The sequence below is a fragment of the Bacillus sp. EB106-04-02-XG92 genome, assembly GCF_058791995.1.
Map to the genome: position 1 here is coordinate 1 of NZ_JBYTEA010000020.1, position 56,722 is coordinate 56,722.

General features: G+C 39.2%; 72 protein-coding genes and 2 other annotated features (1 of these 74 cut by a window edge). Of the genes, 2 read left to right on the top strand and 70 right to left on the bottom strand.

The window, feature by feature from the left end:
• Positions 1-277 precede the first annotated feature (277 nt).
• Entirely contained in the window at positions 278-496 is a 219-nt protein-coding gene (locus tag AC3WVA_RS27320) for a hypothetical protein (RefSeq protein ID WP_029439134.1), read from the bottom strand.
• Between the two features lie 159 nt (positions 497-655).
• Between AC3WVA_RS27320 and pdaB the strand changes: the two genes are divergently transcribed.
• Complete coding sequence (gene pdaB / locus AC3WVA_RS27325) at positions 656-1,420, top strand: polysaccharide deacetylase family sporulation protein PdaB (RefSeq protein ID WP_098346203.1); 765 nt, start codon at positions 656-658, stop codon at positions 1,418-1,420.
• Between the two features lie 90 nt (positions 1,421-1,510).
• Here the strand turns inward: pdaB and kbaA are convergent, their stop codons facing one another.
• Positions 1,511-2,122, bottom strand: a complete 612-nt coding sequence (gene kbaA / locus AC3WVA_RS27330; protein ID WP_048526375.1) for a KinB signaling pathway activation protein KbaA — start codon at positions 2,120-2,122, stop codon at positions 1,511-1,513.
• A 139-nt stretch (positions 2,123-2,261) separates the two neighbouring features.
• Here kbaA and gerD point away from each other — a divergent pair, with 139 nt between their 5' ends.
• On the top strand, positions 2,262-2,879 hold the full coding sequence (gene gerD / locus AC3WVA_RS27335; RefSeq protein WP_048526374.1) for a spore germination protein GerD: 618 nt from the start codon (positions 2,262-2,264) through the stop codon (positions 2,877-2,879).
• 53 nt (positions 2,880-2,932) lie between these two features.
• Here gerD and AC3WVA_RS27340 read toward each other — a convergent pair whose 3' ends face one another.
• The 68 genes from AC3WVA_RS27340 to mcsB form a co-directional block, all read right to left on the bottom strand.
• Complete coding sequence (locus tag AC3WVA_RS27340; RefSeq protein WP_048526373.1) at positions 2,933-4,000, bottom strand: Mrp/NBP35 family ATP-binding protein; 1,068 nt, start codon at positions 3,998-4,000, stop codon at positions 2,933-2,935.
• A 142-nt stretch (positions 4,001-4,142) separates the two neighbouring features.
• On the bottom strand, positions 4,143-4,856 hold the full coding sequence (gene cwlD / locus AC3WVA_RS27345; protein WP_060629217.1) for an N-acetylmuramoyl-L-alanine amidase CwlD: 714 nt from the start codon (positions 4,854-4,856) through the stop codon (positions 4,143-4,145).
• 66 nt (positions 4,857-4,922) lie between these two features.
• Positions 4,923-5,351, bottom strand: a complete 429-nt coding sequence (locus tag AC3WVA_RS27350) for a DUF2521 family protein (protein WP_048526371.1) — start codon at positions 5,349-5,351, stop codon at positions 4,923-4,925.
• Between the two features lie 161 nt (positions 5,352-5,512).
• The gene (rpsI, locus tag AC3WVA_RS27355) at positions 5,513-5,905 is read right to left on the bottom strand and encodes a 30S ribosomal protein S9 (protein WP_000079986.1); all 393 of its coding nucleotides are present in this window, start codon (positions 5,903-5,905) and stop codon (positions 5,513-5,515) included.
• A gap of 21 nt (positions 5,906-5,926) precedes the next feature.
• A complete protein-coding gene (gene rplM, locus AC3WVA_RS27360) occupies positions 5,927-6,364 on the bottom strand; it encodes a 50S ribosomal protein L13 (protein WP_001260793.1) in 438 nt (145 codons plus the stop codon).
• Between the two features lie 152 nt (positions 6,365-6,516).
• Positions 6,517-7,260 (bottom strand): tRNA pseudouridine(38-40) synthase TruA, encoded by a 744-nt coding sequence (truA, locus tag AC3WVA_RS27365; protein WP_048526378.1) that lies wholly within the window; start codon positions 7,258-7,260, stop codon positions 6,517-6,519.
• Positions 7,261-7,274: 14 nt separating this feature from the next.
• On the bottom strand, positions 7,275-8,069 hold the full coding sequence (locus AC3WVA_RS27370) for an energy-coupling factor transporter transmembrane component T family protein (RefSeq protein ID WP_098346204.1): 795 nt from the start codon (positions 8,067-8,069) through the stop codon (positions 7,275-7,277).
• Positions 8,057-8,938, bottom strand: a complete 882-nt coding sequence (locus AC3WVA_RS27375) for an energy-coupling factor ABC transporter ATP-binding protein (protein ID WP_098346205.1) — start codon at positions 8,936-8,938, stop codon at positions 8,057-8,059. Before AC3WVA_RS27375 ends, AC3WVA_RS27370 begins: the two co-directional genes overlap by 13 nt.
• Positions 8,914-9,756 carry an energy-coupling factor ABC transporter ATP-binding protein gene (locus AC3WVA_RS27380; protein ID WP_492322341.1) on the bottom strand — a complete coding sequence of 281 codons (843 nt, stop codon included), beginning with the start codon at positions 9,754-9,756 and terminating at the stop codon, positions 8,914-8,916. The genes AC3WVA_RS27375 and AC3WVA_RS27380 overlap by 25 nt, the downstream gene beginning before the upstream one ends.
• Positions 9,757-9,859: 103 nt before the next feature.
• Positions 9,860-10,222 (bottom strand): 50S ribosomal protein L17, encoded by a 363-nt coding sequence (gene rplQ / locus AC3WVA_RS27385; RefSeq protein ID WP_000331490.1) that lies wholly within the window; start codon positions 10,220-10,222, stop codon positions 9,860-9,862.
• Between the two features lie 35 nt (positions 10,223-10,257).
• On the bottom strand, positions 10,258-11,202 hold the full coding sequence (locus AC3WVA_RS27390; RefSeq protein WP_000569643.1) for a DNA-directed RNA polymerase subunit alpha: 945 nt from the start codon (positions 11,200-11,202) through the stop codon (positions 10,258-10,260).
• Between the two features lie 180 nt (positions 11,203-11,382).
• The gene (rpsK, locus tag AC3WVA_RS27395) at positions 11,383-11,772 is read right to left on the bottom strand and encodes a 30S ribosomal protein S11 (RefSeq protein ID WP_000101798.1); all 390 of its coding nucleotides are present in this window, start codon (positions 11,770-11,772) and stop codon (positions 11,383-11,385) included.
• A 24-nt stretch (positions 11,773-11,796) separates the two neighbouring features.
• The gene (rpsM, locus tag AC3WVA_RS27400; RefSeq protein WP_000090788.1) at positions 11,797-12,162 is read right to left on the bottom strand and encodes a 30S ribosomal protein S13; all 366 of its coding nucleotides are present in this window, start codon (positions 12,160-12,162) and stop codon (positions 11,797-11,799) included.
• 21 nt (positions 12,163-12,183) lie between these two features.
• Entirely contained in the window at positions 12,184-12,297 is a 114-nt protein-coding gene (gene rpmJ / locus AC3WVA_RS27405) for a 50S ribosomal protein L36 (protein WP_000868344.1), read from the bottom strand.
• A gap of 35 nt (positions 12,298-12,332) precedes the next feature.
• Complete coding sequence (gene infA, locus AC3WVA_RS27410; RefSeq protein WP_001029884.1) at positions 12,333-12,551, bottom strand: translation initiation factor IF-1; 219 nt, start codon at positions 12,549-12,551, stop codon at positions 12,333-12,335.
• A 68-nt stretch (positions 12,552-12,619) separates the two neighbouring features.
• Positions 12,620-13,366, bottom strand: a complete 747-nt coding sequence (gene map, locus AC3WVA_RS27415) for a type I methionyl aminopeptidase (protein WP_000582539.1) — start codon at positions 13,364-13,366, stop codon at positions 12,620-12,622.
• On the bottom strand, positions 13,366-14,016 hold the full coding sequence (locus AC3WVA_RS27420) for an adenylate kinase (RefSeq protein ID WP_048526368.1): 651 nt from the start codon (positions 14,014-14,016) through the stop codon (positions 13,366-13,368). Before AC3WVA_RS27420 ends, map begins: the two co-directional genes overlap by 1 nt.
• A 56-nt stretch (positions 14,017-14,072) precedes the next feature.
• Positions 14,073-15,374 carry a preprotein translocase subunit SecY gene (gene secY / locus AC3WVA_RS27425; protein WP_000490117.1) on the bottom strand — a complete coding sequence of 434 codons (1,302 nt, stop codon included), beginning with the start codon at positions 15,372-15,374 and terminating at the stop codon, positions 14,073-14,075.
• Entirely contained in the window at positions 15,374-15,814 is a 441-nt protein-coding gene (gene rplO, locus AC3WVA_RS27430; RefSeq protein WP_000766080.1) for a 50S ribosomal protein L15, read from the bottom strand. The genes secY and rplO overlap by 1 nt, the downstream gene beginning before the upstream one ends.
• Positions 15,815-15,847: 33 nt before the next feature.
• Positions 15,848-16,030, bottom strand: coding sequence for a 50S ribosomal protein L30 (gene rpmD, locus AC3WVA_RS27435; protein ID WP_001085234.1), 183 nt, complete (start codon positions 16,028-16,030; stop codon positions 15,848-15,850).
• Positions 16,031-16,043: 13 nt separating this feature from the next.
• Positions 16,044-16,544 (bottom strand): 30S ribosomal protein S5, encoded by a 501-nt coding sequence (gene rpsE / locus AC3WVA_RS27440; RefSeq protein ID WP_000554646.1) that lies wholly within the window; start codon positions 16,542-16,544, stop codon positions 16,044-16,046.
• 21 nt (positions 16,545-16,565) lie between these two features.
• A complete protein-coding gene (gene rplR / locus AC3WVA_RS27445; protein WP_000628816.1) occupies positions 16,566-16,928 on the bottom strand; it encodes a 50S ribosomal protein L18 in 363 nt (120 codons plus the stop codon).
• Positions 16,929-16,959: 31 nt separating this feature from the next.
• A complete protein-coding gene (gene rplF / locus AC3WVA_RS27450; RefSeq protein ID WP_000086558.1) occupies positions 16,960-17,499 on the bottom strand; it encodes a 50S ribosomal protein L6 in 540 nt (179 codons plus the stop codon).
• Positions 17,500-17,531: 32 nt separating this feature from the next.
• On the bottom strand, positions 17,532-17,930 hold the full coding sequence (gene rpsH / locus AC3WVA_RS27455; RefSeq protein ID WP_000245511.1) for a 30S ribosomal protein S8: 399 nt from the start codon (positions 17,928-17,930) through the stop codon (positions 17,532-17,534).
• A 29-nt stretch (positions 17,931-17,959) separates the two neighbouring features.
• Positions 17,960-18,145, bottom strand: coding sequence for a 30S ribosomal protein S14 (gene rpsN / locus AC3WVA_RS27460; RefSeq protein ID WP_001085700.1), 186 nt, complete (start codon positions 18,143-18,145; stop codon positions 17,960-17,962).
• A 33-nt stretch (positions 18,146-18,178) separates the two neighbouring features.
• Complete coding sequence (rplE, locus tag AC3WVA_RS27465; RefSeq protein ID WP_001080829.1) at positions 18,179-18,718, bottom strand: 50S ribosomal protein L5; 540 nt, start codon at positions 18,716-18,718, stop codon at positions 18,179-18,181.
• Positions 18,719-18,744: 26 nt separating this feature from the next.
• Positions 18,745-19,056: a 50S ribosomal protein L24 gene (rplX, locus tag AC3WVA_RS27470; RefSeq protein WP_000558200.1), complete on the bottom strand. Its 312-nt coding sequence runs from the start codon at positions 19,054-19,056 to the stop codon at positions 18,745-18,747.
• A 38-nt stretch (positions 19,057-19,094) separates the two neighbouring features.
• Positions 19,095-19,463 carry a 50S ribosomal protein L14 gene (gene rplN / locus AC3WVA_RS27475; protein WP_000615912.1) on the bottom strand — a complete coding sequence of 123 codons (369 nt, stop codon included), beginning with the start codon at positions 19,461-19,463 and terminating at the stop codon, positions 19,095-19,097.
• A gap of 43 nt (positions 19,464-19,506) precedes the next feature.
• Positions 19,507-19,770: a 30S ribosomal protein S17 gene (gene rpsQ, locus AC3WVA_RS27480; RefSeq protein WP_000004106.1), complete on the bottom strand. Its 264-nt coding sequence runs from the start codon at positions 19,768-19,770 to the stop codon at positions 19,507-19,509.
• Positions 19,771-19,790: 20 nt separating this feature from the next.
• Positions 19,791-19,991, bottom strand: a complete 201-nt coding sequence (gene rpmC / locus AC3WVA_RS27485) for a 50S ribosomal protein L29 (protein WP_000855718.1) — start codon at positions 19,989-19,991, stop codon at positions 19,791-19,793.
• A complete protein-coding gene (rplP, locus tag AC3WVA_RS27490) occupies positions 19,981-20,415 on the bottom strand; it encodes a 50S ribosomal protein L16 (RefSeq protein WP_000928969.1) in 435 nt (144 codons plus the stop codon). Before rplP ends, rpmC begins: the two co-directional genes overlap by 11 nt.
• A gap of 1 nt (position 20,416) precedes the next feature.
• Entirely contained in the window at positions 20,417-21,076 is a 660-nt protein-coding gene (rpsC, locus tag AC3WVA_RS27495) for a 30S ribosomal protein S3 (RefSeq protein ID WP_000529956.1), read from the bottom strand.
• A 3-nt stretch (positions 21,077-21,079) separates the two neighbouring features.
• On the bottom strand, positions 21,080-21,421 hold the full coding sequence (gene rplV, locus AC3WVA_RS27500; RefSeq protein ID WP_001148024.1) for a 50S ribosomal protein L22: 342 nt from the start codon (positions 21,419-21,421) through the stop codon (positions 21,080-21,082).
• Positions 21,422-21,438: 17 nt separating this feature from the next.
• On the bottom strand, positions 21,439-21,717 hold the full coding sequence (rpsS, locus tag AC3WVA_RS27505; protein WP_000124454.1) for a 30S ribosomal protein S19: 279 nt from the start codon (positions 21,715-21,717) through the stop codon (positions 21,439-21,441).
• 60 nt (positions 21,718-21,777) lie between these two features.
• A complete protein-coding gene (gene rplB / locus AC3WVA_RS27510) occupies positions 21,778-22,608 on the bottom strand; it encodes a 50S ribosomal protein L2 (RefSeq protein ID WP_000511582.1) in 831 nt (276 codons plus the stop codon).
• A 28-nt stretch (positions 22,609-22,636) separates the two neighbouring features.
• Positions 22,637-22,927: a 50S ribosomal protein L23 gene (gene rplW, locus AC3WVA_RS27515; RefSeq protein ID WP_001205558.1), complete on the bottom strand. Its 291-nt coding sequence runs from the start codon at positions 22,925-22,927 to the stop codon at positions 22,637-22,639.
• The gene (rplD, locus tag AC3WVA_RS27520; RefSeq protein ID WP_001127258.1) at positions 22,927-23,550 is read right to left on the bottom strand and encodes a 50S ribosomal protein L4; all 624 of its coding nucleotides are present in this window, start codon (positions 23,548-23,550) and stop codon (positions 22,927-22,929) included. The genes rplW and rplD overlap by 1 nt, the downstream gene beginning before the upstream one ends.
• 25 nt (positions 23,551-23,575) lie before the next feature.
• On the bottom strand, positions 23,576-24,208 hold the full coding sequence (rplC, locus tag AC3WVA_RS27525; protein WP_048526367.1) for a 50S ribosomal protein L3: 633 nt from the start codon (positions 24,206-24,208) through the stop codon (positions 23,576-23,578).
• 34 nt (positions 24,209-24,242) lie between these two features.
• Positions 24,243-24,551: a 30S ribosomal protein S10 gene (gene rpsJ, locus AC3WVA_RS27530; protein WP_001040596.1), complete on the bottom strand. Its 309-nt coding sequence runs from the start codon at positions 24,549-24,551 to the stop codon at positions 24,243-24,245.
• 399 nt (positions 24,552-24,950) lie between these two features.
• Positions 24,951-26,138, bottom strand: a complete 1,188-nt coding sequence (tuf, locus tag AC3WVA_RS27535; RefSeq protein WP_001029614.1) for an elongation factor Tu — start codon at positions 26,136-26,138, stop codon at positions 24,951-24,953.
• Between the two features lie 117 nt (positions 26,139-26,255).
• On the bottom strand, positions 26,256-28,334 hold the full coding sequence (fusA, locus tag AC3WVA_RS27540) for an elongation factor G (RefSeq protein ID WP_000090370.1): 2,079 nt from the start codon (positions 28,332-28,334) through the stop codon (positions 26,256-26,258).
• Between the two features lie 207 nt (positions 28,335-28,541).
• Positions 28,542-29,012: a 30S ribosomal protein S7 gene (gene rpsG, locus AC3WVA_RS27545; protein ID WP_001137493.1), complete on the bottom strand. Its 471-nt coding sequence runs from the start codon at positions 29,010-29,012 to the stop codon at positions 28,542-28,544.
• A gap of 29 nt (positions 29,013-29,041) precedes the next feature.
• The gene (gene rpsL, locus AC3WVA_RS27550; RefSeq protein WP_001142341.1) at positions 29,042-29,464 is read right to left on the bottom strand and encodes a 30S ribosomal protein S12; all 423 of its coding nucleotides are present in this window, start codon (positions 29,462-29,464) and stop codon (positions 29,042-29,044) included.
• A gap of 114 nt (positions 29,465-29,578) precedes the next feature.
• Positions 29,579-29,827, bottom strand: coding sequence for a 50S ribosomal protein L7ae-like protein (locus AC3WVA_RS27555; protein WP_016089671.1), 249 nt, complete (start codon positions 29,825-29,827; stop codon positions 29,579-29,581).
• Between the two features lie 113 nt (positions 29,828-29,940).
• The gene (gene rpoC / locus AC3WVA_RS27560; protein ID WP_048526366.1) at positions 29,941-33,552 is read right to left on the bottom strand and encodes a DNA-directed RNA polymerase subunit beta'; all 3,612 of its coding nucleotides are present in this window, start codon (positions 33,550-33,552) and stop codon (positions 29,941-29,943) included.
• A gap of 37 nt (positions 33,553-33,589) precedes the next feature.
• Entirely contained in the window at positions 33,590-37,123 is a 3,534-nt protein-coding gene (gene rpoB, locus AC3WVA_RS27565; protein WP_029439122.1) for a DNA-directed RNA polymerase subunit beta, read from the bottom strand.
• 292 nt (positions 37,124-37,415) lie between these two features.
• Positions 37,416-38,015: a class I SAM-dependent methyltransferase gene (locus tag AC3WVA_RS27570; protein WP_048526364.1), complete on the bottom strand. Its 600-nt coding sequence runs from the start codon at positions 38,013-38,015 to the stop codon at positions 37,416-37,418.
• Positions 38,016-38,091: 76 nt separating this feature from the next.
• Positions 38,092-38,451 carry a 50S ribosomal protein L7/L12 gene (rplL, locus tag AC3WVA_RS27575; RefSeq protein ID WP_000159736.1) on the bottom strand — a complete coding sequence of 120 codons (360 nt, stop codon included), beginning with the start codon at positions 38,449-38,451 and terminating at the stop codon, positions 38,092-38,094.
• A gap of 67 nt (positions 38,452-38,518) precedes the next feature.
• The gene (rplJ, locus tag AC3WVA_RS27580) at positions 38,519-39,019 is read right to left on the bottom strand and encodes a 50S ribosomal protein L10 (protein ID WP_000048716.1); all 501 of its coding nucleotides are present in this window, start codon (positions 39,017-39,019) and stop codon (positions 38,519-38,521) included.
• Positions 39,020-39,058: 39 nt separating this feature from the next.
• Positions 39,059-39,202: a sequence feature (ribosomal protein L10 leader region), on the bottom strand.
• Between the two features lie 49 nt (positions 39,203-39,251).
• The gene (rplA, locus tag AC3WVA_RS27585; RefSeq protein ID WP_002020168.1) at positions 39,252-39,944 is read right to left on the bottom strand and encodes a 50S ribosomal protein L1; all 693 of its coding nucleotides are present in this window, start codon (positions 39,942-39,944) and stop codon (positions 39,252-39,254) included.
• 177 nt (positions 39,945-40,121) lie between these two features.
• Complete coding sequence (gene rplK / locus AC3WVA_RS27590) at positions 40,122-40,547, bottom strand: 50S ribosomal protein L11 (RefSeq protein ID WP_001085872.1); 426 nt, start codon at positions 40,545-40,547, stop codon at positions 40,122-40,124.
• A 167-nt stretch (positions 40,548-40,714) separates the two neighbouring features.
• The gene (gene nusG / locus AC3WVA_RS27595) at positions 40,715-41,248 is read right to left on the bottom strand and encodes a transcription termination/antitermination protein NusG (RefSeq protein WP_000415794.1); all 534 of its coding nucleotides are present in this window, start codon (positions 41,246-41,248) and stop codon (positions 40,715-40,717) included.
• A 131-nt stretch (positions 41,249-41,379) separates the two neighbouring features.
• Complete coding sequence (gene secE / locus AC3WVA_RS27600; protein WP_001241321.1) at positions 41,380-41,559, bottom strand: preprotein translocase subunit SecE; 180 nt, start codon at positions 41,557-41,559, stop codon at positions 41,380-41,382.
• 32 nt (positions 41,560-41,591) lie between these two features.
• Positions 41,592-41,738: a 50S ribosomal protein L33 gene (gene rpmG / locus AC3WVA_RS27605; RefSeq protein WP_002070160.1), complete on the bottom strand. Its 147-nt coding sequence runs from the start codon at positions 41,736-41,738 to the stop codon at positions 41,592-41,594.
• Between the two features lie 128 nt (positions 41,739-41,866).
• Complete coding sequence (locus AC3WVA_RS27610; protein WP_000387198.1) at positions 41,867-42,526, bottom strand: RNA polymerase factor sigma-70; 660 nt, start codon at positions 42,524-42,526, stop codon at positions 41,867-41,869.
• A 67-nt stretch (positions 42,527-42,593) separates the two neighbouring features.
• Complete coding sequence (locus tag AC3WVA_RS27615) at positions 42,594-43,106, bottom strand: NYN domain-containing protein (RefSeq protein ID WP_000997883.1); 513 nt, start codon at positions 43,104-43,106, stop codon at positions 42,594-42,596.
• Positions 43,107-43,109: 3 nt separating this feature from the next.
• A complete protein-coding gene (rlmB, locus tag AC3WVA_RS27620; protein WP_048526363.1) occupies positions 43,110-43,853 on the bottom strand; it encodes a 23S rRNA (guanosine(2251)-2'-O)-methyltransferase RlmB in 744 nt (247 codons plus the stop codon).
• Positions 43,850-44,257, bottom strand: a complete 408-nt coding sequence (locus tag AC3WVA_RS27625) for a Mini-ribonuclease 3 (protein ID WP_000564261.1) — start codon at positions 44,255-44,257, stop codon at positions 43,850-43,852. The genes rlmB and AC3WVA_RS27625 overlap by 4 nt, the downstream gene beginning before the upstream one ends.
• Before the next feature lie 2 nt (positions 44,258-44,259).
• The gene (cysS, locus tag AC3WVA_RS27630) at positions 44,260-45,657 is read right to left on the bottom strand and encodes a cysteine--tRNA ligase (protein ID WP_098521790.1); all 1,398 of its coding nucleotides are present in this window, start codon (positions 45,655-45,657) and stop codon (positions 44,260-44,262) included.
• A complete protein-coding gene (cysE, locus tag AC3WVA_RS27635; RefSeq protein ID WP_048526362.1) occupies positions 45,638-46,303 on the bottom strand; it encodes a serine O-acetyltransferase in 666 nt (221 codons plus the stop codon). Before cysE ends, cysS begins: the two co-directional genes overlap by 20 nt.
• A 138-nt stretch (positions 46,304-46,441) precedes the next feature.
• Positions 46,442-46,687 (bottom strand) — a binding site (T-box leader).
• 47 nt (positions 46,688-46,734) lie between these two features.
• Positions 46,735-48,192 (bottom strand): glutamate--tRNA ligase, encoded by a 1,458-nt coding sequence (gene gltX / locus AC3WVA_RS27640; RefSeq protein WP_048526361.1) that lies wholly within the window; start codon positions 48,190-48,192, stop codon positions 46,735-46,737.
• Between the two features lie 89 nt (positions 48,193-48,281).
• Positions 48,282-48,758, bottom strand: coding sequence for a 2-C-methyl-D-erythritol 2,4-cyclodiphosphate synthase (gene ispF, locus AC3WVA_RS27645; protein WP_048526360.1), 477 nt, complete (start codon positions 48,756-48,758; stop codon positions 48,282-48,284).
• A 115-nt stretch (positions 48,759-48,873) separates the two neighbouring features.
• A complete protein-coding gene (ispD, locus tag AC3WVA_RS27650; protein ID WP_048526359.1) occupies positions 48,874-49,554 on the bottom strand; it encodes a 2-C-methyl-D-erythritol 4-phosphate cytidylyltransferase in 681 nt (226 codons plus the stop codon).
• 16 nt (positions 49,555-49,570) lie between these two features.
• Positions 49,571-50,680, bottom strand: coding sequence for a PIN/TRAM domain-containing protein (locus tag AC3WVA_RS27655; protein WP_048526358.1), 1,110 nt, complete (start codon positions 50,678-50,680; stop codon positions 49,571-49,573).
• A gap of 160 nt (positions 50,681-50,840) precedes the next feature.
• Complete coding sequence (gene disA / locus AC3WVA_RS27660) at positions 50,841-51,914, bottom strand: DNA integrity scanning diadenylate cyclase DisA (RefSeq protein ID WP_048526357.1); 1,074 nt, start codon at positions 51,912-51,914, stop codon at positions 50,841-50,843.
• Between the two features lie 3 nt (positions 51,915-51,917).
• Positions 51,918-53,294 carry a DNA repair protein RadA gene (gene radA, locus AC3WVA_RS27665; RefSeq protein ID WP_001085207.1) on the bottom strand — a complete coding sequence of 459 codons (1,377 nt, stop codon included), beginning with the start codon at positions 53,292-53,294 and terminating at the stop codon, positions 51,918-51,920.
• A 96-nt stretch (positions 53,295-53,390) separates the two neighbouring features.
• On the bottom strand, positions 53,391-55,826 hold the full coding sequence (clpC, locus tag AC3WVA_RS27670; protein WP_000971179.1) for an ATP-dependent protease ATP-binding subunit ClpC: 2,436 nt from the start codon (positions 55,824-55,826) through the stop codon (positions 53,391-53,393).
• A 22-nt stretch (positions 55,827-55,848) separates the two neighbouring features.
• A protein-coding gene (gene mcsB / locus AC3WVA_RS27675; RefSeq protein ID WP_048526356.1) for a protein-arginine kinase McsB crosses the window boundary here: on the bottom strand, positions 55,849-56,722 show its 3' portion. Its footprint extends 191 nt past the window's final position; the window shows 874 of its 1,065 coding nt (coding positions 192-1,065); its start codon lies off the right edge, out of view; the stop codon is at positions 55,849-55,851.

Genomic DNA, 56,722 nt, shown 5'->3' on the forward strand with positions numbered 1-56,722 from the left:
TATTAGGCACGCCGCCAGCGTTCATCCTGAGCCAGGATCAAACTCTCCAATAAAGTTAGTTTGTCTAGCATCTAAAATAAAAATTGACGTTTCACGTTGTTTGTTTCGTTCAGTTTTCAAAGAACTACTTGGTCGCTCATTTGCGACTTCCTTATGTTAACATCTTCATTTTTCAATGTCAACTAAGTTTTTCATTTTCTTTTTTGTCGTTTTCTGCGTTTCCGCATCAGCGACGTTTATTAATTTATCATATAATAACTATTAACGTCAATACTTTTTAATAAAAAATTCTTTTTCTTACATAACGAATACATTCCTCTGCATTAGCGACTCTTCGAAACAAACAAAAAATGATTTTATATCTCTCTTCCATCGCTTTTTTTACAACATCATGAATACGTTCATCTTCAAAATCAAATAAAAGTTCTTCTAACTCTCTCTTCAGTATGTATTCCATTTCTTTTTTCTCTTCTTTCGTTAACATAAACCCAAGCAACTCATCACCTCAGTCATTTCTTACAGAGCAATTAACGTTCCACTCATTTTCTTCTATCATCCATTATATCCACTACTTACGATATTAATCCCTTGTTCTCTTTTTTATATTTACCGCATATATGTAACTGAAAAGGATTGGACAAAGGGGCGTAATATTATGTTTTTCTTTTTTATTACGAGTAAAAGAAACTTTAAACACATTAGCTTAATAGTGATACTTTCCTTATTTACAGCATGGCTACTCTTTTTAAAAACATATTCACACGAATCAGCTTTTTCAACTGCTACAGGACCTAAAGTCATTTACAAAGGCGACACCTCAAAAAAACAAGTTGCATTTACGTTTGATATTAGTTGGGGAGACAAAAAAGCAATTCCAATCCTTGATACACTTAAAGAAAGAGATATTAAGAATGCAACTTTCTTCCTTTCTGCTGCATGGGCAGAAAGACACCCTGATGTTGTTGAGCGCATCATAAAAGATGGACATGAAATCGGTAGTATGGGGTACAATTACACGTCCTACACTTCTCTAGAGACAAATGAAATACGAAGAGATCTTTTGCGAGCACAAGATGTGTTTACAAAACTTGGTGTGAAACAAATCAAACTGTTACGTCCACCTAGTGGAGACTTTAACAAAGCAACACTTAAAATAGCAGAATCACTCGGATACACTGTCGTTCATTGGAGTAATAACTCAAACGACTGGAAAAACCCTGGCGTAAACAATATCGTTTCCACCGTCTCTAATAATTTAAAAGGTGGAGATATCGTCTTATTACACGCATCCGATTCTGCCCTTCAAACAAATAAAGCATTACCACTGCTTCTGCAAAAATTAAAGAGTGACGGCTATGAACAAATATCCGTATCACAACTTATTTCCAACACAAGTACGAAAAGTGAAGATGTACAATAATTTTTGACACATAAAAAGCTCTACTACCTTTCATTTAGGTAATAGAGCTTCTTTCATTCATACAACTCTCCTGCGTAAAATCTCTCTTAATTAGACCGACTTACTCGTCTTTCCAATTAAACGATGTAATATAAGTAACTGATATGCATTACATAATAAAAGTGGTATCACCATTAAATATAACCAATCTGTATCATTAATTCGAAGAGCTGGTACCCACTCAAGAATCGTTACAACAACCATAAAGAACAAAGCGGGCACGAATGCCTTTTTGTTCGTTTCTTTACTTTTTATATAAGCAACAATGGCACCAAACACAAATAATACACCTGCAACAAGTATATTATTTCCTAATGAAACTTCCCCATTTGCAATCAATACAGATCTTAGATACACGAAATCAAATAAAACGAATGCAATAAAGAAGAGCTGCACTGTATTCCATAAGGAAGGTGACCTGAACATCCCTAGCCCAAAACGATGGATTGTTAAATAGGCAAAGAACCCCATTTGACTAATAACACTAAAAATGAATCCTACGCCCATCAACCAGAAGGAAACTGCTAAAATCTCCTTCCCGTCGAAATTTTGAAAAAATTTAGCGTACTTGTCCCATTCTAAAACAAACCCAATAATGACCGTACTAATCCCACCAAGAAACAACGTCGTAAAAAATAGTCGTACCCACTTGCGGCTATTCACAACACATCCCCCATTATCCTTATATTTCTAATCAAATTGTATCAATGACAATTTCAAAAAGCTAGCCATGTTCATGTATAAATTCCTTAAAGATATTTATATTAAAAAGAGAGAACTGTGCTGAAAGGAGTTCCAACTTATGAAACGGATGCTGCTCGTTTTGACTTCTTCTTTTCTATTTTTTGTACTTGTAGCATGTGCACAAGAAAAAGAAGCAAAGTCCGAACTTGATTATGATCAAACGAAGAAAATGATTGTTGATATTTTAAAAACCGATCAAGGTAAGAAAGCCATTCAAGATGTGTTAACTGATGAAAAAATGAAACAAGCACTCATACTAGATGAAACAGTAGTAAAGAAAACGATTGAAGATGCAATGGTATCCGACAAAGGGCAACAATTCTGGGAAAAGCTCTTTAAAGACCCTGAGTTCTCATCGAAATTCGCTAAAAGTATGGGAAAAGAACAAACAGCCTTAATGAAAACATTACTAAAAGACCCTGAATACCAAGCAGGCGTTATAGAAATTATGAAAAACCCTGAAGTAGAAAAAATGATGCTACAAACGATGAAGAGCAAAGAATACCGCCAATATTTACAACAAGTACTAACAGAAACTGCCGAAAGCCCACTCTTCCAAGCTAAGATGATAGATATTATTAGTAAAGGTGTACAAAAGGCTGAAAAAAGTGGTTCTGATAAAAAAGAAGCAGGCGGTGAAGGTGGTTCTCAAGATAGTAAAAAGGAACAGCAGTAATTATAGTTATAGTAATGAGTGGACAATATATGTATCGTCCACTCATTATTATTTTATTTTTGCGCAACAGCTGTTTTATCAATTACCGTCTCAGCTATCGTGCGATAAATAAGACCTGTCGTATGTGTATCCTCGTATACTGACGGCGCAAAGTCTTCTTTATTCCAATCAGGTTGTTGAAGCGGGATTCGGCCAAGTACTTCTGTTTGAAGTTCTGTAGCTAATTTATCTCCTCCCCCTCTTCCGAACACATATTCTTTTTCACCAGTTGTTTTACTTTCGAAATACGCCATATTTTCAACAACACCAAGAATACTATGTTCTGTACGTAAAGCCATAGCTCCAGCACGCGCTGCTACAAATGCCGCTGTTGGATGTGGCGTTGTGACAATAATCTCTTTACAAGCTGGCAACATCGAATGTAAATCTAACGCAACATCACCTGTACCCGGTGGTAAATCTAAAACTAAATAGTCTAAATCTCCCCACTCTACTTCTGTAAAGAAATGATTTAACATTTTCCCAAGCATAGGCCCTCTCCAAATAACCGGTGCATTATCCTCTACAAAGAACCCCATTGAGATTACCTTTACACCTAGGCGTTCCACTGGGATTATTCTATCTCCTCTTACAACAGGACGTTTTTCTATCCCCATCATATCCGGTACACTAAAACCATAAATATCAGCATCAATGATACCAACCTTTTTCCCTAGACGAGCTAAAGCAATAGCAAGGTTAACAGAAACTGTTGATTTTCCAACTCCACCTTTTCCACTCGCCACTGCTAAAAATGTCGTTTTTGAATTTGGTGACAATAAAGATTCCGTTTGTCCCTCTTCCTGTTCTGGTGCAAACTGAGATAATTCTTCTTCTGTAAATTCTGCAAAGCGAAGCCCTACTGTTGCTGCCCCTAGTTCTTTTACTAACTTTACAATTCCAGATTGCAATTGCATTTGTTCCGCTGTACCGGTTTTTACGATTGCAATTTTAACACTTACATGTTCCTTCTCAGGCTTAACTGTTACCTCTTTAATTGCCCCTGTTTCTTTTAACGTTTTATGTAAAAATGGATCTACAATCCCTTCTAACGCTTCAACTACTTGCTCTTTCGTTACCATAATTAGCCCAGCCCCCTGTATGAAAAATAACGTAATGTTAATTTAATGTCTCTTTTTATCCTCGAAATAAATGCGTTTACATTTCCAGTATAACATATTTTCGGAAAACTTCGTTAACGAGAGAACCGCAAAAAAATCCTCCTTATTCTGGAGGATTTCCTTTTTCGGTGAAATAACGTAATATACCACGATATACCGCAGCGGCTACCTTTTGCTGATATTTCTCCGAATTTAACATATATCTTTCATTTACATTCGATAAAAATCCAGCTTCAATTAAAGCGCCTGGTGTTTTCGCATACTTTAATAAATACACATGAGAAATTGTTTTAGCAGAACGATTCGTATTCTCTAAACTCGTTCTCAATTCAGCTTGTATAAATTTCGCAGCACGTTCATTTTCAATCGAAGAACGATAATAGAACGTTTGTGCGCCTTTCGATCCACTACTAGTTAAAGCGTTTAAATGAATACTCGCAAAAAAGTCTACATCAGGTTTATTAATAATCTCTACACGCTTTTTTAAATCCTCTGCTTTACGTCTACTATATGATTTTGTATCTTTCTGGGCTAAATCATAATCTCCATCTCTCGTTAAAATAACTAGCGCACCCTGCTCTTGCAAATAATCTTGCACCTTCTTTGTAATTTCAAGCGTAATATCCTTTTCTACAATATCCTTTCCCCCAACTGCTCCTCCGTCTGGTCCACCATGCCCAGCATCTAATACAATTACTTTCCCTGATAAGGGTAAATTCCAAGCTCGCCACGATTTTGTAATTTGAAACTCTTGTTTGACTAAAAAAAACAAAACAACCGCAGCGAGTGCAAAAGAGATAATTCGAATTCTCTTCATACCTTTCCTCCTCCAGCTAGTCCCTCTAATTACTTATATGGGACAAGAGGAAAGTTTATGCTTGTCTTAATGAAGCTTTAATCGATATCTTCTTTCACCTTTTTCATATCCTTCCTGCCACCATAAGCCGATAAACTGCTGGCAAGATTCAAAAAGCAATTCCTCATCTTGTAACTTAATTTCACGCATAGTCATGCTCGCTAAAAATTGAAATAGCGTTTCCGTTAATTGTTGCTCTTCTTCTAAGGCTCTATATTTCACATCAAAGAACGATTCACCATAATAACCAAATTTACTATATCTCGCTCCTAATAAATACGATTCTATTCCTAATTCAATACAGTAATCTTCATACTGCCGATGAAGTTCCTGCATCTGAAAGGCATCTCTAATATTTGAACGTAATGTTTTTAATGATAATTCTCGCAGCATCTTCCGTTCATATTTCAACTGCTTTTCTTTTTGTTTTTCTTGTAAGCTGACAATGACATTCATAGTACTTATAAACCTCCCTAATACGTATTAGTCTAAACTTCTAAAGAAGAAGCATACGCGAGAGGGTAGCACTAAAATATTCCAAACTACAAAAATTCCAAATGAGGAATGAAACATAAAAAACCCCAACCAAAATGGTTGGGGTTTGTAGTTCGCAAAAATTAACGTTTTGAGAACTGAGGTGCACGACGTGCGCCTTTAAGACCGTATTTTTTACGCTCTTTCATACGTGCGTCACGAGTTAATAGACCTGCACGTTTTAGTGTTAGACGGTATTCTGGATCAGCTTTTAATAAAGCGCGAGAAATACCGTGACGAATAGCACCAGCTTGACCAGTGTATCCACCACCATTTACGTTTACAAGTACATCGTAGTTACCTAAAGTTTCTGTTGCAACTAGAGGTTGTTTCACTACTTCACGTAATGCAGCAAATGGGATATAGTTTTCAAAATCACGACCGTTAATGATAACGCGTCCTTCGCCTGGAACTAGGCGTACGCGCGCTACTGAACTCTTACGACGTCCAGTGCCATAGTATTGAACCTGTGCCAAAGTAAGCCCTCCTTTAATTGATTATCCGCGAAGTTCGTAAACTTCTGGTTTTTGTGCTTGGTGTGGATGCTCTGCTCCAGCATACACGTTTAGTTTCTTAGAAACTTGACGGCCTAGGCGTCCTTTTGGAAGCATGCCTTTAATTGCAAGCTCTAACATTTGTACAGGGTAGTTTGTACGCATTTCAAGAGCTGTTCTTTGTTTAAGTCCACCTGGGTGGTTAGTGTGACGGTAGTAAATTTTATCGTTTAATTTATTACCTGTTAAATGAATTTTCTCAGCGTTAATAATAATTACATGATCACCCGTGTCAACGTGTGGTGTAAATGTAGGTTTGTTTTTACCACGTAAAATGGATGCTACTTCACTAGCAAGGCGACCTAAAGTTTGACCTTCAGCATCAACCACATACCATTTACGCTCAACTTCGTTAGCTTTTGCCATAAAAGTCGTACGCATGTGTTTCCCTCCTCGTTATCTTTTCCATAGAAAAAATCTATTGTTTATCTTAAACACGATTTCCTTCCGGGGCTAATCGTGGTTTTAGAAACAATACCATATGTTATGATATACTTTTGAGTTTCTAATGTCAAGCAAATGTTACACCAGGATTAGTTGTTATAGTTTACCTGCCATAAGTAAAGCCCATGACCAGGAGCCATCTTTCCAGCAAACTGACGATTTTGTTTCGCTAGAATCTCTGGAATGCTGTCTGGATCAAGCTTTCCTTGCCCTATGCTCAGTAACGTACCAACAATAATTCTGACCATATTATATAAAAATCCATTACCTACAAAACGAAAAATTAATTCATCATCTTGCTCAATTAGCTCAATTTCATAAATTGTTCTCACTTTATCTTTTTTGTCAGTTTTTGCCGAACAAAAAGAAGTGAAATCATGCGTTCCGATAAAATAAGGGATCGCTTTTCTTATAGAGTTTATTTCGAGTGGATATGGATATTGATATACGTAATTTCTACGGAATACATCCGCAGTCTTTGATAATAATACACGATAACGATATTCTTTTCTCTCAACACCGTAACGCGCATGAAATTCTTCTGTTTTTTTCTCTACATGCCTGATAACAATATCATCTGGCAACATTGTGTTTAATGCATTACTCCATTGCCACTCTTCAAGAGACAACGGTGTATCAAAGTGTATGACTTGTCCTTTAGCATGAACAGTAGAATCCGTTCTGCCCGATGCTTGAACACGAACAAGTTCTCCTTTATGCAATTTCTGTAAAGCTTTCTCTATCTCTTGTTGAACAGTACGATGCTGCGGCTGAATTTGATAACCACAAAAATGCATGCCATCATATGCAACCGTACATTTTATTCTATCCATTTCTCTATTCTCCATTACGATCGCACCCATACCAAAATACAAGCTAAACAGATTAAGCTTATAATCGTTACTGTATCGCTTGTTTTCCAGCGTAGTTGCCTAAATTTAGTACGTCCTTCGCCACTTTGATATCCACGAGCCTCCATAGCAATTGCTAAGTCCTCAGCACGCTTAAAAGCACTGATAAATAGAGGGACGAGTAATGAGATAATAGCTTTCATCCTATCTTTTATCGGTCCCCCAGCAAAATCAATACCACGTGACGCTTGTGCCTTCATTATTTTACTCGTTTCATCCATCAATGTCGGGATAAAACGAAGAGAAATTGACATCATTAATGCGATTTCATGAACAGGAACTTTTATACGCTTCAGCGGCTTTAATAACGTCTCCAAACCATCTGTAATCTCAATAGGTGTCGTCGTTAACGTTAATAATGTCGTCATTAAAATAATAACGAAGAATCGTATAGAAATGTATATCCCTTGCTCTAATCCTTTTTCATGTATCGAAAACCAACCAAGCTGGAATAGTACTTCTCCTTCTTTATTTGTAAAAATATGCAGGAAAAATGTAAAAAGAAAAATCCATAGAATTGGTTTTAAGCCCGAAAGTACATAACGAATCGGCACTTTTGCAAAAAATAAAGCAATGAGTGCATATAAAAATAAAAATCCATATGAAATCGCATTATTTGCTAAGAAAACAACAAATACATATAAAAAGACAATCAGCAGCTTCGTACGTGGATCAAGTTGATGAATAAGCGAATTCCCTGGAATATACCTTCCAATTATCAACTGCTGCATGATTCATGACCACCTTTTCGTAACACCTGCACAACTTCATGAGTAAGATCCTCTAAAGATAAGGTAGCCTTTGGGATTGAAATGCCAAACTTCTCTTCAATTGCACGTTTATACTTTAAAGACATAGGAAGATCCACGCCAATTTGCTCTAATTCATCAGCATGTGAAAACACTTCCTCTGCACTTCCTTGCAAAAAGACCGTTCCTTTATGCATGACTACAATCTGCTCCGCATACTTAGCAGCATCCTCCATATTATGCGTTACAAGAATAACCGTAAGACCTTTCTCCTTATGCAGCTTATAAAACATCTCCATAAGTTCATTCTGCCCTTTTGGATCTAGTCCTGCTGTAGGTTCATCTAATACAAGCACTTCGGGTTCCATCGCCAATACACCCGCTATCGCAACACGCCTCATTTGCCCACCACTTAACTCAAACGGTGAACGTGTTAACAGTTCTGGTTCTAACCCTACAAGTTCAATTGCCTCTCTTGCCTTTTGCTTCGCTTCTTCTACAGATACCCCAAAATTGGTAGGGCCGAAACAAATATCTTTCTCCACAGTCTCTTCAAACAACTGATGTTCTGGGAATTGAAAGACAACCCCTACCTTTTTACGTAGTGGCTTTAGCTTTTTTTCTTTCTTTCCTGCCGAAATGAAATGTTCACCAATTTGAACTGTGCCATGTGTCGGCTGCAATAAACCATTTAAATGTTGAATCATCGTCGACTTACCTGAACCAGTATGACCGATAATGGCATAATAGCCCCCACTTGGAAACGACACGTCTACATCATAAAGTGCGCGTCTTTCAAATGGAGTTTTATATTGATAACGATGTTCTACTTTTTGGAATGTAATCTCCAAAGTTCGTTCACCAAGCTTTCCATTGTAAGATGCGTATTTTGCAAGAGAATTTCATTTCTTTTTAATAATTCTGCTATTTTCACTGAAAATGGTACATCTAATCCAATTTCTTGGAGCATATGAGAGGATTTGAAAATTTGTTCTGGAGTCCCTTCCTCTAATATTTCTCCCTTATTTAAAATAATGACACGGTCTGATTGTGCCGCTTCTTCTAAATCGTGCGTAATTGATAACACGGTAATACCTTTTTGATTAACAAGTTGTCTAACCGTTTCTACTACTTCACGTCTCCCTTGGGGGTCTAGCATTGACGTTGCTTCATCTAATATCAAAATAGATGGCTGAAGTGCTAAAACGCCTGCTATTGCCACTCGCTGCTTTTGCCCGCCAGATAACGAATGAGGTTCATCATTAAGAAAATCTTCCATACGGACAAGTTTGAGGGCCTGATTTAATCTTTCTACCATTTGCTCTCTTGGCATTCCGATATTCTCTAAGCCAAAGACAACATCATCTTGCACTGTCGTTCCAACAAATTGATTATCTGGGTTTTGAAATACCATCCCAATTTGTTTTCGAACATCCCATACCGTTTCCTCTGATAAAACCATTGTATTATTTACTGTAATAGTCCCTGCTTCCGGCAAAAACAAACCATTCAATAATTTTGCAAGTGTAGACTTCCCTGAACCGTTTTGTCCAATAACAGATACCCATTCTCCCTCATATAAGGAAAATGAAACATCTTTTAATGCATAAGTGGCTGCCCCAGGATATTGAAATGATATATTTTCTGTCCGAAGTTTCTCTTTTTTCAATACAAGGCACCCTTTCCTTCGCCAAGTTAGCCTATTTTTATATTTAAAAAAAAGGGCCATGACCAGTTTCTTGAAAAGAACTGTCCTGCCCTTTTAATTATCATTATACTAACTCGATAATTACCATTGGTGCTGCGTCTCCGCGACGTGGACCAATTTTTGCAATACGAGTGTATCCGCCTTGGCGCTCAGCATAGCGTGGAGCTACATCAGCGAATAATTTTTGAAGTGCATCTTGACCAGTCTCAGCGTTAGCTACTTCATTGCGAATGAAAGCTGCTGCTTGACGACGAGCATGAAGATCTCCGCGTTTACCTAAAGTGATCATTTTTTCCACTACAGAACGAAGTTCTTTTGCACGAGTTTCTGTCGTTTGGATGCGCTCGTTGATAATTAAATCAGTAGCTAAGTCACGTAACATAGCTTTACGTTGCGCACTTGTACGGCCTAATTTTCTGTATGCCATTCGTAGTTCCCTCCTTTGTTGATGGGTTTAAATCCTCAGTCGTCTTTACGTAAACCTAAACCTAATTCCTCAAGTTTATGTTTAACTTCTTCTAAGGATTTACGTCCTAAGTTACGAACTTTCATCATATCTTCTTCTGTTTTGTTCGCAAGCTCTTGTACAGTATTAATTCCTGCACGTTTAAGGCAATTATAAGAACGAACAGAAAGATCTAGTTCCTCGATAGTCATCTCAAGAACTTTCTCTTTTTGATCTTCTTCCTTCTCAACCATAATCTCAGCATTTTGTGCTTCATCAGTTAAACCAACAAAGATATTTAAATGCTCAGTTAAGATTTTGGCACCTAAAGAGATAGCTTCTTTTGGCCCGATGCTTCCATCCGTCCATACATCAAGCGTAAGCTTATCATAATTAGCCACTTGTCCGACACGTGTCTTTTCCACTTGGTAAGTCACACGTGATACTGGAGTATAAATAGAATCAATAGGAATTACTCCTATTGGTTGATCTTCGCTTTTATTTGCATCAGCTGGCGTATACCCACGGCCACGCTTTGCAGTTAAACGCACGCGGAAATGCGCATCTTTTGCTAACGTTGCAATGTGTAAATCTGGATTTAAGATTTCTACATCACTATCGTGAGTAATATCAGCAGCTGTGACAATACCTTCGCCCTGCACATCAATTTCCAACGTCTTCTCTTCTTCAGAGTAGATTTTAAGAGCTAACTTTTTCAAGTTTAAGATGATCGTTGTAACGTCTTCTACTACGCCCTCAACTGTTGAAAATTCATGTAATACGCCATCGATTTGGATAGCAGTAACAGCGGCACCAGGGAGTGAAGATAAAAGAATACGACGTAAGGAGTTACCCAACGTAGTACCATATCCACGCTCAAGCGGTTCAATTACGAATTTACCATATTTAGCATCTTCGTTAAGTTCAACCGTTTCGATTTTCGGCTTTTCGATTTCAATCATTAACTAAACCCTCCTTCAAAACGTCGAAACCCCGGTTAAACAAAGGTACAACCCCTGTCTAACCGAAAGTCCCCCTTAGGCAGTTCCCGATTGTGCACAACAAGCGATGTTTCTGTACGAAATTTCTCGATAATGCATCATATCCATTATAGACAAAAGGGAAAATTCTATACAGAAAAATTACACACGACGACGTTTTGGTGGACGACATCCATTATGAGGAACTGGAGTAACATCTCTAATTGCTGTTACTTCTAGACCTGCAGCTTGAAGAGCACGAATTGCAGCTTCACGACCAGCACCAGGACCTTTAACAGTAACCTCTAAAGTTTTTAAACCGTGTTCCATTGCAGCTTTAGCAGCAGTTTCAGCAGCCATTTGCGCAGCGAATGGAGTAGATTTACGAGATCCACGGAAACCAAGTGCACCAGCACTAGACCAAGAAAGTGCGTTACCGTGAGTATCTGTAAGTGTTACGATTGTGTTGTTGAAAGTAGAACGAATATGAGCTATACCAGCTTCGATATTCTTTTTCACACGTTTTTTACGAGTGTTTGTTTTACGTGCCATTGTTAGTTCAACCTCCTTTACTTATTATTTCTTTTTATTTGCTACTGTACGACGTGGACCTTTACGTGTACGAGCATTGTTTTTAGAATTTTGACCACGAACTGGTAAACCACGACGGTGACGAAGACCACGGTAAGAACCGATCTCCATTAGACGTTTAATGTTAAGAGATACTTCACGACGAAGGTCTCCCTCAACTTTAATACGATCGATGATATCACGGATACGTCCTAATTCGTCTTCCGTTAAATCACGAACTCGTGTTTCTTCAGAAATACCTGCTTCTGCAAGAATTTTTTCAGCAGTTGTGCGACCAATGCCGAATACGTAAGTTAAAGAAATAACAACGCGTTTGTCTCGAGGAATATCTACACCTGCGATACGTGCCATTACGAATGCACCTCCTTCTGATTAACCTTGTTTTTGTTTATGTTTAGGGTTTTCACAAATAACCATTACTTTTCCACGTCTACGAATAACTTTACATTTTTCGCAGATTGGTTTAACTGACGGTCTTACTTTCATGTCTCGAACCTCCTTAAAGATTACGGAGTGCTATATTATTTAAAACGGTACGTAATACGACCACGATTTAAATCGTACGGAGATAATTCTACCGTAACTTTGTCTCCTGGTAAAATACGAATGAAGTTCATACGGATTTTACCAGAAACGTGAGCCAATACGACATGCCCATTCTCTAATTCTACTTTGAACATAGCATTTGGCAACGTTTCAAGAACGGTACCTTCGACTTCAATTACATCATCTTTAGCCATTCAATAGTTCTCCCTTCTTCAAATCAGTAACATTTTACACTGCTCTGAAATCCCGGAGAGCCAGCTACTTATAAAGTGGTAAGGATTTCGTATCCTGCTTCTGTAAGAGCAATCGTGTGCTCAAAATGGGCACACCATTTACCATCTACCGTTACCACTGTCCAGTCATCAGATAGTGTTTTTACATATCGTCTTCCTTGATTCACCATCGGCTCAACACAGATGACCATTCCCGGCTTTAATCTAGGGCCTCTATTTGGTGGACCATAGTGCGGGATTTGAGGGTCCTCATGTAAGTCTTGCCCGATTCCGTGACCAACATACTCCCTAACGATCGAGAATCCATTCTCTTCAGCATGGGTTTGAACCGCATGTGAGATATTTGATAATCTTTCGCCTGGTTTTACTTGTTCTAGACCAAGATACAACGATTTTTCTGTGACATCAAGTAGCTTTTGAACAGATTCAGAAATGTTTCCAACTGGATACGTCCATGCAGAATCGCCATGGTACCCATTGTATTTCGCACCAATATCGATACTGATGATATCGCCCTCTTTGAGCTTGCGCTTCCCTGGAATTCCGTGTACAAGCTCTTCATTTACAGAAGCACATATGCTCCCCGGAAATCCGTTGTATCCTTTAAAAGATGGCGTAGCACCATATTTTTGAATCGTCTTTTCCGCTATTTGATCGAGCTCTTTCGTTGTAATTCCTGGAGTAATGTGCTGTTTCAACTCTTGATGAGTTAAAGCAACGATCCTGCCAGCTTCTCGCATGATTTCTATCTCGCGAGGAGTTTTGCAGATTATCATTACGCTAAGCCTCCGATGAGAACATCGATATCAGCAAATACTTTATTGATATCTTGCTCACCATTAATGCTTTGTAAGTAACCAAGCTCCTCGTAGAAATCAAGCAAAGGCTTTGTTTGCTTAATATTTACATCTAAACGATTTGCTACAGTTTCTTCATTGTCATCAGAGCGTTGATATAATTCGCCACCACATTTATCGCACACGTCAGCTTTTGCTGGCGCATTGAATTCTAAGTGGTAAGTCGCACCGCACTCTTTACAAATGCGACGGCCTGTAAGGCGTTTTAATAACAACCCTGAATCCACATTAATGTTTAAAACATAGTCGATTTTTTTGCCAAGATCTTTCATAATCTCTTCAAGAGCTGATGCTTGTGCAACAGTTCGTGGGAAACCGTCTAGTAAGAAGCCTTTTGCGCAGTCTTCTTGACTTAAACGTTCACGAACGATTCCGATTGTAACTTCATCTGGAACAAGTGCACCTTTATCAATAAAAGATTTTGCTTGTAAACCCATTTCAGTTTCAGCCTTCATAGCTGCACGGAACATATCTCCTGTTGAGATGTGAGGGATGTTATACTTGGCAACAATCTGTTCGGCTTGTGTACCTTTACCAGCACCAGGAAGCCCCATTAAAATTAAGTTCATCCTTGTTCCCCCTCAGAGTACATGAGCATGTAGGGAAGATAACACTTCCCACTTACTCACTGCTTGATAAACCCTTTGTAATGGCGTTTTACCAGTTGGCTTTCTAGCTGCTTCATTGTTTCTAAAGCAACGCCGACAACGATTAACATACTCGTTCCACCAATCTGTGCAGATGGAGGAAGATTTCCCAATTTCGTAAAGATAACTGGTAAGATTGCAATCGCTGCTAGGAAAATTGATCCTACAAAGGTCAAACGATACAAGATTTTTGTTAGATATTGTTCCGTATTCTTACCCGGACGAATACCTGGAACATATCCACCTTGCTTGTTTAGATTCTCTGACATTTGCTCTGGATTAACCTGAACAAACGCATAGAAATATGTGAAGGCTACAATGAGCGCAACATATATGATCATTCCCACTGGGTGAGAATAGTTAAAGTTTGCAATAATCCACTGCGATACATCATGTTTCGGGAAGAACTGTGCAATAGTCGGAGGCGTAATTAAGAATGAAACAGCAAAAATTACTGGAATAACACCAGCACTATTTACCTTAAGGGGTAAATGCGTGTTTTGTGCTCCAGCATAACCACCATTTCCTCCTGTTACACGCTTCGCATATTGAATTGGGATCTTTCTAACAGCCTGTTGAATGAAAATAACACCCACAATAACTGCTAGCACAGCTAGTAAGATCAATGCAACTTTAACGATACTCATGAACAATTGATCTCCGATATTTTGAAACTGTTGCTGATACACTTGAGATATAACACTTGGGATCGCTGCGGCAATACCACCAAAGATAAGGATGGAAATACCATTACCTACACCTTTAGCTGTAATCTGTTCACCTAACCACATTAAAAATGCAGTACCAGCAGTCAGTACCGTAGCAATGTATAAATAAGTGCTCCAACCTGGATTCAAAATTAATTGCCCACCTACCATACCGTTAAAACCGATTGACATACCAAACCCCTGAATAAACGCAAGAACAATTGTAAAATAACGCGTGAATTGCGTTAGTTTACGACGGCCCATTTCACCTTGCTTCGACCATTCCGAAAATTTAGGAACAACATCCATCTGCAATAATTGCACGATGATGGATGCTGTAATATACGGCATGATTCCCATCGCAAAGATGGAGAAGTTTTTCAAGGCGCCACCGCCAAATGTATTTAGGATACCTAAAGCATTTAATTGATCTTGTGCTTTCAGTACGTCTCCATTTGTAAATGGCACGGGGATAAACGTGCCAATCCTGAATACGATTAACATCGCTAAAGTGAATAATATTTTACGTCTTATCTCAGCAACGCGCATAAAGTTGGAGATTGTACGAAACATTAGATCACCTCAACTGATCCGCCAGCTGCTTCAATTGCTTCTTTAGCACTTGAAGAGAACTTGTGCGCTTTAACAGTTAGTTTTTTCTCTACTGCGCCGCTTGCAAGAATTTTAACACCGTCGTTTAATTTGCTGATAACGCCAGTTTCCAGCAATAATTCAGGTGTTACTTCTGTACCATCTTCAAAACGATTTAACGTTGATAAGTTTACAATAGCAAACTCTTTACGGTTAATGTTTGTGAAGCCGCGTTTTGGTAAACGACGGAATAATGGAGTTTGACCACCTTCGAAGCCAAGACGAACACCGCCGCCAGAACGTGCGTTTTGTCCTTTATGACCTTTACCAGCAGTTTTACCGTTACCAGAACCGATACCACGACCGACACGGTTACGTACTTTACGAGAACCTTCTGCAGGTTTTAATTCATGAAGTTTCATTCCCAGGCACCTCCTTATATTAATGAGTTATCCTTAAGCTTCTTTTACAGTTACAAGGTGAGAAACTTTGTTGATCATACCAAGAATAGCAGGAGTTTCTTCCTTAACTACAGTTGAATTCAACTTTTTAAGACCTAAAGCTTCTACCGTCGCACGTTGATCTTGTGGACGACCAATTACACTACGAGTGAGGGTAATTTCTAACTTTTTCGCCATTTGTTTTCCCTCCTTAACCTAGTAGCTCTTCTACAGATTTACCGCGTAATTTTGCAACATCTTCAGCGCGCTTAAGTTCGCTTAATCCGTTCACAGTAGCGCGAATCATGTTGATTGGTGTGTTAGAACCAAGAGATTTCGAAAGAATATCTTGTACACCAGCTAATTCAAGGACCGCACGAACAGGTCCACCTGCAATAACACCAGTACCCTCAGCAGCAGGCTTTAAGAATACTTCACCAGCGCCAAAATGACCGTTGATTGTGTGTGGAATTGTTGTACCAACTAATGGTACAGCGATTAAGTTTTTCTTAGCGTCTTCGATAGCTTTGCGGATTGCGTCTGGTACCTCTTGTGCTTTACCAGTACCGAATCCAACATGACCGTTTTTATCGCCAACTACAACTAGTGCAGCAAAGCGGAAACGACGACCACCCTTAACAACTTTCGCGACACGATTTATCGTAACTACACGTTCTTCAAGTTCTAATTTACTTGGGTCAATGCGATGCATCAATTTTCCCTCCTTTGACCATTAAAATTGTAATCCAGCCTCACGAGCAGCTTCAGCTAGAGCTTTAACACGGCCATGGTATAAGTAACCACCGCGATCAAATACTACTTCTTTAACGCCTTTCTCTACAGCACGCTTAGCAACTGATTCTCCAACTTTCGTAGCAGCTTCAATATTGCTAGTACCGTTAAGAGCAAGGTCTTTATCAAGAGTAGATGCACTTACTAACGTTACACCATTCACATCATCAATAACTTGAGCGTAAATATGTTGGTTAGAACGGAACACGTTTAAACGTGGACGCTCTGCAGTACCAGTAAGTTTAGCACGTACACGTGCATGTCTTTTCTTACGAGTCGCATTTTTATCAGCTTTAGTGATCATTCTTGTCACTCCTTTCTCTCACCTAACGGGTTTACTTAGCAGTTTTACCTTCTTTACGACGAACAACTTCGCCTTCGTAACGAATACCTTTACCTTTGTAAGGCTCAGGAGCACGTACAGCGCGGATGTTAGCAGCGAATTCGCCAACACGTTGCTTGTCGATACCTTTGATTACGATCTTTGTTGGTGCAGGTACTTCAACTTCAAGACCTGCTTCCGGAGTCATTTCTACTGGATGAGAATAACCTACGCTTAATACAAGTTTATCACCTTGTTTTTGAGCACGGTAACCAACACCGACTAATTCAAGTCCGCGTGCGAAACCTTCAGTTACACCTTCAACCATGTTTCCGATTAAAGCACGAGTTGTACCGTGTAATGCACGGTGTTCCTTCTGTTCAGATGGACGCTCAACTGTTAATGTATTCTCTTCAATTTTGATAAGCATATCAGCATTGAAAGTACGAGTTAATTCACCTTTAGGGCCTTTTACTGTTACAGTATTGTCTTCTGCAACTGTAATAGTAACACCTGCAGGGATTTCAAGAATCTTTTTACCAATACGAGACATGTGGTCACACCTCCGTTCGTTTTAAATATATATTACCAAACGTATGCTACTACTTCTCCACCAGTTTGTAATTGACGAGCGTCTTTGTCTGTCATTACTCCCTTAGATGTAGAAACAAGAGCGATACCTAATCCGTTAAGTACACGTGGTACTTCGTCAGCTTTAGCGTAAACGCGTAAGCCAGGCTTACTGATACGTTTTAATCCAGTGATTACACGTTCATTGTTTGCACCATATTTCAGGAAAATACGAAGGATACCTTGTTTGTTATCCTCGATGTATTCTACATCACGAATGAAACCTTCACGTTTTAAAAGTTCAGCGATCTCTTTTTTGATTTTAGAAGCAGGAACCTCTAATTTCTCATGACGTACCATGTTCGCATTACGGATGCGAGTAAGCATGTCTGCAATTGGATCTGTCATCACCATGTGTTTTACCTCCTTCCCATTTGTGGGTTTTACCAACTAGCTTTTTTAACACCAGGAATTTGACCTTTATATGCAAGTTCACGGAAACAAATACGGCAAAGTTTAAATTTGCGGTATACAGAATGCGGACGACCGCAGCGTTCGCAACGTGTATACTCTTGTACTTTAAACTTAGGAGTACGCTTTTGTTTCGCTATCATAGATTTTTTAGCCACGTTTTCGCCTCCTCTACTTAGCGTTGGCTTCCATTATTTTTGGAATGGCATACCGAATTGTGTTAACAGTTCACGAGCTTCTTCATCAGTTTTCGCTGTAGTAACGATTACGATGTCCATACCGCGGACTTTGCTTACTTTATCATAATCAATCTCAGGGAAAATAAGTTGCTCTTTAACACCTAATGTGTAGTTTCCACGACCATCGAATGATTTCTTAGAAACACCACGGAAATCACGTACACGTGGTAAAGAAACTGATACTAATTTGTCGAAGAACTCATACATTTGCTCGCCGCGTAAAGTTACTTTCGCACCGATTGGCATACCTTCACGAAGACGGAAACCAGCGATTGATTTTTTAGCACGAGTTACAACAGGTTTTTGACCTGCGATTTGTGTTAATTCTTCTACTGCATTGTCTAAAGCTTTTGAGTTAGATACCGCGTCACCAACACCAGTGTTGATTACGATCTTTTCGATTTTCGGTACTTCCATCACAGATTTATAGTTAAACTTGCTCACTAGAGCAGGAGTAATTTCCTTTTGGAACTTCTCTTTAAGGCGATTCAATGAAGTGACCTCCTTTCTTAAGAAAATTATTTATCTAATAATTCACCAGATTTTTTTGCAATACGAACTTTTTTACCATCTTCTACTTTGAAGCCTACGCGAGTAGGTTCACCTGTTTTCGGATCTAAAATCATAACGTTAGAAACGTGAATAGGTGCTTCTTTAGTAATAATTCCACCTTGTGGATTTAATTGAGATGGCTTAGAGTGCTTCTTAACGATATTGACACCCTCAACGATAACACGGTTTTGCTTTGGGAAAGCCACAAGGATAACGCCTTGTTTTCCTTTGTCTTTACCAGTGATTACCTGTACTTTATCACCTTTTTTTACATGCATCTTAATTCTGCACCTCCTTAGCAAGGCAATACCTTAAATTATAGAACTTCTGGAGCTAAAGAAACGATCTTCATGAAGTTGCTATCACGTAATTCACGAGCTACTGGTCCGAAGATACGAGTACCACGTGGGCTCTTATCGTCTTTAATGATAACCGCTGCGTTTTCATCAAATTTGATGTAAGAACCGTCCGGACGACGAGCTCCGCTCTTCGTACGTACTACTACTGCTTTAACAACGTCACCTTTTTTAACAACGCCACCTGGTGTTGCTTGTTTTACCGTAGCAACGATAATGTCACCAATGTTAGCATATTTACGACCAGAGCCGCCTAATACTTTGATTGTTAAAAGTTCACGTGCACCAGAGTTGTCAGCAACTTTCAAACGAGATTCTTGTTGGATCATGTTATGAAACCTCCCTTCGGACTAAAAATTCCGATTCGTCTATTTAGATAATAACCGCTTCTTCAACGATTTCAACTAAACGGAAACGCTTAGTAGCAGAAAGCGGGCGAGTTTCCATGATTTTAACGATATCGCCAAGTTTCGCTTGGTTTTGCTCATCATGGGCTTTGTACTTCTTAGAATACTTAACACGTTTTCCGTACAAGGAATGAGTTTTGTAAGTTTCAACTAAAACTGTAATCGTTTTGTCCATTTTGTCAGACACAACACGACCAGTATAAACTTTGCGTTGGTTACGTTCGCTCACTATGCAAACCTCCCCTCAATTTATCGATTAATTCCGATCTCTCTTTCACGAACTACAGTTTTCATACGAGCAATTGCTTTACGCACTTCACGAATGCGAGTTGGATTCTCTAATTGTCCTGTAGCAAGTTGGAAGCGAAGATTAAACAACTCTTCCTTTAAAGCTTTAACTTTTGTTTCGATTTCGGCAGTGGTTAATTCACGAATATCATTAGTTTTCATTAGATTCACCACCATTTTCTTCACGTTTTACGAATTTACATTTCACAGGTAACTTGTGAGCTGCAAGACGTAATGCTTCGCGTGCTACCTCTTCAGATACACCCGCGATTTCGAACATAATTTTCCCAGGTTTTACTACTGCTACCCAGCCTTCTGGTGCCCCTTTACCGGAACCCATACGTACTTCTAGAGGTTTTGCAGTGTAAGGTTTAGAAGGGAAAATTTTAATCCATACTTTACCGCCACGTTTCATGTAACGAGTCATTGCACGACGAGCAGCTTCGATTTGACGGTTTGTAATCCATGAAGCAGCTTGTGCTTGTAAACCGAATTCACCGAAAGCAATTTCAGTTCCACCTTTAGCACGACCACGCATTTTACCACGATGCTCTCTACGATATTTTACGCGTTTTGGCATTAACATATTATTTTCCTCCTTCCTCAGAAGCTTTCTTTTTTGTAGGAAGGACTTCTCCACGGTAGATCCATACTTTTACGCCTAATTTACCGTATGTTGTATCAGCTTCAACTGCTGCATAGTCAATATCAGCGCGAAGTGTATGAAGTGGAACAGTTCCTTCACTGTAAGATTCTGCACGAGCGATATCAGCTCCGCCAAGACGACCAGAAACCTGTGTTTTAATACCTTTAGCACCTGCACGCATAGCACGTTGAATAACTTGCTTTTGTGCACGACGGAATGATACACGGTTTTCTAATTGACGAGCGATGTTTTCGCCTACTAATTTAGCGTTAAGATCAGCTCTCTTAACTTCTAAAATGTTGATGTGTACACGCTTGCCTGTTAATTGGTTAAGAGCTTTACGAAGTGCTTCAACTTCAGTACCACCTTTACCAATTACCATACCAGGTTTTGCAGTGTGAATTGTAACATTTACACGATTTGCTGCACGTTCGATTTCTACTTTAGCAACAGCAGAATCTTTTAAGCGTACATTAATGTACTCACGGATTTTGATGTCTTCATGTAATAATGTAGCGTAATCTTTCTCAGCGAACCAACGAGATTCCCAGTCACGGATAACGCCGACACGAAGACCAATTGGATTAACCTTTTGACCCATCGATTATCCCTCCTTCTTTTCTGATACCACAACTGTGATGTGGCTTGTGCGTTTGTTAATTTGGCTTGCACGACCCATTGCACGTGGACGGAAACGTTTTAACGTAGGACCTTCGTCAACGAAAACTTTCTCAACAACTAGGTTGTTAATGTCCATTTCATAATTGTGCTCTGCATTTGCGATTGCAGATTTTAAAACTTTCTCTACAACTGGAGAAGCAGTTTTTGGTGTGTGGTTAAGGATAGCAATCGCTTCACCCACTTGCTTGCCTCGGATTAAGTCTACTACTAAACGAACTTTACGAGGAGCAATACGAACTGTTCTCGCTACTGCTTTAGCTTGCATTGAAGTGCCTCCTCTCATTATCTTCTAGTTTTCTTATCGTCAGCAAGGTGACCTTTATACGTACGAGTTGGTGCGAATTCACCTAACTTATGGCCAACCATATCCTCAGTGATGTACACAGGTACGTGTTTACGACCATCATATACAGCGATTGTGTGTCCGATGAACTGAGGGAAGATTGTTGAACGGCGAGACCAAGTTTTAACAACTTGTTTTTGCTCAGATGCAACTAATTTTTCCATTTTGCTCATTAAGTGATCATCGACAAATGGTCCTTTTTTTAAGCTACGAGCCATTTTGGTGCCTCCCTTCGTGATTGGCGTACGGTTCTAGAAATGAACCGTACTACAATCCCATTATTTTTTACGACGACGAACGATAAATTTGTCAGACGCTTTGTTTTTCTTACGAGTCTTGAATCCAAGAGTTGGTTTACCCCATGGAGACATTGGAGACTTACGTCCGATTGGAGAACGTCCTTCACCACCACCGTGTGGGTGATCAACCGGGTTCATTACAGAACCACGAACTGTTGGGCGTTTACCTAACCAGCGAGAGCGACCTGCTTTACCGATTTTGATAAGTTCGTGTTGTTCGTTACCTACTTGACCGATTGAAGCGCGACAAGCAGATAATACAAGACGTACTTCACCAGAAGTTAAACGTACAAGTACGTATTTACCTTCTTTACCAAGTACTTGAGCAGATGTACCAGCAGAACGAACTAATTGTCCGCCACGACCAGGCTTAAGCTCGATGTTATGAACAACAGTACCTACTGGAATGTTGATTAATGGTAATGCGTTACCGATTTTAATGTCAGCTTCTGGGCCAGACATAACTTCCATACCTACTTCTAAGTTCTTAGGAGCAAGAATGTAACGTTTTTCACCGTCAACGTAGTTAATTAATGCGATATTCGCAGAGCGGTTTGGATCGTATTCGATCGTAGCAACGCGTCCTGGAATTCCATCTTTGTTACGCTTAAAGTCGATGATACGGTATTGACGCTTATGTCCGCCACCTTGATGACGTACAGTAATTTTACCTTGGTTATTACGACCAGCCTTCTTGCTTAAAGGAGCAAGTAATGACTTTTCGGGTCTGTCAGTCGTGATTTCAGCGAAATCATTCGTAGTCATATTACGACGACCGTTAGTAGTTGGATTATACTTTTTGATTCCCATCTCAATTTCCCTCCTTCTTTAGTAAGAATTAAACGCCTTGGAAGATTTCGATTTCTTTGCTGTCAGCAGTTAGCTTAACGATTGCTTTACGACGACGGCTAGTAAAACCAGCGTGACGACCAACGCGTTTTGCTTTCGGCTTGTAGTTCATGATGTTCACTTTTTCTACTTTAACACCAAAGATCGCTTCAAGAGCATCTTTAACTTCTGTTTTATTAGATTTAACGTCCACATCGAACGTGTATTTTTTTTCAGCCATCATTTCCATAGAACGTTCAGTGATAACTGGGCGCTTAATGATATCACGAGGATCTCTCATTATGCAAGCACCTCCTCTACTTTTTCCACTGCCGCTTTTGTCATGATTAGCTTATCATGATGAAGCACGTCTAAAACGTTTACGCCATCAGCAGTGATTACTGTTACTCCAGGGATATTGCGAGCAGATAACTCTACAGATTCGTTTGCATCAGCAGTTACGATAAGAGCTTTCTTCTCAACAGTTAATCCTTTAAGTACTGCTAGCATGTCTTTTGTTTTTGGTGCATTTAACACTAGGTCTTCAAGAACTACAATGTTGTTCTCAACTACTTTAGTAGCTAATGCAGATTTGATTGCTAAACGACGAACTTTCTTAGGAAGTTTGTACGCATAGCTTCTTGGTGTAGGTCCGAATACCGTACCACCACCACGCCATTGAGGAGAGCGGATAGACCCTTGACGAGCACGTCCAGTTCCTTTTTGACGCCATGGTTTACGACCACCACCGCGAACTTCAGAGCGAGTTTTTACTTTGTGTGTACCTTGACGTAAAGATGCACGTTGCATCATTACAGCTTCAAAAAGTACAGCTTCATTTGGTTCGATACCGAAAATAGCTTCAGCTAATTCGATTTCACCAACCTGTGAACCAGTTTGGTTATATACAGTAACTTTTGGCATTGGAATTCCTCCTTCCTATTGTGAATTATTTGCTAACCTTCACAGCGCCTTGAACAACTACAAGAGATTTCTTAGCACCTGGAACGTTACCTTTTACTAATAATAAGTTGCGCTCAGTGTCAACTTGAACGATTTCTAAGTTTTGGATAGTAACTTGGTCTCCACCCATACGTCCAGCAAGTTTTTTGCCTTTGAATACACGGTTCGGAGCAACTGGGCCCATTGAACCTGGACGACGGTGATAACGAGAACCATGAGACATAGGTCCGCGAGATTGTCCGTGGCGTTTGATAACACCTTGGAAACCTTTACCTTTAGAAATTCCTGTTACATCAACGATTTCACCTGCAGCGAATACGTCAACTTTTAGCTCTTGACCAACCTCTAATCCGTCCACGTCTGCATCGCGGATTTCGCGAATGAAGCGCTTAGGAGTTGTAGATGCTTTAGCAGTGTGGCCTTGTTCAGGTTTGTTAGTTAACTTTTCACGTTTATCTTCAAATCCTAACTGGATTGCATTGTAGCCATCAGTTTCAGTTGTTTTCTTTTGAAGAACAACGTTTGGATTAGCAGCGATAACTGTTACTGGGATTAACTCACCGTTCTCAGCAAATACTTGAGTCATACCGATCTTTCTTCCTAAGATTCCTTTGGTCATGAGTTACACCTCCTACATTTTTAAGTTATATAAATTATAGTTTGATTTCGATATCTACACCAGATGGTAAGTCTAAACGCATTAATGAATCTACTGTTTGTGGAGTAGGACTCACGATGTCGATTAGACGTTTGTGCGTGCGCATTTCGAATTGCTCACGAGAATCTTTGTACTTATGAACAGCACGAAGAATTGTGTAAACAGTTTTCTCAGTTGGTAATGGGATCGGACCAGAAACTGTTGCCCCAGAACGCTTAGCTGTTTCTACAATTTTCTCAGCTGACTGATCAAGAATACGGTGATCGTAAGCTTTTAAACGGATACGAATTTTTTCTTTTGCCATTATTTTCCCTCCTTCGTTCGCCTATTTCTAAAATAGACCTTCTCCATGGAAATTTCCCCACACCATGCCATGGCAAAGCGGCCGGGTGTGTCAGCAACCTTCCACTTCATCGCAGTCAAAGACCAACATTGTCTATTATACAATGTTATTCGTCTAGATGCAAGCATCTTTTTGTTTGCATCTGCTTTTCTCTACTTTTGCTATTATACATGGCACTTTAAAGAATTTCAAGTTTTCATCTCATAGAATTCATTTTACAGTTTCTGGGTTTTATTTTATTGATTTTATATTACTATAGAAGAAACTCGTCAAAACATAAAAGCATCATTTCATTCATTATATAAACACAAACAAAAAACCCAAGGGATATTCCCTTGGGTTTTTTTATATCAGTTAAGATTACTCAACGATAGTAGCAACTACACCGTAACCTACTGTACGTCCACCTTCACGAATAGAGAATTTAGTTCCCTCTTCGATAGCGATTGGAGCGATAAGTTCGATAGTCATTTCGATGTTGTCACCAGGCATTACCATTTCAGTACCTTCTGGTAATTGGATGATACCAGTTACGTCAGTTGTACGGAAGTAGAACTGAGGACGGTAGTTAGCGAAGAATGGAGTGTGACGTCCGCCTTCTTCTTTAGATAATACGAAAACTTCAGCTTTGAATTTAGCGTGAGCTTTTACAGAACCGCTTTTTGCAAGTACTTGTCCACGTTGGATGTCTTCACGAGCAACCCCACGAAGTAAAGCACCGATGTTGTCTCCAGCTTGAGCTTGGTCAAGAAGTTTACGGAACATCTCTACACCAGTTACAGTTGTAGAAGCATTTTCTTCAGCAAGACCGATGATTTCTACTACGTCACCAACTTTAACGATACCGCGCTCAACACGACCAGTAGCAACTGTACCACGACCTGTGATAGAGAATACATCCTCTACAGGCATTAAGAATGGTTTGTCAGTTTCACGTTCTGGAGTTGGGATGTAAGCATCAACTTCAGCCATTAATTCAATGATTTTTGCTTCCCAATCAGCTTCTCCTTGAAGAGCTTTAAGAGCAGAACCTTTGATTACAGGAATGTCGTCGCCTGGGAATCCGTATTCAGATAATAGGTCGCGAACTTCCATTTCTACTAATTCTAATAATTCTTCGTCGTCTACCATGTCGCATTTGTTTAAGAATACAACGATGTAAGGAACACCTACTTGACGAGAAAGAAGGATGTGCTCACGTGTTTGAGGCATTGGGCCATCAGCAGCAGATACTACTAAGATACCGCCGTCCATTTGAGCAGCACCAGTGATCATGTTTTTAACATAGTCAGCGTGACCTGGGCAGTCAACGTGTGCATAGTGACGAGTTTCAGTTTCGTACTCAACGTGTGCAGTTGAGATTGTGATACCGCGCTCTCTTTCTTCTGGAGCAGCATCGATTTGATCGTATCCGCGTGCTTCAGCACCACCAGCTTTTGCAAGAACTGTAGTGATCGCAGCAGTTAATGTAGTTTTACCATGGTCAACGTGGCCGATTGTACCGATGTTAACATGGGGTTTAGAACGTTCGAATTTAGCTTTAGCCATTCTAAATTCCTCCTTAGTTTATATAGGTTATTTTATATTTAGGCTAGAAAGTGAAACTTGCGTCCCACTTTCTAAGCTTACATAAGTAGTTATACGTGAAGAATCGATAAAAATCAATTATTCACCTTTATTTTTTTTGATAATTTCTTCAGAAACAGACTTTGGTACTTCTTCATAGTGGTCAAACACCATAGAGAATGTTCCGCGTCCTTGAGTGTTAGAACGTAATGACGTTGCATAACCGAACATTTCAGAAAGTGGAACCATAGCGCGAACAACTTGAGCGTTACCGCGAGCTTCCATACCTTCTACACGTCCACGACGAGATGTTACGTCACCCATAATGTCACCCATGTACTCTTCAGGAATTACAACTTCAACTTTCATCATTGGCTCAAGAATTACTGGGCTACATTTAGAAACCGCAGCTTTAAGTGCCATAGATGCAGCGATTTTGAACGCCATCTCAGATGAATCGACATCATGGTAAGATCCGTCAACTAATGCAGCTTTAATGTCAACTAGTGGATAACCAGCTAGTACACCATTTTTAAGTGCATCTTCAAGACCTGCTCCAACAGCTGGGATGTATTCACGAGGAACTACACCACCGACGATCTTGTTTTCGAATTCGAATCCTTTACCTTCTTCGTTAGGTTCAAACTCAATCCAAACGTGACCGAATTGTCCACGTCCACCAGATTGACGAGCGAACTTACCTTCAACTTTCGCAGCAGCGCGGAAAGTTTCACGGTATGCTACCTGAGGAGCACCAACGTTTGCTTCCACTTTGAATTCACGGCGCATACGGTCAACGATGATATCAAGGTGAAGTTCACCCATACCAGCGATGATTGTTTGGCCAGTTTCTTGGTCAGTGTGAGCACGGAATGTTGGATCTTCTTCAGAAAGCTTAGATAATGCTGTACCCATTTTATCTTGGTCAGCTTTTGATTTTGGTTCGATAGCTACAGAGATAACTGGCTCTGGGAATTCCATAGACTCAAGGATAACAAGGCTCTTCTCGTCACAAAGAGTATCACCAGTAGTAGTATCTTTTAAACCTACAGCAGCAGCGATATCACCAGCGTAAACTGTTGAAATCTCTTCACGGCTGTTAGCGTGCATTTGTAGGATACGACCTACACGCTCACGCTTACCTTTAGTTGAGTTTTTCACGTATGATCCAGAGTTTAACACACCAGAGTACACACGGAAGAACGTTAACTTACCAACATAAGGGTCAGTCATGATTTTGAATGCTAAAGCTGCGAATGGTTCTTCATCGCTAGACTTACGTTCTACTTCTTCATCTGTATCCGGAAGAGTACCTTTAATAGCAGGTACATCTAATGGAGATGGTAGGTAGTCGATAACTGCGTCTAACAGAATTTGAACACCTTTGTTTTTGAATGCAGAACCACAGATTACTGGGAAGAATTCTACAGAAGTTGTAGCCTTACGGATACCAGCTTTAAGCTCTTCTACAGTGATTTCTTCACCTTCTAGGTACTTCATCATCATTTCTTCATCAAGCTCAGCTACCGCTTCAATAAGCTTTCCACGGTATTCTTCAGCTAGTTCTTTGTGCTCTTCAGGAATTTCAACACGTTGAATGTCTGTTCCTAAATCGTTACCGTACATGTAAGCACATTCTTCAACAAGGTCAATGATACCATTGAACTCATCTTCAGCACCGATTGGTAACTGAATTGGGTGTGCGTTTGCTTGTAAACGATCGTGGATTGTTCCTACAGAGTATAAGAAATCTGCACCGATTTTATCCATTTTGTTAACGAATACGATACGAGGTACGCCGTAAGTAGTAGCCTGACGCCAAACAGTTTCTGTTTGTGGTTCTACACCAGATTGTGCATCAAGTACTGCTACTGCGCCATCAAGTACGCGTAAAGAACGTTCTACTTCTACTGTGAAGTCTACGTGACCTGGAGTGTCAATGATGTTTACACGGTGACCTTTCCATTGTGCTGTAGTTGCAGCAGAAGTAATTGTGATACCACGCTCTTGCTCTTGCTCCATCCAGTCCATCTGAGATGCACCTTCGTGAGTTTCACCGATTTTGTGAATACGTCCTGTGTAGTACAGAATACGCTCAGTAGCTGTTGTTTTACCAGCATCGATGTGAGCCATGATACCAATATTACGAGTGTTTTCTAAAGAGAACTCTCTTGCCATTTGGTGTCTTGCTCCTTCCATATATGGATTGGATTTTTTATTTTAAGTAGCAAAAAAGCCACTTTATATTGTTACACATGTCAGTATGTCCAGTACCCTCATTATGTAAAACGAGCGCCCAACGAAAGGGAGAGGCATTCTCCCTCTCCACACTTCCATAAGCGACAAATAAAGCGGTTTATGCTTACATTTATTTTACGTTGAATCCTACCAACGGTAATGAGCAAATGCTTTGTTAGCTTCTGCCATTTTATGAGTGTCTTCACGTTTCTTAACAGATGCACCAGCGTTGTTAGCTGCATCTAAGATTTCGTTAGCAAGACGCTCTTCCATAGTTTTTTCACCACGAAGACGAGCGTAGTTTACTAACCAACGAAGACCTAAAGTTGTACGGCGTTCTGGACGAACCTCAACTGGAACTTGGTAGTTAGCACCACCAACACGACGAGCGCGTACTTCAAGAACAGGCATGATGTTCTTAAGAGCTTGCTCGAATACTTCCATTGGCTCTTTACCAGTACGTTCGCTTACGATATCGAACGCATTATAAAGAATTGTTTGAGATTTACCTTTTTTACCGTCAACCATCATTTTGTTGATAAGGCGTGTTACTAGCTTCGAATTGTACATTGGATCTGGTAACACGTCACGTTTCGCAACAGGTCCTTTACGAGGCATATTGAGTTCCTCCTTTCATTTTAAAGTTATTATTTTTTAGCAGGTTTTGGTCTCTTAGTACCATATTTAGAACGTCCTTGCATACGTTTGTCAACACCAGCTGTGTCAAGCGCACCACGAACGATGTGGTAACGTACCCCCGGTAAATCCTTTACACGACCACCGCGAATTAATACTACGCTATGCTCTTGTAGGTTATGACCGATACCTGGGATGTAAGCTGTAACCTCGATACCGTTTGTTAAACGTACACGAGCGTATTTACGTAACGCTGAGTTAGGTTTCTTTGGAGTCATTGTACCAACACGAGTACATACACCACGTTTTTGAGGTGCAGAGATATCAGTTGATTTTTTCTTTAAAGAGTTGAACCCTTTGTTTAACGCAGGTGATTTAGATTTCCATACTTTATCAGTACGACCATTTCTCACTAATTGGTTAATAGTAGGCATTTGATTATCCTCCCTTCGCATTTTTGTATGACCACATATCCAGGTGGTTCATTATTAGTTGAAAACAAAGTTTTTGCAAGGGAGAGCAAATGCTCTCTCCTCACAAAAACAGTTTTAACTTATTATTCCTATTGCTGAAGCTCCCACTTGAATCCCCGAAACTTTTCCAAGTTTACGAACTGATTCAACTTTGGTTATGGGTATGTTATGTTGCAATGCAGTACGAATGATAACATGGGTTAACCGCATATCAGCATCTTCCGCAATGACAACTTCTTTAACTATACCATTTTTGATTGCCTCCAATGTGCGTTTATGACCAACGACTACATTTTCAGCATTTGACACTTTTTGATAAGACATATAAATATCCTCCAAAGCATCGTTCAGGAGCAACCTTGCTTATAGTAACATTTTGACTCATACAATGTCAACTAGGATTAACTGTTTTTATACAAAATTTACGACGGAAAATTTTACTGTTCCACGTAAACTTCATCGTTTTCTACATTCATGTCGTCTTGTGTTGTTTTTACAAGATCCACTTTGCGATAACGATTCATACCTGTTCCAGCAGGAACAAGTTTACCGATAATAACATTTTCTTTCAATCCTAGAAGCTCATCACGTTTACCCTTAATCGCTGCATCAGTTAAGACACGAGTTGTTTCTTGGAACGATGCTGCAGATAAGAATGAATCTGTTTCAAGTGAAGCTTTTGTAATACCAAGTAGAACAGGTCTAGCTGTTGCTGGTTGTTTACCTTGCAGTAACACCTTCGCATTCGCATCAGTAAACTGATGGATATCTAGTAATGTTCCTGGTAATACATCTGTTTCACCTGCATCACTTACACGAACTTTACGTAACATTTGGCGTACCATTACTTCTACGTGCTTGTCACCAATTTCTACCCCTTGCATACGGTATACTTTTTGAACTTCACGTAATAAGTATTCTTGGACTGCCGTAATGTCCGTTACTTTTAGTAATTCTTTCGGATCAATAGAACCTTCTGTTAACTCTTTACCGTGGCTAATTTGCTGTCCTGGAATTACTTTCAGACGAGCACCGTAAGGAATAGCATACGTACGAGCTTCAACTTCACCCTGTACAACTACTTCTTGGCGATCTTTAACATCGTTGATCGCTGCGATAACACCGTCGATTTCACTGATAACTGCCTGACCTTTCGGATTACGAGCTTCGAAGATCTCTTGGATACGAGGTAAACCTTGAGTGATATCATCTCCGGCAACCCCACCTGTATGGAACGTACGCATCGTTAACTGTGTACCTGGCTCACCGATAGATTGAGCTGCGATAATACCTACCGCTTCCCCTACTTCTACGTCTGTTCCAGTTGCTAAGTTACGACCGTAACACTTCTTACATACACCATGGCGAGTGTTACACGTGAACGCTGAACGAATGTTGACAGTTTCAACACCCGAGTTTTCAACGATATGAGCGATATCTTCAGTAATTAATTGATTTTCAGCAACCAATACTTCACCTGTTTCAGGATGTTTTACAGTTTTTCTTGCAAAACGTCCAACAAGACGATCATATAGTGACTCAATAACTTCATTACCCTCTTTAATCGCACCAATTAATAAACCGCGATCTGTTCCACAGTCATCTTCACGGACGATTACATCTTGTGCAACGTCAACAAGACGACGTGTTAAGTAACCAGAATCGGCAGTTTTAAGTGCTGTATCGGCAAGACCTTTACGCGCACCATGCGTAGAGATGAAGTACTCAAGTACTGTTAAACCTTCACGGAAACTTGATTTGATCGGAAGTTCGATGATACGACCAGATGGATTGGCCATCAGACCACGCATACCAGCAAGCTGAGTAAAGTTAGATGCGTTACCACGGGCACCGGAATCACTCATCATGAAGATTGGGTTGCGTTTATTCAAGGACTTCATCAGTTTTCCTTGGATAACATCTTTTGCATTACTCCAAATAGAGATAACGCGATCGTAACGTTCTTCTTCCGTGATTAAACCGCGACGGAATTGTTTAATTACATTATCTACTTTTGCTTGTGCTTCGTGGAGAATTTCATCTTTTTCGCCTAATACAAGAATGTCAGATACCCCAACTGTAATACCAGCTTTTGTAGAGTATTTGAATCCTAAGTTTTTCATACGGTCAAGCATGCGAGACGTTTCTGTAATTTTGAAACGTTTAAATACTTCCGCAATGATGTTACCAAGGATTTTCTTGCTGAATGGCGCCACTTCTTCGCGACTAGCAATAATTTCTTTAATGTTCGCACCTTTTTCAACGAAATACTTCGCTGGTGTTTCTTTTTCAAGGTTTGAATTTGTTGGTTCATTAATATAAGGGAACGACTCTGGTAAGATTTCGTTAAATATTAATTTACCAACTGTTGTTAATAGAAGCATGCTCTTTTGCTCTTCAGTAAATGTTGCGTTGTTTACTGCACTTGCAGCAACTGCAACACGTGTATGAAGATGTACATATCCATTTTGGTATGCAAGTAATGCTTCGTTTGCATCTTTGAAGACCATACCTTCACCGATTGCACCTTCACGCTCAAGTGTTAAGTAATAGTTACCTAATACCATATCCTGAGATGGAGTAACAACTGGTTTACCGTCTTTCGGGTTCAAGATGTTTTGTGCCGCTAACATAAGAAGGCGAGCTTCTGCTTGTGCTTCTGATGATAAAGGTACGTGAACGGCCATTTGGTCACCGTCAAAGTCCGCGTTGTATGCAGTACATACAAGTGGGTGAAGACGGATCGCGCGACCTTCTACTAATGTAGGTTCAAACGCCTGGATACCAAGACGGTGAAGTGTTGGTGCGCGGTTTAGAAGTACTGGATGTTCTTTAATCACAGATTCTAAAACGTCCCAAACTTCAGGTTGTACACGCTCGATTTTACGTTTCGCACTCTTAATGTTGTGTGCTAATCCTTTTTCAACTAACTCTTTCATTACGAAAGGTTTGAACAGTTCAAGTGCCATCTCTTTTGGTAATCCACATTGGTACATCTTTAAGTTCGGTCCTACAACGATTACAGAACGGCCAGAGTAGTCAACACGTTTACCTAATAAGTTTTGACGGAAACGTCCTTGTTTACCTTTAAGCATGTGAGATAGTGATTTTAATGGACGGTTACCCGGTCCAGTTACTGGACGGCCACGACGACCATTATCGATTAATGCGTCTACAGCTTCTTGTAACATACGTTTTTCGTTTTGAACGATGATGCTTGGGGCACCTAAGTCCAATAGACGTTTTAAACGGTTGTTACGGTTAATTACACGACGGTATAAGTCGTTTAAGTCAGAAGTAGCAAAACGTCCACCATCTAACTGTACCATTGGGCGTAGTTCTGGTGGGATTACTGGTAGAACATCTAAGATCATCCAAGATGGCTCATTTCCAGAGTTACGGAATGCTTCTAATACTTCTAGACGTTTAATAGCACGAGTACGGCGTTGTCCTTGTGCTGTTTTTAATTCTTCTTTTAAGAAGTCTACTTCTTTATCTAAATCGATGTCTTGTAATAGCTTTTTAATCGCTTCTGCACCCATAGCAGCTTGGAATGTGCTACCATATCGATCACGATATGCACGGTATTCTTTTTCAGAAAGTAATTGCTTCTTATCAAGTGGTGTATCTCCACTTTCTGTTACAACATAAGAAGCGAAATAAATTACTTCTTCAAGCGCGCGAGGGGACATGTCTAAGACAAGTCCCATGCGGCTCGGGATACCTTTGAAATACCAAATATGAGATACAGGAGCAGCTAATTCGATATGACCCATACGTTCACGACGTACTTTTGCACGCGTTACTTCAACACCACATCGATCACAAACTACACCTTTATAACGTACACGTTTGTATTTTCCGCAATGACATTCCCAGTCCTTTTGTGGTCCGAAAATACGCTCACAGAACAAGCCGTCTTTTTCAGGCTTTAACGTACGATAGTTAATTGTTTCTGGTTTCTTAACTTCACCGTATGACCAAGAACGAATCTTGTCAGGTGAAGCAAGTCCAATCTTCATATATTCAAAGTTATTTACATCTATCAAGGGGCCTACCTCCCTTTTAGTCTACAGGTTATCCCAATTATTCCTTAGTTGTCTCAACTTCGACATTCAATTTATCTGCTGATTGATGATCATCGTCATCTTCCGTATCACGCATTTCAATTTCTGTATCGTCGCTAGACATCATTTTAACGTCCATACCTAAACTTTGCAGCTCTTTAATCAATACTTTGAATGATTCAGGAACGCCTGGTTCTGGAACATTTTCGCCTTTAACAATTGCTTCATACGTCTTAACACGTCCAACAACATCATCAGACTTCACTGTTAAGATTTCTTGAAGAGTATAAGCAGCACCGTAAGCTTCAAGTGCCCAAACCTCCATCTCACCGAAACGCTGTCCACCGAACTGAGCTTTACCTCCAAGAGGCTGCTGCGTTACAAGTGAGTATGGTCCAGTAGAACGAGCATGAAGTTTATCGTCAACCATGTGCGCAAGTTTGATCATATACATGACACCAACAGATACGCGGTTATCGAATGGTTCACCAGTACGTCCGTCATACAGGATTGTTTTCGCGTCATTTGCCATACCAGCTTCTTCAATCGTGCCCCAAACATCTTCCTCACGAGCACCATCGAATACTGGTGTTGCAATGTGAATGCCAAGGTATCTTGCTGCCATACCAAGATGAAGCTCTAATACCTGACCGATATTCATACGAGATGGTACCCCTAATGGGTTTAACATGATATCGATTGGCGTACCGTCTGGTAAGTAAGGCATATCTTCTTCTGGTAAAATACGAGAGATAACACCTTTGTTACCGTGACGTCCGGCCATTTTATCACCTTCAGAAATTTTACGTTTTTGAACGATATATGCACGTACAAGTTGATTCACGCCTGGTGGCAATTCATCGCCATCTTCACGGTTGAATACTTTTACGTCTAAGATAATACCGCCACCACCGTGTGGTACACGTAGTGATGTATCACGTACTTCACGTGCTTTTTCTCCAAAGATAGCATGTAATAGACGTTCTTCAGCTGTTAATTCTGTTACACCTTTAGGTGTTACTTTACCAACAAGTAAATCTCCATCTTTTACTTCTGCACCAACGCGAATGATACCGCGCTCGTCAAGGTTACGTAATGCGTCTTCCCCAACGTTTGGAATGTCACGTGTAATTTCTTCTGGTCCAAGCTTCGTATCACGAGCTTCTGACTCATATTCTTCAATATGAATAGAAGTGTACACATCATCTTTTACAAGGCGCTCACTCATGATGATCGCATCCTCGTAGTTATAACCGTCCCAAGTCATGAAGCCAACAAGCACGTTACGTCCAAGTGCTAGCTCACCTAATTCCATAGAAGGACCATCCGCAAGGATTTCACCTTTTACAACTTCATTTCCAACACTTACGATTGGACGTTGGTTGTAACAAGTTCCTTGGTTAGAACGAATGAATTTTTGCATTTTGTAGCGATCTAAGTCGCCTTTTACTGTTTGACCGTCAACTTCTACATAGCGACGTACCCAAACTTCACGTGCTTCTACGCGCTCAACAACACCAGGGTGTTTACAGATTACTGCAGCACCTGAGTCTTTTGCTGATACGTACTCCATACCTGTACCTACAATCGGAGATTCCGGATTCATTAACGGAACCGCCTGACGTTGCATGTTCGCTCCCATAAGTGCGCGGTTAGAGTCATCGTTTTCTAAGAACGGAATACAAGCTGTCGCTGCCGACACTACTTGTTTTGGAGATACATCCATGTAGTCGATGCGCTCTCTATTTGTCACAATGTTTTCACCGCGGAAACGAGCTACGATATCTTCACTTAGGAATTCACCTTCATCAGATAATTTCATATTCGCTTGGGCTACAACATAGTTATCTTCTTCATCTGCCGTTAAGTAATCAACTTGCCCTGTTACAAGACCAGTTTCTGGGTCAACACGACGGTATGGTGTTTCAATGAAACCAAACTCATTTACTTTCGCGAACGAAGATAATGAGTTAATCAAACCGATGTTTGGTCCCTCTGGTGTTTCAATCGGACACATACGACCATAGTGAGAGTAATGAACGTCACGCACTTCAAAGCCTGCGCGCTCACGCGTTAAACCACCGGGTCCTAATGCAGATAGTCTTCGTTTGTGAGTTAACTCTGCTAATGGGTTTGTTTGGTCCATGAACTGAGATAACTGAGAACTTCCGAAGAACTCTTTAATAGATGCAATAACAGGACGAATATTGATTAGTGCCTGTGGTGTAATTGCATTTGTATCTTGGATCGACATTCTCTCACGAACAACACGTTCCATACGAGAAAGACCGATACGGAATTGATTTTGTAATAGTTCTCCAACAGAACGCAGACGACGGTTTCCTAAGTGGTCGATATCATCTGTATCCCCTACTTTATATAGTAGGTTGAAGAAGTAACTGATAGAAGCAAGGATATCACCTGGTGTGATGTGTTTTACATCACGAGTAATATTTGCATTACCAATTACGTTAATTACGCGCTCGCCCTCTGACTCAGGAGCATAAATCTTAATAGATTGCAGCTCAACATCGCCTTCTACCACTCCACCCATTGGTTTCGCTGTTTTGAATCCAATGTTTTTCTCTAAGTAAGGTAAAATGCGATCAAGTGTACGACGATCTAAGATTGTTCCTTCTGCCGCTAAAATTTCACCAGTTTCTGGATCCACTAACGTTTCAGCTAAACGTTGATTAAACAATCTGTTTTTAATGTGTAACTTCTTGTTGATCTTGTAGCGACCTACATTTGCTAAATCGTAGCGCTTTGGATCGAAGAAACGAGACACAAGTAAGCTCTTAGCATTTTCTACTGTTGGTGGTTCACCAGGACGTAGACGCTCATAAATTTCAAGCAATGCTTTTTCTGTGCTATCTGTGTTGTCTTTTTCCAATGTGTTGCTTAAGTATTCGTTATCACCTAAAAGCTCGGTGATTTCTTGATCAGAGCCAAACCCTAATGCGCGTAACAAAACAGTTACAGGAAGTTTACGCGTACGGTCAATACGCACATATACAACATCCTTAGCATCTGTCTCATACTCTAACCAAGCTCCGCGGTTTGGAATTACAGTAGCAGTAAAACCACGTTTTCCGTTTTTATCCACTTTGCCACTATAGTATACGCTTGGAGAGCGAACTAACTGGGAAACGATAACACGTTCTGCACCGTTAATTACGAATGTTCCAGTCTCTGTCATGAGTGGGAAATCTCCCATGAACACATCTTGTTCTTTTACTTCACCAGTTTCCTTGTTGATTAGACGCACTTTTACACGAAGTGGTGCTGCATACGTCACATCACGCTCTTTGCATTCGTCTACAGAGTATTTAGGTTCACCTAAGCTGTAGTCGATAAATTCAAGCGATAGATTTCCCGTAAAGTCTTCAATCGGAGAAATGTCTTGGAACATTTCTCGCAAACCCTCATCAAGAAACCACTGATAAGAAGAGGTTTGAATTTCGATAAGATTTGGTAACTCTAATACTTCACTAATACGGGCATAACTTCTTCGTTGGCGGTGGCGTCCGTATTGAACTAGTTGACCTGTCAACTGCTTCACCCCTCAAATCATGAGTATTATAAATGCACAAAAAAATTTGTGCAAAATCACAAATAAATACAACTACTGCTATTAGCGTAGTCTTTTTTCTCTTAAAGATAAATACGTTGAGTCTTTCTACCTGCTCAAAAAAGAAAAATGGCTTCTATAAGAAAACCATCATTCTGTTTCATAATCTGCTGATTTTACTATCTTTTCCAAGAGAAACAAAAATATACATCTTTCTCAACGCAGAAAATCATATATTGGCATTGTATAATGTTAACATAGCCAAAAATAACCGTCAACGTTTTTTTGATTTTATGATATAATATCCTTTTTTCTTTTCTACAACTTCGACTTCAGAAAATACTTCTTCTAGTTTTTTCAGCGCAGATGGTGCACCTTGCTTCTTTTGAATAACAATCCACAACTCTCCACCTGGAACTAAATGATCTACAGCTTTTTCTAAAATCTCATGCACGATATCTTTACCTGCACGAATTGGAGGATTAGATAGAATAGCAGCATACATACCATCTACATTTTCATAGACGCTACTTTGAAAAATGTGTACATTTCCAATTCTATTGTTAGCGGCATTTTCTTTCGCAAGCTCAAGTGCCCTTTCATTCACATCCACCATGTGAACTTTACGGTCTTGAAACTCTTTCGCCAACGATAAACCAATTGGTCCATATCCACAACCTACGTCTAATATATCACCTTTAATATCCGGCACTTGAAACGCTTCAATTAAAAGACGAGAACCAAAGTCCACTTCGTTTTTCGAGAACACCCCACGGTCAGATAAGAAAGTAAATTGAGATCCACGAAGCGTAAATTCCCATCGCTTACGATCACTTTTACTAGAAGGGTCGTTAGAAAAATAATGGTCTGCCATATGGCCACCTCTTTTCTTTACAGTTAAAAAAAAAGCTCGCATGAGAGCGAGCTTTTTTTAAAGCATCAAAAGTTAATTACTTAACTTCTACAGCAGCGCCAACTTCTTCAAGTTTAGCTTTGATTTCTTCAGCTTCTTCTTTAGCAGCAGCTTCTTTGATTACTTTTGGAGTGTTGTCAACTAATTCTTTAGCTTCTTTTAAGCCAAGACCAGTGATTTCACGAACAACTTTGATAACTTTGATTTTTTGTGCACCAGCGCTAGTTAGTTCCACATCAAATTCAGTTTTCTCAGCAGCAGCTTCTCCAGCGCCACCAGCAACAGCTACAGGAGCAGCAGCAGTTACGCCGAATTCTTCCTCGATAGCTTTTACTAAGTCGTTAAGTTCTAATACAGTCATAGATTTAACTGCTTCAATGATTTGTTCTTTAGTCATTGTAAATATCCTCCCTTAAATAGGTTTGTATTGTTTTATCGATAATACGTAATTATCTTTTAAAAAATTAAGCGCCTTGCTCTTCCTTTTGGTCTGCAACTGCTTTAGTAGCAAGTGCAAGGTTACGGATTGGAGCTTGAAGAACGCTAAGAAGCATAGAAAGTAAGCCTTCACGTGATGGAAGAGTAGCGATAGCTTTAACCTCATCAAGTGTTACAAGTTTACCTTCGATTACGCCCGCTTTAATTTCTAAAGCTTCATGATCTTTAGCGAAGTCGTTTAATACTTTCGCAGGAGCAACTACATCCTCGTTACTGAACGCGATTGCGTTTGGTCCTGTTAAGAATTCATTTAACTCAGCCATTTCAGCAGATTCTGCAGCACGACGAGTTAGAGAGTTTTTGTAAACTTTGAACTCAACGCCAGCTTCACGTAATTGCTTACGTAATTCTGTTGCTTCAGAAACTGTTAAACCACGGTAGTCAACAACGATTGTAGATTTACTAGCGCGAAGTTTGTCCGCGATTTCAGTTACAACTTGTTGTTTAGTTTCGATTACTTTGCTCATGTTATTACACCTCCTGTAGATTATATAGAAGATGTACCGAAAGTGCACTAAAAACCTCCATGCCCAACTTGTAGACATGGAGGCATATAGTCACAGAAAAAAATTCCGTTTCGTATATTAACACCTAGGTAGGAAATTAAGTCTATCGACACCTACTGTCTACGGTACACTAATTAAATTCACAACATAAATGATTATATAAAAACTTCTTTATGAAGTCAACTTCCAAAATTTACGCTAATGTAGAAACGTCTACACGTACGCCAGGTCCCATTGTAGAAGCAACTGTTACGTTCTTCATGTAAGTACCTTTTGCAGCAGCTGGCTTAACTTTTTGTAAAGTGTCAGCAATTGTTCTGAAGTTTTCTACTAATTTAGCATCTTCGAAAGATACTTTACCGATTGGAACATGGATGTTACCAGCTTTATCAACGCGGTATTCAACTTTACCAGCTTTGATTTCGTTAACAGCTTTAGTTACATCGAAAGTAACTGTTCCAGTTTTAGGGTTTGGCATTAAACCTTTAGGTCCTAATACGCGACCAAGTTTACCAACTTCACCCATCATGTCAGGAGTTGCTACTACTACATCGAAATCGAACCAACCTTGTTGGATTTTACCGATGTAATCAGCATCGCCTACGAAGTCAGCTCCAGCAGCTTCAGCTTCTTTAGCTTTTTCGCCTTTAGCGAATACTAATACACGTTGTACTTTACCAGTACCGTGTGGAAGAACAACTGCACCACGGATTTGTTGGTCAGCTTTCTTAGGGTCAACACCTAAACGGAATGCAGCTTCTACAGTTGCATCAAATTTAGCTGTGTTTGTTTTCTTTACTAATTCTACTGCTTCTGTTGCAGAGTAAGCAGCTGCACGATCAACAAGCTTTGCAGCTTCTACGTACTTTTTACCTCTTTTAGCCATTTTTATTTCCTCCTCGAATGTGGTTTTAGCGGAATAACCTCCCACGTTTACGCTTATTTTCAGGTATAACCTGAGGATGCGCGCCACCCATTTATTTAAAAACGATAATCATTTACGATAATAAAGGTTGCGAATTGGAATTCCAGACCCGCAACCTTTTTTAAAAAACAAATCGAATTAGTCTTCGATAACGATGCCCATACTGCGTGCAGTACCTTCAACCATACGCATTGCAGCTTCTACACTAGCAGCGTTAAGGTCAGGCATTTTAGTTTCAGCGATTTCGCGTACTTTATCACGCTTAACAGTTGCCACTTTATTACGGTTTGGTTCACCAGAACCAGACTCAATACCAGCTACTTTCTTAAGAAGAACAGCAGCAGGAGGAGTTTTAGTAATGAAAGTGAATGAACGGTCCTCAAATACCGTAATTTCAACAGGGATGATAAGACCAGCTTGATCAGCTGTACGAGCGTTAAACTCTTTACAGAAGCCCATGATGTTAACACCTGCTTGTCCTAATGCTGGACCAACTGGTGGAGCTGGGTTAGCTTTACCTGCAGGAATTTGAAGCTTTACCATTTTAATTACCTTTTTAGCCACGAGACACACCTCCTTAAGTCCGTGATGTGGTCAATTGGACAGTGATTTGCCCTCCCACGTCATATTTTATCTGTAAGGATAAAATCTTTCAAAAAACGTCTCCGATAACGAAGACGTACTGACTTAAAAGATATTATCACTTTTTACAATTCATTTCAAGTTTCATTTTATAATTTTTCAATTTGATGGAAGTCAAGTTCAACTGGAGTCTCGCGACCAAACATGTCCACAAGCACGCTAACCTTTTTCTTCTCCACATCAATTTCTTCGATAGCACCTGTATAATCTGCGAATGGTCCCTCATTTACACGTACTGTCTCATGAAGTTCAAAGTCGAAATCAACCACTTCATTGTCCATTCCCATATGTTTCATAATGGTAACAACTTCCTCTTCTAATAGAGGTGATGGTTTAGAACCTGAACCAGAAGAACCAACGAACCCAGTTACACCTGGTGTGTTACGTACAACATACCAAGAGTCATCAGTCATGATTAATTCTACTAATACATAACCTGGGAACACTTTTCTTTTCATTAATTTTTCTTTACCGTTTTTCATTTCTACTTCTACTTCTTCCGGGACAACAACACGGAAAATTTTATCTTGCATACCCATTGATTCTACACGTTTCTCTAGGTTTGCTTTTACTTTATTTTCATATCCAGAATAAGTATGGACAACATACCAACTTTTTTCCATTCATTTAGGACGAGCGTCCTTCCCTCCCTGACGTACATTTTTTTGCGCAAATGAAAAAACCCGTTCACCGGGCTTTTACACAGTTCTTATAAATAACATTATATCATGGATAAGTGCTTCTTATTCAAGAATTAACCAAGAATTAACCGAATTAAAGAAGAAATGCCCATATCAACCACTGCGAAGAAAATCGCAAAGAAGACAACTGTTGCAATAACAGTCGCTGTTGAACGGAGTAATTCATCTTTTTTAGGCCAACTTACTTTTTTCATTTCGCGACCTACATCGCCGAAAAAGTTCGTTAAACGCATCTACGGGACCTCCAGTGTATTATTTCAATTATTTATTTTGTTTCCTTGTGAACTGTATGCTGATTGCATGTTTTACAGAATTTCTTTATTTCAAGTCGCTCTACTGAGCTCGTATCTTTCATCGTAGAGTAGTTTCGATTTTTACACTCTTCACATGAGAGTACAACTTTTTTCCTCATTAGTTACACCAACCTTGTAACATTATGTCCCTAAAAATGTATCATACAACAAAAGACAATGTCAATGTCATGCCTTTTGTACTCTCCACAAAAAGAAAACAGGTGATTTTTTACACCTGTAGCACTTGTTATGAATTTAAAGTGGTACTCTCTCTCATTTCCATATATCGTTCCAATTTCCGCTTCACCCTCTGTAAAGCATTATCAATAGATTTCACATGTCTATTTAACTGTTCCGAAATCTCTTGATAAGAACGACCATCTAAATATAAAGAAAGCACTTTCCTTTCTAAATCGCTTAATAATTCAGATATTTTAGATTCTATGTCTGTATATTCTTCCTGACTTATAATCATTTCTTCAGGATCAGTTACCTTCGCTTCCGAAATAACATCTAATAATGTCCGATCAGATTCCTCATCATAAATCGGTTTATCTAAAGACACATATGAATTTAACGGAATATGCTTTTGCCTGGTTGCTGTTTTAATAGCGGTAATAATTTGTCGAGTGATACACAGTTCAGCAAATGCTTTGAATGAAGATAGCTTGTCCTCTTTATAATCACGAATCGCTTTAAACAACCCAATCATACCTTCTTGAACAATATCTTCTCGATCGGCACCCACTAAGAAATAAGATCTCGATTTCGCGCGAACAAAGTTCTTATATTTGTGAATCAAATATTCTAGAGCGTCAGTATTACCTTTTCGAACTAACTCAACGATTGCCTCATCTTCTAAATCACGAAATGTAACGTCGCCTACACTTACGAAGCCTGCTTCCACCTTGATCCCTCCGACCGCTATTTATTTAGCAATATTATACAGTAAAAAGATAAAGAGCGTCAATGCTTCAACGCTCTCCTCTTCTTAATTTTTCTAATTTTTCTGTAATATCTTTACTAAATATCTTTCGCATGGCGGGTTGCTTCTCTTTTGTATCTTGTGTACGTCTTCTTACTTGTTGCTCCATCGCTTGTACTTCTAACTCTAACTCACGTGCAGATTTCCGAAGAGCACCTTGTGCAAATATAACCCATTGTTCCGTATAATCAGAAGTTGCAACGTATATTTGCGTATTTATATTTCTAAGCTCAATCGCAAGTTGCTCTATCTTTTCATCTGCAGTTTGATTCTTCCTCGTGAATATAACTTCCACACGCGATTGTTTCATCTTTTTTTCAATACCGTGGACTGTATACGCATCGAAGACTATCATTACCTTTGTACCTGTGTAACCTTGGTAATCCGCCATCTTATCAATCAGTGCATCTCTTGATGATTGCAAATCTACATCCCGTAGTTTCTTCAAGTCTCCCCAAGCTCCAATAATGTTGTAACCGTCAACGATTAAAATATCGTTCATTTTTTATTTACCAATTTCGTTACGTTTACGATATACCTCATACATTAACAAACTTGCGGCTACTGAAGCATTTAAGGATGTAACTTTACCAACCATCGGTAAAGTAATTAAGAAATCACATTTTTCACCAATAATACGACTCATACCTTTTCCTTCACTTCCAATTACTAATCCAATTGGCATTGTACCATCTAAATTACGGTAATCTGTTTTCCCTTTTGCATCTGTACCAGCAATCCAAAGTCCACGCTCTTTTAATTCATCGATTGTACGAGATAAATTCGTTACGCGCGCAACAGGAATATATTCAATTGCTCCAGTAGATGCTTTCGCAACTGATGCTGTAAGTCCTACCGCTCTTCTTTTCGGAATAATAATTCCATGAGCGCCTGTTGCATCCGCAGTACGCATAATAGAACCTAGGTTATGCGGGTCTTCAATTTCATCTAAAATTAAGAAGAACGGATCTTCATTACGCTTCTCTGCTACTTTAAATAAATCTTCTAACTCAGCATATTGATATGCAGCCACTTGAGCAATTACACCTTGATGGTTCCCCTCAACTAATTGATCTAACTTCTTCTTTGGCGCATGTTGTAAAATAATCTTATTTTCTTTCGCTAGTGCTAGTACAATTTGTACTTGTCCTTTGGCAGCACCTTCCGCGATCCAAATTTTATTAATATCTCTTCCTGATCGTAACGCTTCAATTACAGGGTTACGTCCGATAATATATTCACTACTCATGATGATGTGCCCCCTTCCTTTTCTTCTAAAACAGCAATTGCCTTATATACAATTTCGTCTAATCTTTCACGATTATTTAATAAGTGATGATAACCAATAAGCGCTTCAAAAGCTGTACTATGTCGATATGTTTGTACATCCGTATTTTTCGGAACAGTACCTGAATTAGCATTACGCCCTCTTCTTAGTACCGCTTCTTCTTCTTCAGTTAAAAATGCTGTCTCTAATAAATGATAAACAACTTTCGCCTGTGCTTTTGCCGAAACAAAGCTTGTCCCTAATCGATGTAATTGATTAGGACGAACTTTCCCTTTTTGAAGTAGGTGATAGCGGATATATTGTTCATACACCGCATCACCCATATATGCTAACGCTAAGCTGTTTAATTGCTTTGCATCAATCATTCTTATCCTCTTTTCCATCTTGTACCTTGAGCGGTATCTTCTAAAATAATATTACGATCTTTTAAATCATCGCGAATTTGATCTGATAATGCAAAATCACGATTTTTACGAGCTTCAATACGTTTTTGAATAAGCGCCTCAATTTCTTCATCGAGTAACTCTTCTTGCGCTAATTCTAACCCTAAAATATCAAATAATGTTTCAAGTTGTTTTACGTATGCTTCAATTACTACTGTAGACGTATGTTCTTCCAGTAAATATTGATTTGCATGATTTGCTACATTATATAACTCAGTGATTGCATTAGCTGTATTGAAGTCATCATTCATCGCTTCTTCAAATGCAGTCTGGAATTTTTCCAGTTCAGCTAACCATTTCTCATTATGATCTGTTAAATCCGTACTACTTTCCATACGGTGTTTCAAGTTACCGTAAGCCGTTTTAATTCTTTCCAGCCCGTTATTTGTGCTTTGTAATAACTCTTCACTGAAATTAATTGGATGACGGTAATGTACTGATAGCATAAAGAATCTAATTAACTGCGGATCATATTGCTTAATGATATCGTGAACTAAAATGAAGTTCCCAAGTGACTTAGACATCTTCTCATTATTAATATTAATATATCCATTGTGCATCCAATAACGTGCAAATGCTTTTCCTGTTAACGCCTCAGATTGCGCGATTTCATTCTCATGATGAGGAAATGCCAAGTCTTGACCACCAGCGTGAATATCAATTGTGTCCCCTAAGTATTTACGTGCCATTGCCGAGCATTCAATATGCCAACCTGGACGACCTTTCCCCCAAGGGCTTTCCCAGAAGATTTCTCCTTCTTTCGCCGCTTTCCATAAAGCAAAATCAAGAGGGTCTTGTTTCTTTTCTCCTACTTCAATGCGCGCACCGTGACGTAAGTCTGCGATTGGTTGATGAGATAGTTTACCGTATCCTTCGAATTCCTTCGTTCTAAAGTACACATCACCTTCTGATTCATATGCATATCCTTTATTCACAAGTTCTTGAATAAATTCAATAATGATATCCATATTTTCCGTTACACGCGGATGAACCGTTGCATGTTTGCAACCTAGAGCCGTTACATCCTCAAAGTACGCTTCAACGAAACGGTCAGCAATTGTTGGCACATCTTCACCTAACTCATTTGCTGCTTTAATTAATTTATCATCTACGTCTGTAAAATTAGATACATACTGCACATCGTATCCTTTATATTCTAAATAACGGCGTACCGTATCAAATACCATAGGTGGTCTTGCATTCCCAATGTGAATGTAGTTATAAACTGTAGGTCCGCATACATACATCTTTACCTTATTTTCTTCTAATGGAGTAAACTCTTCCTTTTGACGTGTTAACGTATTATAAATGTGAATAGTCATTTTTATCCTCCCTTTCTACCTTTACTTCAAGTTGTTTTTTCAATTTATCAAGTTCTACTTCCATAACCTTTAATTTATCAAAAATTGGGTCTGGAAGGTCAGAATGATTTAATTCTTGACCGATCTTTACTCCATTTTGAATAACGACCCGGCCAGGTATACCCACAACTGTAGAGTGTGCAGGGACTTCTTTTAATACGACAGATCCTGCTCCAATTTTAGAATTCTCTCCAACTGTAATAGAACCTAGTACTTTGGCACCTGTTGCAATTAATACATTATCCTGAATTGTAGGGTGCCTCTTTCCTTTTTCTTTACCCGTACCACCTAATGTAACCCCTTGATAGATTGTTACATTATCACCAATTTCGCACGTTTCTCCAATTACAACCCCCATTCCATGGTCTATGAAAAAACGACGACCAATTGTTGCTCCTGGGTGAATCTCAATGCCAGTAAAGAAACGACTAACTTGTGAGATCCAACGTGCAATAAAGAAGAAATTCTTTTTATAAAAAGCATGCGCAATTCGATGGGCCCAAACTGCATGTAATCCAGAGTAAGTCAAAATGACTTCGAAATAATTTCTTGCCGCTGGATCCTGTTCAAAAACGACTTCAATATCTTCCCGAAGCCTCTTAAACATCGACGTTCCCTCCCCTTTATGGGCTGCTTTTTCGAGTGAACTAACTCCCTACTTATCTCCCTAAGTCTTTATACATGCGGATAAAACTTATACTCACATCCAGTTTTACGGTATAAAAAAAGACGCCTCTGTCATATTGACAGAGACGCCTTATAAGCGCGGTTCCACTCTGTTTAGGCTAAAAAAGCCTCAAACTCATCTCTGATAACGGTGTACACCGCTTCTGCTTACTTTACGCCCTAAGACGTTTCGCAAAACAATTTGCTGTTCAGCAGAAGACTCGAAGGGGCATTTCAAAAATCCGCTTATAAACCACTTCCAGCCTAAAGGTGGTTCTCTCTGTAAAAAGCCTGATTTTCTACTTCTCCTTCTCGTCGCTTTTCCTTATTAGGTTTTAAGTATACTTATTATATTTCTAAACCTAGAAAATGTTAACCAATTACTTTTTGAAGACGATTTAAAACTTTTTCTTTTCCAAGAAGTGCAATAGCATTAGGAAGCTCTGGTCCATGTGTTTGGCCAGTAGTTGCAACACGGATTGGCATAAATAAGTTTTTACCTTTATGACCTGTTTCCTTTTGAACTGCTTTAATAGCCGCCTTAATTGCTGCAGGTTCCATCACTTCTAGTGCTTCTACTTGACCAGCAAATGCACGAAGTACTTCTGGTACTTGTTCACCTTTTAATACTTCTTGTCCTTCTTCCTCATGATCAACATGATCTTTGAAGAACATTTCAGAAAGCTCTACAATTTCAGCTCCAAAGCTCATTTGTTCATGATATAACGCAATTACATCACGAATCCAAGCTTGTTCTTGTTCACTTAAAGTTTCACCTATACGTCCAGCTTTCACTAAATGCGGTAAGCTTAATTCCACCACCGTATCTAAATCTTGCTTTTTCATATATTGGTTGTTCATCCATTTTAGTTTTTGAGAATCAAATAATGCAGGTGATTTTGATAAACGAGCTGCATCAAACATTTTGATAAACTCTTCTTGAGAGAAGATTTCTTCTTCTCCTACTGGCGACCAACCTAGTAATGCAATAAAGTTAAAGATTGCTTCTGGAAGATATCCAAGCTCTTTATATTGCTCAATAAATTGAATAATCGATTCATCACGCTTACTTAATTTTTTACGGCTTTCATTTACAATTAAAGTCATATGACCGAATTGTGGAATATCCCAACCGAAAGCTTCATAAATCATCATTTGTTTTGGCGTGTTTGAAATATGGTCATCACCACGAAGTACGTGTGTAATTTCCATTAAGTGATCATCTACTGCTACTGCAAAGTTATAAGTTGGAATTCCATCTTTTTTCACGATAACGAAATCACCGAAATCATTTGAATGGAATGCAACTTCATCTTTTACAATATCTTTAAATGTGTAATCACGGTCAGCTGGTACACGGAAACGAATACTTGGAATACGTCCCTCAGCTTCAAATTCTTTCACTTGCGCTTCAGTTAAATCACGGTGGTTACCTGCATAACGAGGTGTTTCACCACGAGAGATTTGCCCTTCACGTTCTGCTTCTAGCTCTTCTTCTGTCATATAACATTTGTAAGCTAAGCCACGCTCTAATAAATCTTCATATAATTTTTTATAAATATCTAAACGCTCTGTTTGACGATATGGTCCAAATTCACCACCAACATCAACACCTTCATCCCAGTCCATACCGAGCCATTTCAAGTATTTTAATTGGCTTTCTTCTCCACCTGCAACATTACGTTTTACATCAGTATCTTCAATACGAATAATAAACTTACCATCTTGATGACGAGCAAATAAATAATTAAATAATGCCGTACGCGCATTTCCGATATGTAAGTGTCCTGTTGGACTTGGCGCATAGCGCACTCTCACTTGCTTTTCCATAATTGGTACACCTTCCATTCTTAATGTCAACACATTCTATAATTGTACACCAAACAAATGTGATTATCCATCTTACGAATTAAAAACCATTATTTTTTCTGCAATAAAACAACTGCTTGAGAAGCAATTCCTTCTTCTCTACCTGTAAATCCTAATTTTTCTGTTGTTGTTGCCTTTACATTGATATTATCAATAGACGTTTCTAATAGTTCACTAATGCGTTTACGCATACTTTCAATATGTGGTGCCATTTTTGGCTTTTGAGCAATAATTGTACAATCTAAATTCCCTAACTCATAACCTTGGTCACGCACAAATTCCCAAACCTTTTGCAGCAATACAGCTGAATCAGCATCCTTAAAGGCAGGATCTGTATCAGGGAAATGTTTTCCGATATCTCCTGCTGCAATCGCACCTAAACATGCGTCCGCGATCGTATGTAACAATACATCTGCATCAGAATGACCAATTAATCCTTTCTCATGGGGAATTGTAATTCCGCCAATAATTAATGGTCTACCTTCCGCGAATTCATGCACATCAAAACCTTGTCCAATTCGAAACATTCTTTACATCCTCCTCGAGCTAAACTACTGAGCTTTATGATTCTATATTATATCGCTATCCTTATAAAGAAAAGCCCGGCCGTTGCCGAGCTTTTCTTTGCTATAATCATTGCTATCATTTCTTTTGAACGTGAAGAAAACTTTCAGCAATTAGTAAATCCTCTGGAGTCGTCACTTTAATATTATAGTAACTCCCCTCTACTACACCTACTTGCTTCCCTATACGTTCTACAAGACTTGCATCATCTGTACCAAGGAAACAGCTCTGCTTCGCGCTTCTATGAGCTTCTAATAAAAGAGAAACAGCAAACCCTTGCGGTGTTTGTACAGCTTTAAGCTGAGATCTTTCTACCGTTTCAACAACAACACCCTGCTCTACTTTCTTAACGGTATCTTTCACTGGCACTGCACAAATGGAAGCCCCATGTTTTTCTGCTGCAGTTAATACATCTTGAATCACTTTATTCGTTACGAACGGTCGTGCACCGTCATGTACAAGAACATACTCAACCTCACTCGTATGCTGAATCGCGTTATACACACTATCTTGTCTTTCAGCTCCACCTTGAATAAATTGTACTGGCTTTTCAACCCGATACTTCTGCATTAACTCTTCAAAATATGGGCGCTCTTCTTCATTAATTGCCATAATAATATTTTTACATGCCTTATCCTTTTCAAAAGCACGTAACGTATGCACAATAATTGGTACTTCATTAATAAGTAAGAACAACTTATTTTTGCCAGCGCCCATCCGCTTCCCTTGACCAGCTGCTGGAATAATTAATGTATACATATTAATAATCCTCTACTTATAATGCTTTTTCTAATAATTTACGTTTGGCGAAAATCATACGACCTGCCGATGTTTGTAACACACTCGTAACAAGTACATCGAGTTGTGAACCTACATATTCTCTACCATCTTCTACTACAATCATCGTGCCGTCATCTAAATATGCAACACCTTGATTTTGTTCTTTACCATCTTTTACAACATAAACACTTAGTTCTTCGCCTGGGAGCACAACAGGTTTAATTGCATTAGCTAAATCGTTAATGTTTAAAACTGTTACCCCTTGTAATTCAGAAACTTTATTTAAGTTGAAATCATTTGTTACTACCGTTCCACCAGTGATTTTCGCCAACTTTACAAGTTTGCTGTCCACTTCTTGAATATCATCGAAATCGCCTTCATAAATTTCTACCGGAATCGGCATCTCTTTTTGAATACGATTTAAAATATCTAATCCTCTGCGACCACGATTACGCTTTAAAGCATCAGAAGAATCGGCAATGTGCTGAAGCTCTTCTAACACGAATTGTGGAATAACAATTGTTCCTTCTAAAAACTTCGTTTGGCAAATATCAGCAATACGTCCATCGATAATTACACTCGTATCGAGAATTTTCCAGTGGGTTGTAGATTCCTCTACCTCAGTTTCAGTTTCTTCATTCTCACTATTATTATTTTTCTTCTTCCCACGTTGTGGTAATGTAAATAACCCTAGCAATTCATTCCTCTTTTTAAATCCTACTTGGAATCCTAAATACCCAAGTAAAAGAGTAAAGAATACTTGCAACACTGTACTAATAACTGGAATTGTAAATTCACGAATTGGGATTAAAATTAAATATGCAACAATAAGGCCAGAGATTAAACCTAATGTACCAAATAAAACATCTGCTACAGGCGCCTTTACAAGAGCCTCTTCAATATGCTTAATAAGTTGAACAATATAATCTACAAGCCAAAATGTTGTTAAAAATAAAATAATTGCACCAATAATTGCACGAGCATACGATCCTTCCAATAAAGGAACGGCACCGATGTCTAATACATTAATAACTTTTGGGATTAAGTAAATCCCCAACGCTCCCCCGATTACTAGAAAGAAGAGCTGTACAATCCGTTTTAACATCCAACCACCTCCTACTCATTATTAACCATTGTTTCGCTAATCAAAACGCCGAATGCAAAAGCGGACGTGTTTTTTTATAAATAGTTTTATTTACCAATATATCATATCATATACCAAAAGTGTTCTAGTGTCGTTATATTATGGAATCAATGTAATATTCTTAATTGTGTCTACTCATATAGAGATGCTCTTGGATTCTTTTTAGACCTTCTCGTATTTTCTTCGCCCTGACTTCCCCAATTCCTTCCACATCATCTAATTCATTAATAGTTGCCCGACAAACACCTTGCAAAGTTTTAAATCGATTAATTAAATTTTCAATGATAAGTGGTGGAACGCGTGAAATCTTACTGGTGATTCGGTATCCTCTCGGCGTCACACTTTCTTCTAAACTCGTTTGCCCCGGGTAACCAAGCAATTTAACTAAATCGCTATCCTCTAGAAGTTGTGTATTCGCAAGATCTTGTAATTTTTTCAAAATTTGATGATGGTCTTGTGTTTTTTCTTGATAATAATCTTTAATTAACAACGCTGCTTCTGCCTCTAAATCAGCTAGTAGTTCGGTAAGTTGTAAACGAATTAACCTACCTTCTGTTCCTAGTTCATGAATATAGCTTAATATTTCATTTTTAATACGCAGTACCATTTCAACACTATGTAAAACATGAACTACTTCGGACATTGTAACGACTTCTTCAAATTCCAAAATACCCAAATTCGTAATCCCATCATTCCATACAGCCTTATATTTTTCTAGCGTTTGAATAGCTTGGTTTGCCTTTGTTAAAATAACACCTATGTCTTTTAGTGTATAACGTAAATTCCCTTGATATAGCGTAATTACGTTACGTCTTTGTGAAATAGCCACTACAAGGCTACCTGTCTGCTTTGCTACACGCTCCGCTGTTCGGTGGCGCATACCTGTCTCAATAGAGTCGATAGATGACTCCGGAACTAACTGTGCGTTCGCAATTAAAATTTTACTTCCAGTTTCATTTAAAATAAGTGCCCCATCCATCTTTGCTAATTCGTATAAACTAGCAGGAGAGAATGCACAATTAATATGAAAACCTCCATCAACAATACTTTTAATCTGCTCATTATATCCAAGGACAATTAATCCCCCTGTTTGTGCGCGAAGTACATTATCTATCCCTTCGCGCAGTGGTGTTCCCGGGGCAACAAGTTGTAAAATATTAATCATATTTTTGACACGTTGCTTGTTTTCTTCCATAGCCTAGCCTCCTAATGTCAAACGAAGCGCTTCTCCTAAATTGGATACACCTACTACTTCAATCCCATCAGGAATTGTCCATCCCCCTAAATTTTTTCTAGGAATAATAGCCCGTTGAAATCCTAATTTAGCTGCTTCTTGTACACGTTGTTCAATTCTTGACACTCTTCTTATTTCTCCAGTTAATCCTACTTCTCCTATTACTGCATCGGTTGGTGCCGTAGATTTATCTCTAAAACTTGAAGCTATACTTAAAGCCACAGCTAAATCAATTGCTGGTTCATCTAACTTCAGACCACCTGCTACTTTTAAATATGCGTCTTGGTTTTGCAATAATAAACCTGTTCTTTTTTCTAACACTGCCATAATAAGCGATACACGGTTATGGTCAATTCCCGTTGCCATTCTTCGAGGGTTTCCAAAACTAGTAGGGGAGATTAATGCTTGTATTTCTACTAAAACTGGTCGTGTTCCTTCCATTGAGGCAACCACCGTTGACCCTGCAACCCCAACTGGTCTTTCCTCAAGGAAAATTTCAGAAGGATTTAATACTTCCGCAAGGCCGAGTTCTTTCATTTCAAAAATACCCATTTCATTCGTGGAACCAAAACGATTCTTCACCGCTCGCAAAATACGATATGTATGATGACGGTCTCCTTCAAAATAAAGAACTGCATCGACCATATGTTCTAACATACGAGGCCCTGCAATTGCCCCCTCTTTTGTCACATGTCCAACGATAAAAATAGGGATCCCTTTCGTTTTTGCAAGTTTCATTAATTCCGCTGTACATTCACGTACTTGCGCCACACTTCCTGGTGCTGACGTTACCTCAGGTAAATGTATCGTTTGGATAGAATCAATAACAACAAAGGCTGGATTCACTTCTTCAATGTGTGCTGCAATCCGCTGCAAATCCGTCTCTGATACAACAAATAGATTGCTACCATTTACATGTAAACGGTCCGCACGCAGTTTAATCTGTTTTGCTGATTCTTCACCCGATATATATAGTACATCATATGAAGAATCTGCTAATTGCGATGATATTTGTAATAGTAACGTTGATTTTCCAATCCCAGGGTCACCACCAATAAGTACTAAGGACCCATCTACAATCCCGCCACCAAGTACGCGGTTAAATTCTTGAAATTTCGTTTCAATACGCGCCTCAGACTTTGTTTCTACTTCTGTTAGACGTCTTGGTTTTGTTACTTCTGATTGAATCGCATTGGCATAATTAAGGCGCCTTGATGATACAACTGGTTCCATCTCTTCAACAAGCGTATTCCATTGACCACACCCAGGGCATTTCCCCATATATTTTGGTGACTGATACCCACACTCTTGACATGTGAATTTTGTTTTCTTTTTAGCCATATCGTTTTATATTTCACTTCACTTTCATCTATAAACAGTTTATCCTTCTCGTACAAGAAAGAGGGCTATCTCGTAGCCCTCTTAGTTTGTCTATACTTATTTTACCTTTTCAGCACTATGAATGACAAATGATTCTCCTTCAACATCAAAGATAACTTTTTGTCCTTTCTCAATAGCACCTTTTAAAAGCTCTTCCGATAGTCTATCTTCTACATGCTTCTGAATTGCTCTACGAAGCGGGCGAGCACCATACTCTCGGTCGAATCCTTTATCAGCAATAGCTGAAATTGCTCCTTCAGTTAAATGCAATTCAATTTCTTGCTCTTTTAAGCGGTTCACTAACTGATTTACCATAAGTGTTACAATCTCTTGAATATGTTTTTTCTCAAGCATATGGAACACGATAATTTCATCAATACGGTTTAAGAACTCTGGACGAAATGCCTTTTTCAGTTCATCCATTACTTTACCTTTCATATCTGAATAATCGCGGCTCTCATCTTGTACGTTAAATCCAAGATGTTTATTACGTTTTAACGCCTCTGCACCAACGTTAGATGTCATAATAACAATTGTATTACGGAAATCAACTGTACGCCCTTTAGAATCTGTTAAGCGACCATCTTCTAATACTTGTAGTAAAATGTTAAACACATCAGGATGAGCTTTCTCTACTTCATCTAATAAGACAACTGAATATGGCTTACGGCGAACCTTTTCTGTTAATTGTCCACCTTCTTCATATCCAACATATCCTGGAGGAGATCCAACTAAACGAGAAGTAGAATGCTTCTCCATGTACTCAGACATATCGATGCGAATCATTGCATCCTCATCACCGAACATAGATTCTGCTAACGCTCTTGCTAGCTCTGTTTTACCTACACCTGTTGGTCCTAAGAAAATAAACGAACCAATCGGACGCTTCGGATCTTTCAATCCTGCTCTAGCACGACGAACAGCTTTCGCTACAGCTACTACCGCTTCATCTTGACCAATAACACGATCGTGAAGAATCGATTCTAAGTTTAATAATTTATCAGTCTCTGTTTGTGCAAGCTTAGAAACCGGAATACGAGTCCACGTAGAAACGACATTTGCAATATCTTCTACTGTCACTTCTGAATTTTCTTTTCCTTGTTGCTCTTTCCATTGACGCTTCGTATCTTCTAACTTCTCACGTAAGCGTTGTTCCATATCACGTAAGGAAGCAGCTTTTTCAAATTCTTGACTTTGTACAGCTGCATCTTTTTCTTTTCTAATTTCCTCAAGCTTCACTTCAAGCTCTTTTAGATTTGGTGGTGTTGTATAAGAGCGTAAACGAACCTTTGAAGCAGCTTCATCAATTAAATCAATTGCTTTATCTGGTAAGAAACGATCTGTAATATAACGATCTGAAAGCTTTACAGCTGCATCAATTGCATCATCTGTAATAGACACGCGGTGATGCGCCTCATAACGATCACGTAAACCTTTCAAGATTTGAGTTGATTCATCTAAACTTGGCTCATCAACGTGAATTGGTTGGAAACGTCTCTCTAAAGCCGCGTCTTTTTCAATATATTTGCGATATTCGTCTAACGTTGTCGCCCCAATACATTGTAACTCTCCGCGTGCTAAAGATGGTTTTAAAATGTTCGATGCATCAATAGCACCTTCTGCTCCACCTGCACCAATTAATGTATGAAGTTCATCAATAAATAGAATGATATTTCCCGCTTGACGAATTTCATCCATTACTTTCTTCAAACGATCTTCAAATTCACCACGATATTTCGTTCCAGCTACCACTGTACCCATATCTAGTGTCATAACGCGCTTATCTCTTAAAGTTTCAGGAACTTCATTATTTACGATTTGTTGTGCTAATCCTTCTGCGATTGCCGTTTTACCTACACCAGGCTCTCCAATTAACACGGGATTATTTTTTGTTCTACGGCTTAAAACTTCAATTACACGTTGAATTTCTTTACCACGCCCAATAACAGGATCTAAACGATTTTCACGTGCAACAACCGTTAAATCACGCGCTAAACTATCAAGTGTTGGTGTATTTGCATTTGTTGAAGAACCACCTTGGTGACCTGAACTTGCTTCATTACTTCCAAGCAGTTGCAATACTTGTTGTCTTGCCTTATTTAGGCTAACACCTAAGTTATTTAAAACTCGTGCTGCTACACCTTCACCCTCACGGATTAAACCGAGTAGGATATGTTCTGTTCCAACGTAAGAATGACCTAACTTACGAGCTTCATCCATCGACAACTCAATAACCTTTTTAGCACGCGGTGTATAATGTACAGTTTGAGAAGCTTCTGTTCCGCGTCCAATTAACGCTTCTACCTCTTTTTGAACTTTCTCTGGACTTAATCCAAGAGCAATTAACGCTTTTGCTGCAATTCCTTCACCTTCGCGTACAAGCCCAAGTAAAATATGTTCTGTTCCAATATTATTATGCCCAATGCGAATTGCTTCCTCTTGAGATAAAGCTAATACTTTCTGTGCTCTTTCTGTAAATCTTCCAAACATCATAGAAATCGCCTCCTACTTGCGCTTAGTTTTTTTCAATACGTAATCGCTCACGGATTAAGGTTGCTCTTCGATAATCTCTTTCTTCTGGTCCTAAGGGCCCTCCTGCATATTGTTGTAAAATGCCCGGTTGTGTAAGAACCATTAGCTCAGTCAAAATATTTCTCGATACACCTTTTATATATCCTAAATCAATACCAAGTCGTACATCTGATAAGCAAGTAGCCGCTTCCGCAGATTGAATTAACCGACTGTTTGCTAGTATGCCATAAGAGCGATAAACTTTGTCTTCAAGCTCAATACTTGAATTTTGTACAATTAATTCTCTAGCCATTTTTTCTTGCTGTATAATTTGTTGAATGACACTCTTTAAATCTGCAATAATATCTTCTTCAGATTTTCCCAGTGTCATTTGATTTGACACTTGAAATATATTACCTAACGCTTCGCTACCCTCGCCGTATATTCCTCTTACTACTAACCCTAATTTTTGAATTACTTGTATGATACGACTAATTCTTTTCGTTAAGACGAGTCCTGGTAAATGAATCATTACAGAAGCCCTTAATCCTGTACCAACGTTAGTAGGACAGCTCGTAATATATCCAAGTGATTCATCAAAAGCATACTCAACCTCTTTTTCTATCCAATTATCTATTTGATTGGCACTTTGAAGAGCCTCTGATAACTGCAATCCTGAAAATAAGCATTGAATCCGAATATGGTCTTCTTCATTCAACATAACACTAATATGTTCACTTTCTGACAATAGACATGCTCCGTACTCTGTTCCAGCAAGGTTAGGACTAATTAAATGCTTTTCAACTAATACTCTCCTTTGAAGAGGTGTTAATTCATTCATTTTTAATAGTTCAAACTCTCCAAAGGGTTCTACCGTT

Coding starts and splice junctions, on each gene's coding strand:
- pdaB (WP_098346203.1), top strand. CDS start 656: ATGTTTTTCTTTTTTATTACGAGTAAAAGAAACTTTAAACACATTAGC.
- gerD (WP_048526374.1), top strand. CDS start 2,262: ATGAAACGGATGCTGCTCGTTTTGACTTCTTCTTTTCTATTTTTTGTA.
- AC3WVA_RS27340 (WP_048526373.1), bottom strand. CDS start 4,000: ATGGTAACGAAAGAGCAAGTAGTTGAAGCGTTAGAAGGGATTGTAGAT.
- cwlD (WP_060629217.1), bottom strand. CDS start 4,856: ATGAAGAGAATTCGAATTATCTCTTTTGCACTCGCTGCGGTTGTTTTG.
- AC3WVA_RS27350 (WP_048526371.1), bottom strand. CDS start 5,351: ATGAATGTCATTGTCAGCTTACAAGAAAAACAAAAAGAAAAGCAGTTG.
- rplM (WP_001260793.1), bottom strand. CDS start 6,364: ATGCGTACGACTTTTATGGCAAAAGCTAACGAAGTTGAGCGTAAATGG.
- truA (WP_048526378.1), bottom strand. CDS start 7,260: ATGGATAGAATAAAATGTACGGTTGCATATGATGGCATGCATTTTTGT.
- AC3WVA_RS27370 (WP_098346204.1), bottom strand. CDS start 8,069: ATGCAGCAGTTGATAATTGGAAGGTATATTCCAGGGAATTCGCTTATT.
- rplQ (WP_000331490.1), bottom strand. CDS start 10,222: ATGGCATACAGAAAATTAGGCCGTACAAGTGCGCAACGTAAAGCTATG.
- AC3WVA_RS27390 (WP_000569643.1), bottom strand. CDS start 11,202: ATGATTGAAATCGAAAAGCCGAAAATCGAAACGGTTGAACTTAACGAA.
- rpsK (WP_000101798.1), bottom strand. CDS start 11,772: ATGGCACGTAAAACAAACACTCGTAAAAAACGTGTGAAAAAGAATATC.
- rpsM (WP_000090788.1), bottom strand. CDS start 12,162: ATGGCACGTATCGCAGGTGTAGATATTCCTCGAGACAAACGCGTTGTT.
- rpmJ (WP_000868344.1), bottom strand. CDS start 12,297: ATGAAAGTAAGACCGTCAGTTAAACCAATCTGCGAAAAATGTAAAGTT.
- infA (WP_001029884.1), bottom strand. CDS start 12,551: ATGGCTAAAGATGATGTAATTGAAGTCGAAGGTACCGTTCTTGAAACG.
- map (WP_000582539.1), bottom strand. CDS start 13,366: ATGATAATCTGCAAAACTCCTCGCGAGATAGAAATCATGCGAGAAGCT.
- AC3WVA_RS27420 (WP_048526368.1), bottom strand. CDS start 14,016: ATGAACTTAATTTTAATGGGGCTTCCTGGTGCTGGTAAAGGTACACAA.
- secY (WP_000490117.1), bottom strand. CDS start 15,374: ATGTTTCGTACAATCTCCAACTTTATGCGCGTTGCTGAGATAAGACGT.
- rplO (WP_000766080.1), bottom strand. CDS start 15,814: ATGAAACTTCATGAATTAAAACCTGCAGAAGGTTCTCGTAAAGTACGT.
- rpmD (WP_001085234.1), bottom strand. CDS start 16,030: ATGGCGAAAAAGTTAGAAATTACCCTCACTCGTAGTGTAATTGGTCGT.
- rpsE (WP_000554646.1), bottom strand. CDS start 16,544: ATGCATCGCATTGACCCAAGTAAATTAGAACTTGAAGAACGTGTAGTT.
- rplR (WP_000628816.1), bottom strand. CDS start 16,928: ATGATCACTAAAGCTGATAAAAATGCGACTCGTAAGAAAAGACATGCA.
- rplF (WP_000086558.1), bottom strand. CDS start 17,499: ATGTCTCGTATTGGTAAAAAGATTCTTGAAATCCCTGCAGGTGTTACT.
- rpsH (WP_000245511.1), bottom strand. CDS start 17,930: ATGGTGATGACAGATCCAATTGCAGACATGCTTACTCGCATCCGTAAT.
- rplX (WP_000558200.1), bottom strand. CDS start 19,056: ATGCATGTAAAAAAAGGTGATAAAGTACAGGTAATCACTGGTAAAGAC.
- rplN (WP_000615912.1), bottom strand. CDS start 19,463: ATGATCCAACAAGAATCTCGTTTGAAAGTTGCTGACAACTCTGGTGCA.
- rpmC (WP_000855718.1), bottom strand. CDS start 19,991: ATGAAAACTAATGATATTCGTGAATTAACCACTGCCGAAATCGAAACA.
- rplP (WP_000928969.1), bottom strand. CDS start 20,415: ATGTTAATGCCAAAACGCGTAAAATATCGTAGAGAGCATCGTGGTAAA.
- rpsC (WP_000529956.1), bottom strand. CDS start 21,076: ATGGGTCAAAAGGTTAATCCAATTGGTCTTCGTGTCGGCGTTATCCGT.
- rplV (WP_001148024.1), bottom strand. CDS start 21,421: ATGCAAGCTAAAGCAGTAGCGAGAACAGTTCGTATTGCTCCTCGTAAA.
- rpsS (WP_000124454.1), bottom strand. CDS start 21,717: ATGGCTCGTAGCTTAAAAAAAGGACCATTTGTCGATGATCACTTAATG.
- rplB (WP_000511582.1), bottom strand. CDS start 22,608: ATGGGAATCAAAAAGTATAATCCAACTACTAACGGTCGTCGTAATATG.
- rplW (WP_001205558.1), bottom strand. CDS start 22,927: ATGAGAGATCCTCGTGATATCATTAAGCGCCCAGTTATCACTGAACGT.
- rplD (WP_001127258.1), bottom strand. CDS start 23,550: ATGCCAAAAGTTACTGTATATAACCAAACTGGTTCACAGGTTGGTGAA.
- rplC (WP_048526367.1), bottom strand. CDS start 24,208: ATGACCAAAGGAATCTTAGGAAGAAAGATCGGTATGACTCAAGTATTT.
- rpsJ (WP_001040596.1), bottom strand. CDS start 24,551: ATGGCAAAAGAAAAAATTCGTATCCGTTTAAAAGCTTACGATCACCGT.
- tuf (WP_001029614.1), bottom strand. CDS start 26,138: ATGGCTAAAGCTAAATTCGAACGTTCTAAACCCCATGTTAACATCGGT.
- fusA (WP_000090370.1), bottom strand. CDS start 28,334: ATGGCAAGAGAGTTCTCTTTAGAAAACACTCGTAATATTGGTATCATG.
- rpsG (WP_001137493.1), bottom strand. CDS start 29,012: ATGCCTCGTAAAGGACCTGTTGCGAAACGTGACGTGTTACCAGATCCA.
- rpsL (WP_001142341.1), bottom strand. CDS start 29,464: ATGCCTACTATTAACCAATTAGTGAGAAATGGTCGTACTGATAAAGTA.
- AC3WVA_RS27555 (WP_016089671.1), bottom strand. CDS start 29,827: ATGTCTTATCAAAAAGTGTCAAATGCTGAAAATGTAGTCGTTGGTCAT.
- AC3WVA_RS27570 (WP_048526364.1), bottom strand. CDS start 38,015: ATGGCAGACCATTATTTTTCTAACGACCCTTCTAGTAAAAGTGATCGT.
- rplL (WP_000159736.1), bottom strand. CDS start 38,451: ATGACTAAAGAACAAATCATTGAAGCAGTTAAATCTATGACTGTATTA.
- rplJ (WP_000048716.1), bottom strand. CDS start 39,019: ATGAGCAAAGTAATCGAAACTAAACAACAAGTTGTAACTGAAATCGCG.
- rplA (WP_002020168.1), bottom strand. CDS start 39,944: ATGGCTAAAAGAGGTAAAAAGTACGTAGAAGCTGCAAAGCTTGTTGAT.
- nusG (WP_000415794.1), bottom strand. CDS start 41,248: ATGGAAAAAAGTTGGTATGTTGTCCATACTTATTCTGGATATGAAAAT.
- secE (WP_001241321.1), bottom strand. CDS start 41,559: ATGCGTTTAACGAACTTTTTCGGCGATGTAGGTCGCGAAATGAAAAAA.
- rpmG (WP_002070160.1), bottom strand. CDS start 41,738: ATGAGGAAAAAAGTTGTACTCTCATGTGAAGAGTGTAAAAATCGAAAC.
- AC3WVA_RS27615 (WP_000997883.1), bottom strand. CDS start 43,106: ATGAACGATATTTTAATCGTTGACGGTTACAACATTATTGGAGCTTGG.
- rlmB (WP_048526363.1), bottom strand. CDS start 43,853: ATGAGTAGTGAATATATTATCGGACGTAACCCTGTAATTGAAGCGTTA.
- AC3WVA_RS27625 (WP_000564261.1), bottom strand. CDS start 44,257: ATGATTGATGCAAAGCAATTAAACAGCTTAGCGTTAGCATATATGGGT.
- cysS (WP_098521790.1), bottom strand. CDS start 45,657: ATGACTATTCACATTTATAATACGTTAACACGTCAAAAGGAAGAGTTT.
- cysE (WP_048526362.1), bottom strand. CDS start 46,303: ATGTTTAAGAGGCTTCGGGAAGATATTGAAGTCGTTTTTGAACAGGAT.
- gltX (WP_048526361.1), bottom strand. CDS start 48,192: ATGGAAAAGCAAGTGAGAGTGCGCTATGCGCCAAGTCCAACAGGACAC.
- ispF (WP_048526360.1), bottom strand. CDS start 48,758: ATGTTTCGAATTGGACAAGGTTTTGATGTGCATGAATTCGCGGAAGGT.
- ispD (WP_048526359.1), bottom strand. CDS start 49,554: ATGTATACATTAATTATTCCAGCAGCTGGTCAAGGGAAGCGGATGGGC.
- AC3WVA_RS27655 (WP_048526358.1), bottom strand. CDS start 50,680: ATGTTAAAACGGATTGTACAGCTCTTCTTTCTAGTAATCGGGGGAGCG.
- disA (WP_048526357.1), bottom strand. CDS start 51,914: ATGGAAGAAAACAAGCAACGTGTCAAAAATATGATTAATATTTTACAA.
- radA (WP_001085207.1), bottom strand. CDS start 53,294: ATGGCTAAAAAGAAAACAAAATTCACATGTCAAGAGTGTGGGTATCAG.
- clpC (WP_000971179.1), bottom strand. CDS start 55,826: ATGATGTTTGGAAGATTTACAGAAAGAGCACAGAAAGTATTAGCTTTA.